The 50,155-nt window shown below is 45.5% G+C and carries 33 protein-coding genes; 12 read left to right on the forward strand and 21 right to left on the reverse strand.

All coding sequences use genetic code 11. The features are described 5' to 3' along the window. The first annotated feature begins 41 nt into the window (after positions 1–41). From AC6RV6_RS23350 to AC6RV6_RS23370, 5 genes are all read left to right on the forward strand, one after another. A complete protein-coding gene (locus AC6RV6_RS23350; protein WP_500243285.1) occupies positions 42–755 on the forward strand; it encodes a type IV secretory system conjugative DNA transfer family protein in 714 nt (237 codons plus the stop codon). A gap of 55 nt (positions 756–810) precedes the next feature. After that, complete coding sequence (locus tag AC6RV6_RS23355) at positions 811–2,658, forward strand: ATP-binding protein (RefSeq protein ID WP_500243286.1); 1,848 nt, start codon at positions 811–813, stop codon at positions 2,656–2,658. A 301-nt stretch (positions 2,659–2,959) separates the two neighbouring features. Beyond that, the gene (locus AC6RV6_RS23360; RefSeq protein WP_500243287.1) at positions 2,960–4,513 is read left to right on the forward strand and encodes a C1 family peptidase; all 1,554 of its coding nucleotides are present in this window, start codon (positions 2,960–2,962) and stop codon (positions 4,511–4,513) included. 5 nt (positions 4,514–4,518) lie between these two features. Next, positions 4,519–5,073, forward strand: coding sequence for a COP23 domain-containing protein (locus AC6RV6_RS23365; protein WP_500243288.1), 555 nt, complete (start codon positions 4,519–4,521; stop codon positions 5,071–5,073). An 83-nt stretch (positions 5,074–5,156) separates the two neighbouring features. Then, positions 5,157–6,263 carry a hybrid sensor histidine kinase/response regulator gene (locus AC6RV6_RS23370; protein ID WP_500243289.1) on the forward strand — a complete coding sequence of 369 codons (1,107 nt, stop codon included), beginning with the start codon at positions 5,157–5,159 and terminating at the stop codon, positions 6,261–6,263. On the opposite strand, the gene AC6RV6_RS23375 is transcribed toward AC6RV6_RS23370, so the two are convergent. The 6 genes from AC6RV6_RS23375 to AC6RV6_RS23400 form a co-directional block, all read right to left on the reverse strand. Next, positions 6,247–6,924 (reverse strand): response regulator transcription factor, encoded by a 678-nt coding sequence (locus tag AC6RV6_RS23375; RefSeq protein WP_500243290.1) that lies wholly within the window; start codon positions 6,922–6,924, stop codon positions 6,247–6,249. The genes AC6RV6_RS23370 and AC6RV6_RS23375 overlap by 17 nt on opposite strands. Before the next feature lie 78 nt (positions 6,925–7,002). Then, positions 7,003–7,632 (reverse strand): hypothetical protein, encoded by a 630-nt coding sequence (locus AC6RV6_RS23380; RefSeq protein ID WP_500243291.1) that lies wholly within the window; start codon positions 7,630–7,632, stop codon positions 7,003–7,005. 70 nt (positions 7,633–7,702) lie between these two features. After that, positions 7,703–10,291: a DEAD/DEAH box helicase gene (locus tag AC6RV6_RS23385; protein WP_500243292.1), complete on the reverse strand. Its 2,589-nt coding sequence runs from the start codon at positions 10,289–10,291 to the stop codon at positions 7,703–7,705. A gap of 171 nt (positions 10,292–10,462) precedes the next feature. Beyond that, positions 10,463–11,179 (reverse strand): B3/B4 domain-containing protein, encoded by a 717-nt coding sequence (locus AC6RV6_RS23390; RefSeq protein WP_500243293.1) that lies wholly within the window; start codon positions 11,177–11,179, stop codon positions 10,463–10,465. Between the two features lie 67 nt (positions 11,180–11,246). Further along, positions 11,247–12,446: a DUF6014 family protein gene (locus AC6RV6_RS23395; RefSeq protein ID WP_500243294.1), complete on the reverse strand. Its 1,200-nt coding sequence runs from the start codon at positions 12,444–12,446 to the stop codon at positions 11,247–11,249. Positions 12,447–12,524: 78 nt separating this feature from the next. After that, complete coding sequence (locus AC6RV6_RS23400) at positions 12,525–12,692, reverse strand: NfeD family protein (protein WP_500243295.1); 168 nt, start codon at positions 12,690–12,692, stop codon at positions 12,525–12,527. A gap of 575 nt (positions 12,693–13,267) precedes the next feature. Here AC6RV6_RS23400 and AC6RV6_RS23405 point away from each other — a divergent pair. The 3 genes from AC6RV6_RS23405 (at position 13,268) to AC6RV6_RS23415 (ending at position 16,889) form a co-directional block, all read left to right on the forward strand. Continuing rightward, positions 13,268–14,689 carry an AAA-like domain-containing protein gene (locus AC6RV6_RS23405; protein WP_500243296.1) on the forward strand — a complete coding sequence of 474 codons (1,422 nt, stop codon included), beginning with the start codon at positions 13,268–13,270 and terminating at the stop codon, positions 14,687–14,689. Further along, the gene (locus tag AC6RV6_RS23410; RefSeq protein WP_500243297.1) at positions 14,679–16,322 is read left to right on the forward strand and encodes an AAA-like domain-containing protein; all 1,644 of its coding nucleotides are present in this window, start codon (positions 14,679–14,681) and stop codon (positions 16,320–16,322) included. Before AC6RV6_RS23405 ends, AC6RV6_RS23410 begins: the two co-directional genes overlap by 11 nt. Before the next feature lie 132 nt (positions 16,323–16,454). Then, entirely contained in the window at positions 16,455–16,889 is a 435-nt protein-coding gene (locus AC6RV6_RS23415) for a hypothetical protein (RefSeq protein WP_500243298.1), read from the forward strand. A gap of 219 nt (positions 16,890–17,108) precedes the next feature. Here AC6RV6_RS23415 and AC6RV6_RS23420 read toward each other — a convergent pair whose 3' ends face one another. From AC6RV6_RS23420 to dnaN, 4 genes are all read right to left on the reverse strand, one after another. Continuing rightward, the gene (locus AC6RV6_RS23420; RefSeq protein WP_500243299.1) at positions 17,109–17,990 is read right to left on the reverse strand and encodes an IS982 family transposase; all 882 of its coding nucleotides are present in this window, start codon (positions 17,988–17,990) and stop codon (positions 17,109–17,111) included. Between the two features lie 164 nt (positions 17,991–18,154). Then, positions 18,155–19,111 carry a DNA polymerase III subunit delta gene (gene holA, locus AC6RV6_RS23425; protein ID WP_500243300.1) on the reverse strand — a complete coding sequence of 319 codons (957 nt, stop codon included), beginning with the start codon at positions 19,109–19,111 and terminating at the stop codon, positions 18,155–18,157. 3 nt (positions 19,112–19,114) lie between these two features. Beyond that, positions 19,115–20,485 carry a DNA polymerase III subunit gamma/tau gene (gene dnaX, locus AC6RV6_RS23430; RefSeq protein ID WP_500243301.1) on the reverse strand — a complete coding sequence of 457 codons (1,371 nt, stop codon included), beginning with the start codon at positions 20,483–20,485 and terminating at the stop codon, positions 19,115–19,117. 138 nt (positions 20,486–20,623) lie between these two features. Next, complete coding sequence (gene dnaN / locus AC6RV6_RS23435; RefSeq protein ID WP_500243302.1) at positions 20,624–21,997, reverse strand: DNA polymerase III subunit beta; 1,374 nt, start codon at positions 21,995–21,997, stop codon at positions 20,624–20,626. A gap of 229 nt (positions 21,998–22,226) precedes the next feature. Here dnaN and AC6RV6_RS23440 point away from each other — a divergent pair, with 229 nt between their 5' ends. Next, positions 22,227–23,096 carry a hypothetical protein gene (locus tag AC6RV6_RS23440; protein ID WP_500243303.1) on the forward strand — a complete coding sequence of 290 codons (870 nt, stop codon included), beginning with the start codon at positions 22,227–22,229 and terminating at the stop codon, positions 23,094–23,096. 107 nt (positions 23,097–23,203) lie between these two features. Here the strand turns inward: AC6RV6_RS23440 and AC6RV6_RS23445 are convergent, their stop codons facing one another. The 4 genes from AC6RV6_RS23445 to AC6RV6_RS23460 form a co-directional block, all read right to left on the reverse strand. Further along, positions 23,204–24,637, reverse strand: coding sequence for an ATP-dependent DNA helicase (locus AC6RV6_RS23445; protein ID WP_500243304.1), 1,434 nt, complete (start codon positions 24,635–24,637; stop codon positions 23,204–23,206). Between the two features lie 54 nt (positions 24,638–24,691). Next, complete coding sequence (locus tag AC6RV6_RS23450) at positions 24,692–24,892, reverse strand: hypothetical protein (RefSeq protein ID WP_500243305.1); 201 nt, start codon at positions 24,890–24,892, stop codon at positions 24,692–24,694. Between the two features lie 91 nt (positions 24,893–24,983). Further along, complete coding sequence (locus AC6RV6_RS23455) at positions 24,984–25,361, reverse strand: YbjN domain-containing protein (RefSeq protein ID WP_500243306.1); 378 nt, start codon at positions 25,359–25,361, stop codon at positions 24,984–24,986. A 45-nt stretch (positions 25,362–25,406) separates the two neighbouring features. Next, on the reverse strand, positions 25,407–25,781 hold the full coding sequence (locus AC6RV6_RS23460) for a type III secretion system chaperone family protein (RefSeq protein WP_500243307.1): 375 nt from the start codon (positions 25,779–25,781) through the stop codon (positions 25,407–25,409). Positions 25,782–26,685: 904 nt separating this feature from the next. Between AC6RV6_RS23460 and AC6RV6_RS23465 the strand changes: the two genes are divergently transcribed. Both AC6RV6_RS23465 and AC6RV6_RS23470 read left to right on the forward strand, forming a co-directional pair. Beyond that, positions 26,686–27,327 (forward strand): AAA family ATPase, encoded by a 642-nt coding sequence (locus AC6RV6_RS23465; RefSeq protein WP_500243308.1) that lies wholly within the window; start codon positions 26,686–26,688, stop codon positions 27,325–27,327. Beyond that, on the forward strand, positions 27,320–28,201 hold the full coding sequence (locus AC6RV6_RS23470) for a ParB/RepB/Spo0J family partition protein (RefSeq protein ID WP_500243309.1): 882 nt from the start codon (positions 27,320–27,322) through the stop codon (positions 28,199–28,201). The genes AC6RV6_RS23465 and AC6RV6_RS23470 overlap by 8 nt, the downstream gene beginning before the upstream one ends. A 7-nt stretch (positions 28,202–28,208) precedes the next feature. On the opposite strand, the gene AC6RV6_RS23475 is transcribed toward AC6RV6_RS23470, so the two are convergent. The 4 genes from AC6RV6_RS23475 to AC6RV6_RS23490 all read right to left on the reverse strand — a co-directional run bounded on the left by AC6RV6_RS23475 (position 28,209) and on the right by AC6RV6_RS23490 (position 36,636). Next, on the reverse strand, positions 28,209–28,877 hold the full coding sequence (locus tag AC6RV6_RS23475) for a hypothetical protein (RefSeq protein WP_500243310.1): 669 nt from the start codon (positions 28,875–28,877) through the stop codon (positions 28,209–28,211). 34 nt (positions 28,878–28,911) lie between these two features. Continuing rightward, a complete protein-coding gene (locus tag AC6RV6_RS23480) occupies positions 28,912–29,406 on the reverse strand; it encodes a crossover junction endodeoxyribonuclease RuvC (RefSeq protein ID WP_500243311.1) in 495 nt (164 codons plus the stop codon). A 72-nt stretch (positions 29,407–29,478) separates the two neighbouring features. Continuing rightward, positions 29,479–30,354 carry a hypothetical protein gene (locus tag AC6RV6_RS23485; protein ID WP_500243312.1) on the reverse strand — a complete coding sequence of 292 codons (876 nt, stop codon included), beginning with the start codon at positions 30,352–30,354 and terminating at the stop codon, positions 29,479–29,481. A 105-nt stretch (positions 30,355–30,459) separates the two neighbouring features. Beyond that, positions 30,460–36,636, reverse strand: a complete 6,177-nt coding sequence (locus AC6RV6_RS23490; RefSeq protein ID WP_500243313.1) for a CHAT domain-containing protein — start codon at positions 36,634–36,636, stop codon at positions 30,460–30,462. A gap of 313 nt (positions 36,637–36,949) precedes the next feature. Here AC6RV6_RS23490 and AC6RV6_RS23495 point away from each other — a divergent pair, with 313 nt between their 5' ends. Then, a complete protein-coding gene (locus AC6RV6_RS23495) occupies positions 36,950–38,887 on the forward strand; it encodes a ShlB/FhaC/HecB family hemolysin secretion/activation protein (RefSeq protein ID WP_500243314.1) in 1,938 nt (645 codons plus the stop codon). Between the two features lie 75 nt (positions 38,888–38,962). Here the strand turns inward: AC6RV6_RS23495 and AC6RV6_RS23500 are convergent, their stop codons facing one another. The 3 genes from AC6RV6_RS23500 to AC6RV6_RS23510 form a co-directional block, all read right to left on the reverse strand. Next, positions 38,963–39,706: a PEP-CTERM sorting domain-containing protein gene (locus AC6RV6_RS23500; RefSeq protein WP_500243315.1), complete on the reverse strand. Its 744-nt coding sequence runs from the start codon at positions 39,704–39,706 to the stop codon at positions 38,963–38,965. 80 nt (positions 39,707–39,786) lie between these two features. Continuing rightward, positions 39,787–47,685, reverse strand: coding sequence for a DUF4347 domain-containing protein (locus AC6RV6_RS23505; protein ID WP_500243316.1), 7,899 nt, complete (start codon positions 47,683–47,685; stop codon positions 39,787–39,789). Between the two features lie 186 nt (positions 47,686–47,871). Beyond that, on the reverse strand, positions 47,872–49,902 hold the full coding sequence (locus AC6RV6_RS23510) for a CHAT domain-containing protein (RefSeq protein WP_500243317.1): 2,031 nt from the start codon (positions 49,900–49,902) through the stop codon (positions 47,872–47,874). Positions 49,903–50,155: the final 253 nt, after the last annotated feature.

Here is a 50,155-nt window from a genome sequence, read left to right on the forward strand (position 1 = left end):
GCTCGTATTAAACTTAAAAAACTTTATCCTTCAATTCAAACTTGACAGACCACTACTCTTTGGATGAGTTTCCATCCTTGCGATTGGATCGGATTGCCTATTGGGTCAATGAATATCGCAGCAATGGTGGGGTGCCGATTATTGGCATTCAAAGTCTCAACCAACTGTACGATCGCTATGGGGACAAGCAGGGCAAAGCGATCGCCTCTGCTCTTTCTACTCACGTCCTGTTCAACCCCGGAGATTACGAAACGGCGGAACAGTATTCCAAGCGCTATGGCGAAACTGAAGTGACTCTCCGCAATCGTTCCACGGGCAACTCGATGGGACAGCAGCAAACCACTCGTTCGATTAACTGGAGCGAGTCGGTACAGAAAAAACCTCTCATTAGTGCTGACGAAATCGTTCGCTTTCCTCAAGGCAAATGCGTGATTACGTCTCCTGCTTACGGTTCCGGCAGCGAGGCACTCTTTCCCTACCCACTCAAAATCCCCGTCTCTCAAGGCGATATTCGACGGGCAAAGGAATCGGAAGCCCTTTGGGATTCGCAAATCCGACCCCAATTGGAGCAACGTGCAGAGTACCACGCCCGAGGCATCGATCTCGACCTAGAGTTGGAAAACCGCATTCGGGAAGCCTATCGGTTGTTGCCCCATCCCGACGAACCGGACGAGGCGATCGCATCCCCTCCAGAAACAGAACGATTGCAAAAACGCCTATCCGCCCTCAAAATTGGGAAAGAGGCAGAGGAGTAGCTCGATTGGCTACCATAAAAATCCAAGCGTAAAAGGGTCCTATCGAATCGCAACCATGAGCAAAACCGCTCCTCCATCCACTCAGAAAAACCTGCAATTGCTGCGTTTCGCGTTCCACCGATCGCGAGACTGCATCTTTTTCGTCAAACCCTCCGGTCGCCTCTTTTACGCCAATCATTCCACCGCGTCGATCCTGAAATATTCTCGCGAGGAACTCACGGGAGGAATGCACCTGGGCCACCTCGAATCGGGACTCTCGACGCGGAGGTGGAAAAGCCGCTTTCGCCTGTTACGAGAGCGAAGGCGCTTATCTCTGCAATCTATCTACCGCACCAAAGAAGGTCGCACCCTTAACGTGGAGGTCGTTCTCCACCTCTCTCAATATCGAGGTCAAGAATTTTGTTGCGCGATCGCTCGCAATATCGACGGAGACTGCGAGAGAAAGCAAATGCAAGCCCTCGAGCGAGCTAAGGAAGAAGCCGAAGCTGCCAACCGCACGAAAAGCCGCTTTTTGGCGAACATGAGCCACGAATTGCGAACTCCCCTCAATAGCATTCTCGGCTTTACCCAATTGTTAGCGCGAACCGATGGCTTTACCCGCGAACAGCAAGAATATCTCGATATTGTCAATCGCAGCAGTCAGCATTTGTTGGGACTGATCGATAATGTTTTGGAAATGTTCAAAATCGAAGCGGAAGGCGTGGTTCTGGTGGAGCGCAGTTTCGATTTGATGCGCTTATTGGAAACTTTAGAGGAGATGTTTCGTTTAAAAGCCGAGACGAAGGGTTTGAATTTGGAGTTTGACGGTATTTCTCAACTTCCTCACTATATTAAAACCGACGATCGCAAATTGCGCCAAATCCTCATCAATTTGTTGGGCAATGCGATTAAATTTACAGAAACCGGATCGGTGCGCCTCGAGGCAAGACGGGTGGAATCTTCGGGCGATCGCTGTCGTCTGGCATTTACTGTAGAAGATACGGGGATGGGAATTGCTGCGGCAGAAATGGATTTGTTATTTGCTTCTTTCGTTCAAACGGAGGCGGGGCGCAAATCCCAGCAGGGGACGGGGTTGGGACTGCCTATCAGTCGCCGCTACGTGGAATTGATGGGGGGAGAAATGACGGTTGAAAGTCGCGTCGGCTCGGGCAGTTGCTTTCACTTTACTATCGATGCCAAACTCGCTCGAGCGGAAGACGTGCGGAATTATATGGAACGGGGTCGGGTCAGCATCTTGGCACCGGGTCAGCCGGAGTATCGCATTTTAGTGGTTGAGGATGTTGCGGAAAATCGCTTGTTGTTAACGCGGTTTTTGAAGGAGGTAGGGTTTGAAGTGAGAGAGGCGGTTAACGGACGAGAAGCAGTAGAGCAATGGAAGGACTGGCAACCTCACTTGATTTGGATGGATATTCGGATGCCGGTGATGGACGGCTATCGAGCCACTCAAAAAATTCGCTCTCTCCTCGACGGCGATCGCCCGATAATTATCGCCCTGACAGCCAGCACTCTATCCCAAAAGCGCTCTCAGTTGTTGAAGGTGGGTTACAACGATCTGGTGGTCAAACCATTTCGCGAGGATGTCATTTTTGAGAAGATGGCCAAGCATTTGGGGGTGAAATACCTGTACGAACAGCCTTCGGTGGATAGTGCTTTCGAGATGCCGGATTCGCGCATTTCGCTACAATTTACCTTGCAATCTTTATCCAAAGTTTCGGTATCGCTGTTGGAACAATTAGCCAATGCTGCGGATACGGGAGACCCGCTTCTCGTCAAGCAGGCGATCGCGCAATTGCCAGATTCTCAGGCTCAGTTGAAAGCGCGTTTGTTGGAATGGGTGGCGGAGTTTCGCTTGGATTTGATTGGGGATTTGGTGGCGCGATCGCTCGATAATTCAAGCATATGAGGAATTAAAAATGAAAAAATCATTATTTCTGTTGATAATTTTTGCTCTAACATATGGTTTATATCTCTATCTGGTGGGTTTTCTCCTGCGATCGCTTGGGAATTCAACTTATCATCTGCATACTTTGTTCTTTTTATCAATGCATAAGTCCTATGGATATCAAGTAAGTTAGTTTTATTTTTTCAAGAATTGTTACAATCTTACGGATACAGAAAGATTCGTTATCCAAGATAACTTATCTTGAAAAGCAAGATTTTATATATATTCAAATCAGCTTCTCGCTTAAAGGAGAAAACGAGCTATGCGTTGGAGTTATTTTCTGTTACCTATAATTTTTGCAGCCACCTCAAATATACCTACTAAAGTTGTCTTGTCAAAAGAAGGTTCTCGTTCAGTTCAACAGCTTGAGAATTCTACTGAAATTGCTCAGAGCCAGTTTAATCTTGGTGGTGCATGGAGATACACAGGAAATGATTTCACCTTCAGGGTAATAGATAGTGATGGTGATGGTACTAACGATGGGCAGGAGTGTTTAGTTTTACCTACTGTTGTTCGTCCCGCTCAAATTATTGACTCTGCTGAAAGACTTCAATTAACAATTGAGGGCGAGGGCTTTGGTGCAGATGGTGAGAATAATGGGTGGTTCAGTATGGGAGGAGTACAGATAAATTTGAATATCTCTGGCAATCAACTTGATTCTCCTGATGGACAATTTGATGGACAATTGCAACTAAAAGGAACAATTGATTCGAGTAACCAGACAATTACTGGTACAATGACGTATTCGGGTTGTACCATTGGTGGAGCAGTATCTGGAACTTTTAGATTAGAAAAGGTTGGTTCTCAGCCCCAGCCTCAACCCAATCCCTCAACCACTCGAAAAACTGAAGAACAAGCTCGTCAAGAACTCGCACAACTTCAAGAGCAAGCAAGACAGGAACAATGGACATTCCAAATTGGTGATAGTGACGCTTTCCGCATTTTGCTTTCTGTTCTATCTGGAACTCGAGTTCCAGCAGGATTTAGTCCTTCAATTGTTCCCCCTCCATCGGTTGGCGTTACATCAAATCGCTTTGATGCTAGAGATTGGAATGTAGTTCCTCCAATTCGTTCTCAAGGAGAGTGTGGAAGTTGTTGGGCATTTGCTGCGGTAAGTTCTTATGAAATTGCTTTTAGCAGTCGCTACCGAACTCCCAATAATTTGAATTTGAGCGAACAGCAGATTTTGTCCTGCAACACCAACGGTTATGGATGTCAAGGAGGATGGGTAACTGAAAGCGATTCAGACTATCGATATCTCGAAAGCTCTGGATTGGTTTCAGAATCGCAATATCCCTATGAAACAATCGAATCAATTTGTAAGCAGATACTTCGTATTGCCACAGGGCGTTTATTTGCTCCGAGATCGTTTAGCTTTGTGACGAAAGAAGATGGTGACTCAGCCGCTAATATTGAAACGATTAAGAAAGCAATTTTGCAAAATGGGAGTGTTTGGGTTGGTCTATACTCTAACCCAGCTTTTCATGCTTACCAAGGAGGTATTTTTGGAGGTAATGGGGGAGGTTGCAGCAATACTCGGATTAATCATGCAGTGAACCTGATTGGTTGGGATGATGCAGAAGGGTATTGGATTGGGCGTAACTCTTGGGGAGATGACTGGGGAGAAAATGGCTATTTTCGGATTGCCTACGGCTGTAGCAATATAGGAGATTTTGCTGCGATACCTAAAACTGTAAGACTCTTCAATTGTAGTAACGGTAACTGCCAGTCGCTTTCACCTAGCGATCCACCTTGGATAAGTGGAAATAATCCCAATCCTAATCCCAATCCTCCTGATAACCGTCCATTGTGGTAAAAGCTATGAAAATTAAATCTCTTGTCAATTTAACTCTGTTAGGTATTTTGAGTATGAGCTTTTCTCTCATGCAAGAAATGCCAACATTAGCACAGCAAGACACAAGATTTATCTGTGCTGTTAGCAATAATAGTCCGGCAACAATTGCTCAAACTCATCGAGGCAATATCCCGATAATTCTTTGGCAATCCGAATTTTTTACGGGTTCTGGATACGATCCCTTAAAACGATGCCAGATTGTTAGCCGAAAATTTCAACGATTTCACGAAGCAGGCATTCTCCGTTATCTGAGGGGAGGAAGCGTGAATCGACAGGGTGTAATTTGTGCTGTAGGCAATAGTCGAAGTGCTTGTAACTCAGAAAGTGTACTGTTTACCCTACATCCCGGATCGGATCCATCCGAACTGATTCAACAATTGAACGATATTCGTATGGGAGCTAGAACAACTCCACTACTTCAAACTGGTTCAGGAGATGGTGGTACTCCTTCTGTAAATTTTGTAGACTTTCTCAATAATGCTCCTGTAGATCCAAATGCTACTTTGCCAACCTATTACTAGCCTCGCTCAATTTCCAAAAATCCAATGTATAGTAGGAAATTATCGATTCAAGTCAGCTTGAATGTGTATTTTTCTCGCTCCCGATGAATGCCGATATCCTAATCGTTGACGATCGCCCGGAAAACCTGCGCCTGCTCTCCTCGATGCTGGAACAGCAGGGTTATCGAGTGCGGAATGCCCTCAACGGTCAGCGTGCCTTAACTGCCGTTCAAAAGCAAGTCCCGGATTTAATCCTCTTGGATATTAAGTTACCCGATATCGACGGATACGAAGTCTGCCGCCAACTCAAGAGCATGACTGCCCTGCAACCCGTCCCCATTCTCTTTCTCAGCGCCTTAAATGGCGTTTTCGATAAAGTGAAAGCCTTTCAAGTGGGTGGGGTGGACTACATTACCAAACCCTTTCAAGAGGAAGAAATCCTCATGCGAGTCGGCACCCAGTTGCAATTGAGCCAGCAAAAAGAACAGTTGCAAACCCAAAACCAACAACTGGCTCGAGAAATCCGCGATCGCCAAGCCGCACAAGAACGGTTGCAAGTCCTCCTCCACACCGTTTCCCACGACCTCCGCAACCCGGTAGCGGGACTCGGAATGACCTTGCGAGGGGCGCACTCTAACGAGGCAGGTCAAGCCATTTTAGAGCGATCGATGCGGGAAACAATGGTGCAAAGCTGCAATCGCCTGTTGCGCCTCATCGACTCCCTAACCACGGATCCTCCCGAAACCGAAGCAATTTCGCTTCAGCCTCAATGGGTTGTTTTACCGACATTTACCCAATCTTTGCTGCGAGAATGGCGATCGATGTTCGAGCGACATCGGGTTCAATTGGACTATCGCATCCCCAAAGATTTACCTCGCATTGAAGCCGATCCCGACCAACTGGCTCGCATTTTCGATAATCTCATCGGCAATGCCCTCAAATACAACAAACCCGGGTTAAAGTTGACCGTTGCTGCCATTCCCAAGGAAACGGAAGTGCGCTGCATCGTTGCAGATAACGGCATCGGCATTCCTCCACAACAGTGCGGGCGTTTATTCGATCGCTACGTCCGGGGTCAGGGCAAAAAACAGCAGGGTTTGGGGTTGGGACTCTACATTTGTCGCCAAATTGTCGAAGCACACGGGGGACGCATTGGGGTGAAGTCCAAACCCGGTCGAGGCAGTCAGTTTTGGTTTACAATTCCGGTTTGACGAGTCCGCAATGCCATGCTTTGAGAGCGGCTTTGGTGCGGCTGTTGACTTGGAGTTTGGCAAAGATTTGTCGCACGTATCCTTTGATGGTGTTGGTGCTGAGGTTGAGTTTTGCGCCAATTTCCGAGTTGTTGTAGCCTTCGGCAATGAGTTCGACAATTTCCAATTCTCGCTTATTAAAGCCAAAATTCTCCGGCTTTCCTTGGGGAAGGGGAGAGTGCGGGGGCTGTTGCTTGAGGATACAATCGGCAATACGTGCGTCGAGATAGACCGATCCTTCGCTGGCTGCGGTGAGAGCGGCTTTGAGTTGTTCGATAGTTGCCCCTTTAACGCAGTAGGCATCCGCACCACTGGCAAAGGCCGCTAAAACTTGCTGGCGATCGGTGCAGGCGGTTAGAATCAGAACGCGAGTATCGGGCAGTTCGGCTTTAATCTGCTTGGTGGCTTCAATACCGTCAAGTTTGGGCAATCCGATGTCCATAATGATGATATCGGGCTTGAGTCGGAGGCTTTCTTGTACGCCTTGCACTCCATTTTCAGCTTTGGCAGCAACGGTGAGGTGAGTTTGTTGGTCGATTACAGTAGAGAGGCCAACCTGCATCATGGGGTCGTCTTCGACAATCAAAACGGTGAGGGTAGAGGCGATCGCTGTCATACTCATGGTTCTATTTCGTTAGATTAGAATCCCCAGTATAGCGATCCAGTTTGGTCGATGACCTCCACCGATCGGTTTAGCAATTCACAACGGAACTTCTTCAATCTGGTCAATATTCGTCAGTTCGAGGTACTTTCGGATGCTTTTACGAGAATTTTTAGCCTGTTTTCCGACAAGCAAATCTTTGAGTAATCTCTCGACTTTGTAATGCGATCGCCGATTCGAGCGGGTTATAATTCTTTGTACCGGGCGATCGGGGTGTAGAGCAAAGATAGTCATTTTGAGGCGATTGGGGTCAATTTTGAAGTAATTGGCAACGACCCAGAGTTTCACTTTATCCTGCCAAGTTACTTTAGGTTGGCGAACCGACCATTCAAACACTCGAATTTTATTGTTAACAAAGCCGATATTCGCCTTGATTTCGATGAGTTCGTAATGGTTTGATGTGAAATGCAATCGGCTCATTAAAGGCAAGTTTAAAAAGAGCTTTTTCTTGGAGCAAAATAGAGGCGGAAAGCATTCTTCAAGTTGTTGAATCCAGCGATCGAGGAGAAGATGGTCTTCGAGCAAAGATTGTATAGGCAATTCGAGGCGCTTTTGTCGGATAATAAATTGCAGTTGGCGTTGGAGTTCGGAAGATTTGGAGAGGTGAAGAGGCTTTCCTTGCGCTTGTCGTTTGAGTAAGGAAAGTTCGCTCAAGTTAAGGGCTGGCATTCTTGGAAAGGTTGGAAGTGCCTCTTAAAATGGCGATCGCCAGCCTATGAATCTCGATATCCCAAATGCCTTACATTGAAGCAATAGAATCGCACAAGAATAACCCCATCTGTTTCAACAAAGCCTGATTGCCATCCGGACAGCCCGACAAAATGAGACACTTCGGACAACCGTACTGACAATCGCAATTGCGAGCGAGTGCTGCCCCCGCCCGAGCCAACTTTGACAAATGCCGAAAAATTGCCTCCGCACTGCCATTCCCACTCTCGCTAAGGTCGTAAAAATATCCAACACAATCCTTGCTGTTTCTGGCTTCTACGATATAGTTCATATCATTGAGCGACCCCAACACCACCAACGGGAAAGCCGCTAAAATCTGATGCCCGAAACTATGCACCCCCAACAATGATGCCGGATAATCTCGTAAAACTCCCGCGATCGCAGAATCCGACTCTACCGCCTTTAACAACCTTGACGCGCATTTTTGCAGATACTCATTAACAGGCTTATCAAAAGAGATTTGAGCGATGGGAGTCGTAAATCGAATCGCATACGGTTGCTCGAATTCTACCTCATCCACCACCTTCGTCAACTCTGCCCGACGCGATCGCCTGCCGCAAACCGGACACAACTTTCGCCCCGGTAACGCTTCTCTGTAATTGACGCATTTGCGATTCAAACAGGTTTGCTCGTACTCCTTCACCAGCACTTGATAGCCGGAAATACTATGACTCACCTCGCCCCACGATAAACGCAGAAAAGCATTGCCTTCTCCCACCTCCTCCGATAAATTCAATTTCAACTGTTTGGGAGCGACCAAATCCTGCAAAATGCGAGTATCGGTGCGACTTTCCGCCACTGTATAAGTTGAAGTTTCCGGAATGGGTTGCAAGGTGGCTTGACGGGTTTCTACATCGAGAGACAGAGAACGATAAGTTACCATTTGCCCGTTGCTGTCTTGAGTGCGGTAGATTGCCCCCGAAAACGCTTCTCGATAGGCAATTTCCAAACTCATCTCCTCGATCGCCTCTCCCGTCTGTTCGTTCGTCAATCGTACCGTGCTGCCTCCCAACCCCCCGCGAAAATTGACATCTCGATGGGGAAATCCCTTTGCCCACAAACGCCCTCGCGTTTTTCGCAATGCCCCTTGCTCTAACAAAGCCGAGGCAATGTGAGGAGCAGTTTTACCAAAATAGCGCTTCAGGCGATCGCTCTCGATGCCGCTTTCCACTGCCGCGCACATCAAATGCTTGCCCAAATCGACGGGATAGCGGGCATTGAAGGACACTCGTTCTGCGGGGGCGGAGAGCAGGAGTTCCGGGTGTTGGGCGTAGTAGCGGTCTAACGGCGATCGCTCCAAGGGCAGAAAAATCGCCAATCCCTTCTGCTTGCGTCCCGCCCTGCCGATGCGCTGTCGGAAACCCTGCAACGAACCCGGCCAGCCTCGAATGAGGGCAAAATCCAACTCTGCCAAATCGATGCCTGCTTCTAAAGCACTGGTACTCAAAAGACAGCGCATTCGTCCCTCTTGAAGTCCGCTTATAATTTCACTGCGGCGCTCTCCGGTCAATCCTCCATAAAAAATCGCTGTTTGCCCCTCAATGTTCGGGTACTTTTGAGAGGCCGCTTCTGTTCGCAGGGTGGCCAGCAGGTTTTTAATTGTTGCTCTCCCATTACAGAAACAAATGCCTCGCAACCCTTGCCGCAAAAGAAACAGCAGGATTTTAGCTGCATCCGGGTTGGGGTTGTTGGTCGGCTTGACAACGATTAATTCTCGCTCCGGCATTCCCGCACCGCTTCGATGAATCCAAACGAGGCGATCGCTTTGGGGAGAATTGCGTTTGCGTCGCCTTCCCGACAAGGATCGTGCGAGTTGGCTGGGGTTGCCCACCGTAGCGCTCAAAAAGATAAATTGCAATCGACGAGAATTGCCTCTATAGCGATCGACTGCCAGTTTTAGCCGTCGCAGCAAGTTCGCCATATTTGCCCCGTAAGCCCCATTGTAAGCGTGAGCCTCGTCGAGCAGGACGTAGCGCAGGTGGGCGAGAAACTGCTGCCAAGGCTGACTCCAATAAGTACCGCGCAGGGCATAATGGATGAGTTCGGGAGTTGCACCGATGATACCGGGCGATCGCTCGAGCAATCGTTCTCGTTCTTCTTTGCGGGTGTCTCCCGTCAGCATTGCCAGTTGGGGACGGACGGTTTCGGGAATGCCTTCGAGTAAAGCGTTCAGTTTTTCTCCTTGGTCAGAGGTCAGTGCCTTTAAGCCGTAAAAAGAAAGGGCGGTATGCTGATGTTGGAGAATGCCTTCGAGGATGGGGACATAAGCGCTTAAAGATTTACCGCTTGCCGTGTCGGTACTGAGAATGACATCTTTGCCCTTGCGAATGGTATTGAGGGTTTCGATTTGATGGGAGTAGAGTTGCTGGATTCCTTGTTTTTTGAGCGCTCTTCTGAGAGGTTTGGGGAGAGTGGTGGGAATTGACTCGAGCAGGGGTTTTCGTGCTGCGATGGTTTCACTCCACAGGAGCTCGTCTCCAAGAAATTCAATGATATTGGCAGCATCGGGGCGATCGGGTTCGGGTAAATTTTCGGGGTGAGGAGCATGGGAACGGCCTAAAATGTTTTGCAGGAGGCTGTTATAGTTCGGTGGCTGCATGGCTGTTTGCGATCGGGTTGATTTGCCATACCTCACCGTTAGGTGAAAAAAATAAACTTAAAAAAAATAGGGCAGTTACTACTTCACCAGTTAGAGTAAAACTAGCAGAAGGTACTGCCCCAATCATCTTGGAGAAAAATTCAAGAGGTGTTGGGATCGCGATCTCCTTGTTTATGACACTGGCACTGGGTTGTTAGAAGACAAAATCTCTTGTTCGATGTGACAGTTTGGAGAAACTATTTTCAAATGGTGTATCAATTCTTCCGTGGCTGCCATGAGTTGTTCTCGGGTATAAGGTGCAAGACCATCGAGAACAAAGTAAATATTACCCGTATCGAAAGTAATAGCCGTGCGATGGCATTGTCGCCAGTTCCAACGCCGACAAGTAACCCCGGTACTATCCAACCAAATGAGTTCGCCGGGATGGGGATATTCGATCGCTTCTTGTCCTTTTTGATAAATAACAAAAGGTTCGTCTCCCGAGGCAATGGTTAAGGTTAGATCGCTGGTCAGTCGATCCCAATCTTCTCCGCCAATGGGGAGAACGTGACGAATGCTGACGGCATTGTAGAGATCGACGATGCAGTTAATCGTTGGTAAATCCTCCCCTTTCAAAGTGCGACTGAGGAGAGCTTCAGCAGAACAGAGATATTTTTTTTGTTTTGCGCCAAAATTTTTATAGGCTTGGCGACAAGCTGCAATATGAGGATGAGATGAGCGTTTTTCCGTGCCGAATTTTTCCCGTTGTTCCCGTTCTGCACTGCGAAGAACTTGGGTACTGTAATCTGTGCTGGGTTGATTTTGCAAGTTAGTTGCATAGAGGATTACAGCCGTATAATCCGGTACGATTTCAGCGATGCGAGGATTGAATTTGAGTTTGTAAATCATTTTCATTTACTCCTAAGAATTAGCGATCGATGGGGCTACGAGAGTAGCCCCGATATGGGTTAACGAATTAACGCAGGTTTTGCCAAATACCGCGACACCGTTCTAAAATCGAACCGTTGAAAATCTCTCGGGTTGCACTTTGAATGCTAACGGAACCGTAGAGATGAAACAGTCCGGTAGAATGCTCGAGGGTTAATTCCCGGCGAGTCAGGTGTACGGCATCCGTGCGCTGTTGTTCGACGGCTTTAATTAAGCCTTCGTAACTAGGGTTTCGCAGTCCCAATTGCCCGTTTTTCGTGAGATAGAGGGCGTGACTTTGGAAGAGGCGATCTAAGGTTAAAAGACCGACGTTAACATCAGCATCGCGATCGCGTCCTCCCCGTCGGTGGGCATCCAAACCAAAGCGCACGAAGAGGTTCATTGCAATCAATTGCCCAGCTTCCTCGGGGGAGAAAAGGCGATGGGCGAGTTCAAAGGCAACGCCATCGGAGCGGTATTCTTCAATGGTGCCGTACCAATAGTTGGGGAAGAGGTTGTCGCGAACTTTGCGATCGAGTCCCAACCCCGTTGCGTGTCCCGCATCGTGCATTTGGTATTCGAGGTGACGGTTGCGATCGCCAATTCCTTCTCCGTTCGTGGCCTGCAAAATCAGGTCTGCACTTTTGGGTTCAAAGATTGCCCGGATACATTCACCTCCAGATTTGAGAGTTCGTCGTCGTTGCTCTTTCATATTGTTAAGGGCAGGACCGCGAACGCTATGGGGAATTAGCCACCCATTGGCAACAATGAAGGCTTCTCCGCTTTCCCCGTCCAAGTTGCCGCAAGCTGCAATTGGCTTGAAGGGCAAAACGGTGGGAATGTCTTGAGGTTGGCTGCCGAAAAGATCGAAAATGCAGGCATTTAAGCGTTCTGTCGAGGGTTGGAGAATATTCAGAACTCGACCGTAAATTCCGCTTAATTTGGTCGTGATTTTCCCTTCGCGACGTATTTGATGGGGGGCAATCAAGAGGAAATAGCTGCCTTTTCCGATAAATTTCTGCTCGATGAAATCTTCCGACAAGGCGGTAAAATCTTCAAGCAACAAGGCTTGCGCCATTTTTTTGAGGAATTGGGAGGGCAACTGTCCGGGGTTCGCGGCAAGTTGCTCCAGAAGAAAGGCCGCTTGTTGGCGGTTTTCGTCGGCGATCGCTTTGAAGATCAGTTGGATTTGCCCTTGGGAGGGGGAAGGAAATCCCCCTTGAGAAGGCTTGACAGTTGGACAGATCATGATTGAAACTTGGTGTTGGTTATATTTCTTGATGCGTTTGTAAGGCTTGAATTGAGAGTCGTTAGAGCGCATCTTTCTCTAACAGGCATTAAACGGACGCACAAGGAGGGTAATGCCAGACCGTCCCACGACGGTAATCCGCTCTTGGGGGCGCAAAGTCACATTACACTCGTGCAACTCGGCAGGAAATGTAGTTCCTCTGAAGTACGCGCGTCCTTCTTGTCCGGGGGAAATTTCAACTTCCACCCTTCCCTTTTCAGAGTCCGAAAAAAAAATAGGTTTAGTGCATCGCCATTTTTTGAAGCGCATAAGTAACCTCCTATGTTTCTATAAGGTTTTTATTCGATGTATGCCAATTTTCGTTTATTTTTTCTCGTTGTGCAAGAGTTACTAAACACACAGAAAAACAGATCTTGATCTTTTTATCAATCATCTTTTCTCTATTATCTAGTGGTTCTGTTGCAACAAAAGGGGATAGAAAATTGTTTGACTGGATAGTCAATATGTTTTTAGGAGGTCTGTTTTGAGAAAATGTTCTTTGTTAATCAACAAAAAAACACTTTCCACCTCTTTATTGAGCTTGCGCTCTGGTTATTGTTTTTTTTTATTAAAAAACCGAAATCAATAAGGCAAACAAATAAAATGATTTGAAATTCTGTTTGAATTATGGGATAGCCTACTACTAAATCCAAAAATTTTTAGCCAATTAAGATATGATTGGAAAAAAACTGTTTGGAAGCCCTGTAAAATACAGTTCTCGACGATCAAGCCAAATGTCTATTCAAAATTATTGATGAAATTTCAACTTTTACCAAGTAAAAATGCCAATAGATTCATATCAAGATTTTTTAAATAGACTAAATTCTATCATTGCTGACAGAAATGAAACAAGACAAGAGGTATTGATCGAGATGATAAATAACAAAACAAAAAAAGAAATTGCTGAGAAGATAGGCTTGGCTGAAAACTCAATACAAACATCTTACTTCAATCACCTTTATGATAAATTTGATATACAAAGAGATGGGAAACATCGTAAGCATAAATTGATTAATTTATTTGCTAGATATGCTGATAATTTGATAGAATATAATCTGACGCAATACGTTCCTTTTCAGCAATTAAAACCATACAAAATTCTCACCAAGCCATTGACAAAGAGTTTAGATTTTGAATCAAAATATTATGTTAACTTAAAACAAACAGAGCTGTTCGATCTCTTCAAAACAAGTGTTAATAACAATAAACTTCAATTTGTCCGAATTGTTGGAACAAAAGGTACGGGAAAAACGACTCTGTTGAACAGATTAAAAAAACATTTAGAAGAAAAATATAATCAGATTGTAGCATATATAAAATTTGGTTCTAATGTAATTGATCGCACTTCTCAAAAAAGTTCCACAGAATTTTTTAAAACATTTGCTGCTTTAGTTGAAGATGAATTTTTACCATATTTGAATAGTAATGATCTGCCGAGATTAGAAGAGAATTGGCGCGATATACAAACACCATCATCTAACTGTAATAAACACTTAGAAAAATATATATTTTCTCAAATAAATCGTTCAAAAACTTTGATTATTGATGATATTGATGCTATTCTCGATAATGAAAATGTTTATTTTGATTTTTGTGATAATTTACGCACTTGGTACGAAACAAAAATGAAAGAAACAATATCAGATAAACTGATTTGGAGTAATGTCATAATTGCTTATTCTACTGAGCGTTATATTAACTTTCAAAATTCAATTTGTTCTCCACTACATAATGTTGGAGAAGCTATACTTTTGCCTGAATTCACTTTTAATCAAATACAATTGCAATCTTGGAGATATGGTCTAAAATTAGATGATATGGCTATCAAAAAAATTATGGAGTGGATTGGTGGTCATCCATATTTAGTCAATCGGACGTTGTTTGAATTGGGATATATAAAAAGAGCCAATAAATCTATGAAAGATGAAGATTTGATTCAATCTTTTTTTGAGTCTATTGTAGCGGAAAAAAATCGTGTTTTTGATGATTATTTGTGGCCTAATCTGAAAATGTTTCGTGATAATGATCAGGTTAGTCTTTATTTTTTGAAAACATTGAAACGTATACCTTGGCAAGATCCATTTGCAAGATTTAAACTTGAAAAATCTGGATTAATAAAATTAGAAGCAAATCAATTAGTACCTCGATTTAAACTTTATAAAGAATATTACACAAAACACCTAGATCGATATCATGACAGCTAATCAATCTTCATATTATTATACAAAAGGTGGAGCTTTGATTCCAAGACATCCTAGCTATGTCCCACGAAAAGCAGATACAGAGCTTTATAACTTTCTTTCTTCTGATGAAATAGAAGATTTTTTATGCTACGTCTTAGCACCACGCCAAATGGGTAAATCTAGCTTAATATTCAAAATTAGCAATCAATTAAAAGAAAATGGCTATTTATCTATATATATTAACCTTATTAACTATGGAAATTACAAGATTGGTGAGAAACGTTTTTATATATATTTGCTAAATGATATTTGTGCCTATATTGATGACAATTATGCACATCAAGATAATATTTATACGAAGTATCTGGATGATTTTTGGGCTAAAAATAGTCACAAACATCCCTCTAAAAATTTCTTATCTTTTATGAAGTTCTTGGCAAATGATTGTATAGAAAAACTTGGTTTTAAAAAAATAATTATATTTATCGATGAAGTACAAAAATTGTTGCATTTTAATTTACAGAATAGTTTTTTTTCTTTACTTCGGCGTTGGACTAATGAGAATCGTATTCCTGAATATTGTGAAAATAATAAGATCATTCTGAAATATGTCTTGTCAGGAGTTGTCAAGCCTTATGATTTGCTTACTGACGTTCATCTCAATGTAGCTCAGGAAATTGTTTTGGAAAATTTTAAAGGTAATACAAAGCCTTTGTTAGAAGGACTAAATCATTTATATAAAGACCCTCAAAAAGTTTTAGACTTGATTTTAAAATGGACTGGTGGACAACCCTTTTTAACCCAACTCGTTTGTGAAAAGGTTTCTCAGAATAAGTTGAATAATATAGATAGTTTTGAAAATAATTTAGAAAAATTGATTGACGAAGAAATAGTTAACAATTGGCGAGACAATGACTCAGAACGACAGAACCATTTTAGTGATATAGAGAGATGGTTTACTCAAGGTTATACCGACAATCAAGAGCGTATTAAAGCACTTGATTTATACAATACTATTCTCAACAAGGATAAATCTATTACATTCAAACAGGATAAAGATAAACAAGAATATGTGAATTTGCTGATATCTGGGATAGTTTGTTGTACTGGGAAGAAGATGTTTAGTTCTAATTTGATTTATAGAAAAGTATTCGATCTAAATTGGTCTAAAGAAACAAAAACATCTTTATTAGCAAATCAAGTGACAATTGAAAAAAGAATAATTTCTTATGATGAAGAAATCTATTTGAGAGATGTTCTGGACGATCTTTCAGAATATATTCATGGAATAATTATTTTTAGTTTACCAGATCATAAAAAAGCTAATAATCATAGCTTTGTTCAATTTGAAACAAGTGCCTTTCAACCTGAAATAACCAGTGATGTTGTTGAAAATGTTATAAAAAATATCACCAGTCAGGTAGCTTGGAATGAATTTGATATCATTTCCAAGATATACCTTGATACAATATTTTCTCATCAGAACAGTGTTGAAAGATGGGGTTTCTGGTTGACTCATAAATCAGTATACAGAATTGTGGTTGTTTTTTGGTCGAATATTCCACAAGAAATTTGCGATCAAGATTATTTAATTAATTATCAGGTTCGTGTTCAAAAATATGCTCGTGACATCTGCGATATAATATCTAGTTGAGCTATATTTATTGTTGCTTTAGTTTAAAAAAATGCTTATCTTAATTTGGTTCTGCTATAGACTTAGTTGACATATTGGAGATAATATGTTACGCTTCTATTGTTTTATCACAATAAGGAAAAATTATTAATTATGGTAAAAACTTATGCAAATCGCAAAGAAGTGCTTGCAGCAATAGAATCCATTCTTAATCAATGTTCCGATCGCGGAAATCATATTGATGTAGCAGCAGTTCTATTAGATCATGAGATCATTGCTAGGTCAAAAACCGACAAAGGAGAAATAGAAGAAACATTAGCTCCTTCCATACAATCAAATTATTCTAGCGCAACAAAAAAAATTTTTGGAGATGACGCAAGCCTTTTATATTGTTGCTTTATGACTAACACAGATGATAAACTCAATGCTTGGACGATGATTCCACATACTTACAAAGATATGGAATATTGTCTCCTTTTTTCAGGAGATCTTGAAGGAAAGACAGAAAATTTGAGCGTTCATCGTGCTTCTGTACAAGGATATGTCAAAAAATTACTACCATTAATTGCAATATACGAGGACACTTAAAAAATTTGCTTCAACCCTTTAGCCTACAAACATTACAAATCACCGCTTAACCCAATTCTACATCCGCGATCGCTCCTCTCCGATCGCTCTTTCTCTATCTTGCAGCATTTGGAATCGGTAGCCCGAGCGCTAACTGTTCCTCGTCTTCCGTCGGGGATTCCGATTGAGTTGCCACAGACCGCAGCAAGCCGATCCAACCTAAATGAACCTGAGTTCGGGTTAAGAAGCAGGCGGTAAAGCCCACTCCAAGTGCAATGCAGGTTTTTTGGGTTGATGACAATAAGCAATCAGACCACAAATAATGTTAACAAAGCAATTGGTGGGGCTGCGATGACGAGAATGCTCGATTTGTGAAATGTTTTTGAGTTGGTCAATGACAGTTTCAACGATAGAACGTTTACGACTCAAGAGTTTGTCATTGAGGCGCATTAAGGTATTTTTCTGGTTACGCCGAGGCTTGGCAAAAAATTCAATACCGAAAGTCTCTAAAAGTTCTTGTGCCAATTTTTTGCTCACATAGCCCCTATCTGCAAAAATTTTACCACTCAAGCCACTTAATAAATCCATCGCAGGCTTACGGTCATCTATATTGCCCGGAGTAATTGTAATGTTAAGCAACTCACCATATTCACTCACCACTAAATGCAGCTTAAATCCATAGAACCAACCTGTAGAGGTCTTTCCACGAGCAGCAAGGTCTTTGAAAACCTTATTCTGATTAATACGGCGATTATGACAAACCACCAGACGAGTTGCATCAACAAAGCCGATCCCCGTACAAGTTCCAAAACAAGTTTTCAAATAACAGCACAAAGGTAATAAGCATCCAGGTATCCATTCAACAAAGCGTTGATAACTCACTAATTTTGGGAAAGCCTCTCCCCACTGCTGACTGACATGGTTGAGATAATAACTTTTGAAAGTGCGATAATGACTTTGATGAAAGGCTATCAGTATTGTCATTATTTCACTCAGACATAGCGATCGCGATCGCCTGCGGGTTTTTAATCCATTACTCAACAGTTGTTGATGCCATTGAGGTTCAAAGACTTTGCAGAAATCATCGACATGGCAAAAAAGTTCTTCTAAGCTAGTATTCATAACGGAGGACGGAGGCTGATGTTTTTCTCAATTTCAGCTTACTCCATCCTCCTTTCCTTATCCCGAACTGACGTTAAATGAGCATCGCAATTGCATTCGGATCGACATAAACCTCCATTTCAAAGCTGCCCGAATGCTTGACTTCGAGCAGCTTTGAGCATTTCTCATATTGCTTGGCGCATTCCCCGAACAATCAGCAACAGCACTAGCAGTATTTCGTTCGCCTTTGCCCCTCGTTTGAGTGCTACTTCCAGATCGAGGAGTCGCGTCAAGGCATGAGAAAGCGATCGCAGCGACACCCCCTCCACTTCCCGACGCAGAAAGTACAATCGTTTGGGATTGCCAATACCGCACAAGCGAGCAATTTCCCCATCTTTCTTCATTCCTCCTTGCAATGCTGCCTTCACCCAAAGCCAAGTGCGAAACTGAGTCACAAGAGTTGCCGCGATCGCTAAAGGATAAACCCCTCGAGCCAGCAACTCCTCCAATAAGCCCGCCATTTCCAACGCTTTCCCCTCTCGCACACTCGCTGCTAGCTGAAGATTGGTTTGAGTCATGCAGGGAACTAACCCCCTCACCTGCACTTTGGTCAGGCGATCGCCACTGGCATAAACCGCCAGCTTTTGCAGTTCCGACTCTACCCGCATCGTATCGTTGCCAATCGAGTCAGCCAAGTAATTGACAATATCCCGACTCAAGTGCAAATTCAACTCCTTTGCCTGCGTCCCAATGGCAGCAGCAATCAAATCGGTACGCCACGGGGGAATCTTGGCAAACTCTTTTAACTTGCCGAATTTAAGGAGGTGTTTGGAGACTTTCAAACGCTTGTCAATGGCACTGGCAACAAAAATCAGGTCTGTTGTCTCGGGTAACTGTCCCAAGCACTGAAGCAGTTCCAAACCCGTCTCCCCAAACTGCTTGAAGTTGCACTCTTCCACGACTACCACCTTGCGACCGTCGCCAAAGGCTGCGGCTCTGGCACAGGCGATCGCAGACTCTAAAGCATTACTGGAAAACCGATGGATGTTAAAGTGCCGCCATTGGGGAGAGACGCGGGACTTATAAGCGGAAATTTCTCGTTCGATGGCGTATCGGTCATCCCCGACTAAAATTGCAATCATGTTCTATTTGGCCTCAATTTCAACAGTTACGGCATAGCCCAAGGCTTTGTCAAGAATGCGTTCGACGGTTTGGCTGCGTTGCTGGAATCTCTTGATGTACTTGGGTTCGACAGACAGCACCGCTCGCTCCTCGTCAAGTTGCGTCAATCGAGCGCGGGAGAGCAAGCCGCGATTGCTGGGTTTTGCCGTTTCGACGACATTCGCCCAAATTCCTTCGAGATCGGGTGCGGGTTCGATTACCGACGCTCGCTGGCTCCCGTTGCTTTGGGGTTCGAGGGAGGCGATCGCGGTTTCCGGCATCAAGTTCAACAAGCAAACTTCGAGCCAAATGGACGCATTGAGGGAGGTTTTTAACTGTGCCTCCGACTTTTGCAGTTGGTTCAAAGCAGCGTCAATTGCTGGAAAATCCAAGCCATTTGCCAAGGAACGCAATTTGTTATGAGCGATCGCGCTTGTTACTAAATGCTTGCTTTTGGAGGCGGATTTGACCAGCAGCAAATCTCGATAAACTTGCAACAAACCGCTCAAAATCAATTGAGGTGCTTTGCCTCCATCTACCAAAGTGCGAGCGAGTTTCAGCGTGCCGATGATGTCTCCTTTGCCCAAACTCGTCAGCAATTCGAGGAGTTCTTCTGGACTGACCCCTCCCGATACTTCCACAACGCGAGTCGGGGTGATAGTTTCTCCCAATAGCGCCAACTGGGAGAGGAGTTGTAGGGCATCTCGCAAGCCTCCATTTGCCGTGCGGGCGATCGCGTTCAATGCCTCCTCGGTAATATCGATGGTTTCCAGTTCTGCTACTTCTCGCAAATGGTCGATAATGGTTTGCACGGACAGCGCTCGAAAGTTGAAGGTTTGGCAGCGCGAGGCGATCGTGGGCAATACTTTATGTGCTTCTGTCGTGCAGAGAATAAACATCGTCCGCGCCGGAGGTTCTTCGATGACCTTCAGCAGTGCATTCTGGCTGGCACTGGTAAGCATGTGCGCTTCATCGAGAATAAAGATGCGATATCGCCCTCGAGCCGGGGCAAAATTGCTTTGTTCGATGAGAGAACGAGCATCATCTACCCCATTGTGAGAAGCGGCATCGATTTCGCTCACATCCAAGGCAGAACTGTTGTCAATGGCACGACAGGAGGCGCAAACGCCACAGGGTGTTGCGGTGGGTTCCTCGCTCTCCAAGCAGTTGAGAGACTTGGCTAAGATGCGAGCCGTTGAAGTTTTGCCCGTTCCGCGAGGTCCGGTGAAGAGATAGGCTCGGGCAATTTGGCGATCGCTGACTGCATTGGTGAGGGCAGTGCGAATGAAATCCTGACCGACCAACTCGGCTAACTGTTGGGGTCGGTATTTGAGGTGTAATGCTTGGTGTGTCATGAGATTCTCTGTCTAATTTCTCTTCTCTCTCCCGATAGGGAAAATTGCAATTCGCCTTCGGTGCAGGCTTCTTACATTTTGAGGAAACCTCAAAATTAAGCCCTTACAATTGGGAGCAACTTGGTCTGAGGGGAGGTACTAACACAAGGGTGCAAGGATATACTCGGCAGCAATGGGGACTTCTCCTTTCGCATTAGTTCCATAGGGGACTATGAGAGTTGGGGTTTCGGGAGAAGCCAAGTGGATACGGAGATCGGAGGTAGAAATCGCTTTGACGACTTCCAGAAAATAACGCACGTCGTACTTGAACTCGACATCCTCGCCCTTCATCTGAATGCCCAGGGCTTCTTCTCCTTTGCCGACTTCCTTATGTTCGATGCTCAGATAGGCTTTTTGAGCTTCACTTTCCAAGCGCAAAGTCACGGCTTTGGCAGACTTATCGCTGAGAACGACAAAGCGCTCTAAAGTCTTCAGTAGAGCAACTCGTTCGACGGTAAAAGCGCGGCAATATTGACTTCGCAATGGTTGCACTACACCCTCACAGTCGGGATACTGTCCTTCGAGGGTCGCCGTCACCAAGCGCTTCTCATTCCATTCAAAAACTGCCGTTCCCCCTTGGGTTTCGGAGGTTTCCGACTTCTCGAAGTAGAGCGTGACTTTATCAGTGGGGTCTAAGTTGCGCTCCAACTCTCGCAGCACTTTCAAGGGAACGGTAAAGCTGACGGGTTCTGCGAGGGGAGTTTGAGATTTGCTTTCGGTTTTGCCTTCCATCAATGCCAAGCGATGGCCGTTGGTCGTCCACGTTCTCAAACTGTCGAGTTTTCGTTCTGGGTCGCAAGACAGGTAGAAGTGAGAGCCATTGAGTATCTTTTTATCCTCTTGAGTAGAAGCGGCAAATAGCGATCCCGACAGTTGAGCAAGGAGCAAACTGGCTGGAAGGGTCATTAATTTGGTCTCGACTCGAGGCAGGTTGGGAAAGTCATCCTCCACCATGCCTCTAAATTCAAAGCGCTTGTCGCGATCGCTCGGTGTCGATAGGATGGCAGCCAGTGCGGGTTCTTCTTCCGGTTCGGTCGGTTCAACAATCTTGCACTCGAGGGAAATATCTCCTTGGGGAAACTTGCCGATCATTTGTCGAAATGCGTCTAAGGGCAGTGTCATCGCACCGGGAGAATTGACTGTAGCGGCAAAACTCACGCTCATGCCGAATTGCAGGTTGTAGGTGGTCAAGTGCAATTTTTGTTCGGCAGCATCGGCAACAAACAGAACATTGTTGAGGATGGCGTGACTGGGATTTTGGGGAACGCCTTTGGCCACGAAATCCAAGTAATCGTTTAAGATACTGCGATCGCAAACGATATTCAATTCCGGTCTGGTTTTCGTAGCGGGTTTGGCCTCCGCTTTTGGAGTTGCCTTTTGAGTTTTCTTTGGGGTTGTCGTCTTCTTCTGGGTACGAGTTGTCGTACTCGTTCTTCGCTTTTTCTTCGCGGTTGTTGCTGTCGTTCTCGTCATGGGCTGAAGGGAGATTGAATTGCTCTAGCGTTGCGCGATAGCGGGTCATTGCTGAGATTGAGCCGCGAACTTAGTGCAAACATAGGGTTAGATCGTGCAACCTTGTCATCTTTTGTAAAACGAGCATCCTGCAAGAACGCGATCGCATTACGAGCGCCTGCTGCTTTGAAAAGAGAATTGATTCTCATGGATTGTCGGAAAATGTCACGTGAATTAAACTTAAAGAGCTTTGAATTCGGGATTCGATCGCATGGTGACTGACCTCAAAAAACTGGGCTATCGTCCCCAAGCAGAAGATACGATCGCGGAAGCCGATCGCTTGGAATTTTTGCTGCTGCGATCGCGATCGCCCTTGCAGCGATACGGGATGGCGCGGGCGTTGATGAAGCGAACCCGACAATTATCGCTGCAAAGTATCAAGCGGCGGTTCCCTCACTTGACGGGCATAGCTCTGGCAGAGAAAATAGCGAGGGCGTGGTTGCAAGATGATTATCCGAGCGCATTCGTACCGGGAAACAATGAAAAGATGTGGATTCAAGACCCGTTAGAAATTGCCTTTTTGTTGCACGACCTGTTTGAATCCCTACAAATCGAGTATTTCATTGCCGGCGGATCGGCAGCAATTTTGTACGGAGAACCCCGCACCACTCGCGATTTAGACGTGGTGGTATCCATGCAGCGCGATCGACTCGATGAAGCGATCGCCTCCCTCGAAGAATCTGGATTTTACGTGGCGGGTGTCGAAGATGTGAAAAGCGGGCGGCTCGATATCCTGCAAGTCATTCATATTGCAACGATTGCCCGAGGGGATTTGATTTTGTTGGGGACAACGCCTTTTGATCGAGTGCAACTGGAACGACGGCAGGCAGTCTCAATGGAAGAAGGACGAATTTTGTATTATGCCAGCCCCGAAGATACGATTTTAAGCAAGCTGCAATGGCGACGGCAAAGTCAGTCGGAAAAGCAGTGGCGGGATGTTTTGGGCATTCTCAAGGTTCAAGGAGAATTGCTCGATCTTGACTATCTGCAAGAGTGGGCGACACGACTCGGTTTGAATGCAGATTTGCGTCTGGTGCTTGTAGAAGCCGGTTTGAATTGATGCGATCGCAATCCGGCAGCCGAGTCATACAACACGAAAGTTTATCGGGTTGAACCCTATCGCACTAACCCGATGTTTCCCCAGCTTATCTCTACTACAACTCGGATTTAGGATTTGTGTTTGGAAAGAAAGAGAACTCGATGGCGAAACCGGGATGCACCGACATACCACAGTCGATTGTATTCTTTACGCTTCTGTCGCTCGGATTCGTCATTACCCACAAATAGACGCACGAGGAGATCGTCCCCATCGATCGCCCCTTCGTCAAACGTGCTGCCTTGAGAATTATGGACGGTCAGGGCAAAGCAATTCCAAACCTTAGCAAAAACATCATCGCGAAACCAGTAATACTTGCGCCATAAAAAGGAATTGCGCTTGGCACTCTGATACTTTTGCTCCAACTCTGCCTCATACCGACGGCGTTCGGACTCATGCAGGACAAAGATTTGCCGGACGAGACCTTCATCGGTAACGACTCGCAATTGCCACACCCGATAGCCATAATGTCGATTCTCGGCAATTTCTTGCACTTCAATCTCGCAGGAGGTGGGCAAAATAACCGTCTTGCCATCAGGAGCAACAACTGGGTTTTTGGTAATCAGTCGCTCTCCGATAACAAATTGGGGCGCATCTTTCCCATAGATTGCACTACGAATCGCCGCATTATAATACTCGACTCGCTTGTTGGTATAGCAAAGGATGCGGAAACAATCGGGGTTTTGGGCAAACTTTCGGCGAACTTTCTTAATCCCATATTGCAACAGCTTGGCTTCCGAGGCTCTAAACGCACCATTCGATTTATCGTTCGGTTGGTAGCAGGGAAAGGGGAAAAAGCAATCAGTTTTGCTCTTGACCGCACGGCGACTGGCTGTGACAAAATCCAACAGGGGACTTTCTCCAGCTTGCCTCACCACTTTGGTTAGGATGGCGCGATTTTTAATATTGAAGGTCGGCGATCGCTTTTCTCCCACTGGATTCAATTGCGCGGGATCGCCCATGAGAACCAGCTTACGATTGGCAAGGGGAGACTTTTCGCAGCAGCGTTCGAGCCATTCCCACAACTCCGCCCCGACCATCGAACATTCATCAAGGAAAATAAAATCGTAGAGGTGAACAGAAGATGCTGCGGTTTGTACCAAAACTTTCTCCGTGCCTTGATTCCGCACTCCCAAGCCCAATAGCTGATGAATGGTTTGGCAGGGAATCCCCAGCATCTCATTTTTCGCCGCCATCTTTTTCAAAATGGCAACAGCTTTATTGGTGGGTGCAGTTAAAACAACGCGCTTGCCTCGGTCGATGAGTTCGCGAATGGCTGCAAAAATAATGGTTGATTTCCCGGTTCCGGCATAGCCTCCCAACAGGAAAAAAGGTTCGGGGTCGTCGAGGAATGCCCAGAGTTTTCGCAACGCTTTCTTTTGCGGGCGTTTGAGGGAGAAGGGGAAATGAACGAGCGATCGCTTCCAGCCTTGGGTTGGCTCGGGAGATTGCGTCCCGTTGGAACTGGAAGGAAGAATGGAAACGGGTAAAACGGATTGGCTCATGAGTCGGGTCGATAAATTCTTACAATTGCCCTCCGCGATAGCGTTCTCCTTCCTTCAGGTTTCGGGCATTCGCTCCAAATCTAAAGCCGTGACCTTCTTTATCGCTTCGAGACGCTTGGCGACGGTTTTATGCTTCGGCTTTTCGATTTCATACTCCCAACGCTTGCCCGCTAAGTGGCGAAATTCGGGAAGCTGATGGTCGTGCAAATTGCTCAATTTTCCCACCAGTTGCTTGATGGATTTGAGGGTGGGCATTGCTCACCCTACCAAACTCCCAATCACAACCTTGGTCTTTTTGCCGGGCATAACAATAATTTCAACTCTATCAAAAGTACATACCAATTAATCAAATTAATTGGTTGACAAACATATCAATAAGATTCTCGAACACTGCCAAAAAGCTCAAGAAGTTGCCCATAACCCATCCTTTCTCTATTAAGTAGTCTGCCCTAAATTCAATAGCTCCATCGTCTCTAATGTAAGACCTAATAATAGAGTAATCAGCATTGAATTTATTGGCTACTTCATACGAATAATTCCCATCTAAGTAACTACGAACTCTCAAGAACCTTAATCGGTAATCGTGGTAATCAATACGAACAAGGAATTTCTGCTTCGTAAGGTAAATATAAGCATTATTGTCAACTTGTTCATACTCTAGAGCAGTAACGTCAAGGAACGGCTCTATCATTTCAAAAGTAAAGCCTTCAATTGCTTCAGTCATTTTTCAATCTGCCTCCAATACAGCTAAAGATATCTAAACCACATCTTACTCAATATGGTCTTGAAAACGCTTGACCGAACCATCGAAAAGTTGCCAGAAGAACAGAAAGTTTTCCAAATCAAAACCACCTTGTGTAAAAAAACTCCCTCTAATTCCAGAACGTCCTTCAGACTCAATAAAAGCAGTAGTAAAAATCTCAAATGAGTTCCACTCATTTATTTTCTGAAGTGGACAAAAACCGTTAAAGTATGCTACAAAATTCACGAACTTACCTCTTTGAATGACCAAGACTTTGATTGCATCGCTAGTCACATACTGTAGTACTTCATCATTTATTCTCTTGTAGAGTGTCGATCTCACATCTAAAAACATTTCTACAACATTTAGATCGAACTTTTCAAGTAATGTCTTGCTTCCCATAAAAGTAAAAACTCACAAATGTAAAATATATTCCGAAATTACTCTCAGAAATGATTTCACCTCACTCGTTTCTCCGCAGAGGTAAGAGATCTCTGAGACCAACTTCCAGTACGCTTATCCAACACAAAAGCTGCTACATTCTGGTTCATTTGATCCCGAATGAGAATATTCCATTCACCATTACTCTCAAAGGCATGATGATGAACATTGTTAGCATTACTAGACACTGGTTCAAATGTTACCCCTCTTCCATCACCCAAATCAATGAGCTTTACAGTAATTACATCACCGTTTGGAAGTCTAAATTGGACAGTTTCCTTCATTGACATCAACAAACCTCACTAAGAATACAAAACATAATTGTAGTTAATTAGTTAAGGTGTGTCAAGCCCGTGCGATCAAAATCACAACACATCGTGATTATTCACCTCAAACCAGAGGAGGTGCGATTTCAGGCTTTTACTGAGGTAGTTGAGCCACACACTGTTCTTTTAACTGTTGCTGCCAAGCAAGGTTAACAATTTGTGAAGTACCGACGATTGAATCTTTGATTCAATCGCGGCTTCCTACTTCTACCGCCGAAGCCTCCAGAAAACAAGTTTTCTCTTGGTCTTACTCAGCGTCCATAGGCAGAACCCCGTCTTCCACAGGGTTGTTAAGTTTTTAGACGCTTGGTTTTCGCGTTTAGAGTTGGTGTTCCAACAACATGAAAATTGTAGCACAAGTTACGGTCGATTCCATCGGGCATTCTCCAACTTCAATCTCTCACTGCCCTTACCCGTTAGAGCGATTTTTCTTGCAAATCAGTCTTCCCAAAAGGAATGATTAAAAGTACAATTGTTTGTAGCGCGACTCAACACTGCAAGTCTCGACGGACGGAGACCCCATTTTTCATTATTTACCCATGACTGTTATTGCATTAGTAAATCAGAAGGGAGGATGCGGTAAATCGACAACAGCCGTTCATTTAGCGCATTATCTCTCCCAACAAGGAACGGTTGCCCTCATTGATGCCGACGCTCAACAAAGCTCGAGCATCTGGTTAAACAGCCTCGAAAAAGTTTCCCTTGCCAACACGGCAATTCTCGACCCCGAAGAACTCTTCGAGACCATTGAAGAGATGTCAAAAAAATACGATGCCGTTGTTGTGGACGGTCCTGGCAGTTTATCCGAAGTGACCAAAACCATTCTCGATTGTTGCGACTTGGCGCTCATGCCCTGTCAGCCATCGGGTTTGGACTTATCGAGTAGTGGAATTTTTCTGCGGGTCATTCGCCATCGCCAGAAAATCCGTCAGGGCAAACCCAAAGTCGGGCTATTTCTCAGTCGAGCCATCAAAGGCACCGTATTACTCAAAGACGCGCAAAAATCCCTCAAAGCCGACACTCGCTTTCCCTTACTCGAAACCATTATCTACCAGCGCCAATGCTTGGCAGATGCGTCTATCCAACAAAGTACGGCATTCGATCTCACCGGTTCGGCGGCAAAAACAGCCGCTCGAGACTATAAGGCATTATTTAAGGAGGCATTGAAACTTCTTGGCTAAACAACGACGCAGCATCAGTGCATTTCTCGATGACATTCCCAAAGAAGCAGAATCCGAACTCGCGATCGCGGAGATTGCACTCCCCGCTTCTCAACCCCGGCGCTACTTCGACCCCAATAAAATGGCACAATTGGCAGCGTCCATTGAGAAACACGGCATTCTCGAACCGCTACTCGTGCGACCTACCAATTCCAGCTACGAGCTAGTGGCAGGAGAACGACGCTATCGAGCGGCTATAGAATTGGGACTGGAAACCGTTCCCGTCGTCGTTCGCAATCTTAACGACCACGAAGCCTTGGCTATTTCTCTGATCGAAAACTTGCAGCGAGAAGATCTCAACCCCGTTGAAGAAACGGAAGGCATTCTCAGCCTCATTGCTATAGAATTGGATATCCAGCAAGAGGAAGTCATCGCCAAACTCTACAAGATGCGGAACGAATTGAACGGTAGTGACAACGTTGTCACTAATCCCGAACACAACACCATTCAATCAGTTTTTCGCTCTTTGGGGTTGTTGAGTTGGGATTCTTTCATTACCCATCGCTTACCCTTGCTCAAACTTCCCGACGAAATTCTAGAGGCATTGCGTCAGGGAAAATTGGCTTATACCAAAGCGCTGGCTATTTCTCGCATCAAAAACGAGGAACAACGGCGATCGCTCCTCGAAGCCTCCATTTCGGAAAATCTTTCCATCCGTCAGATCAAAGAACGTATCGCCGCACTGAATCCCAAACCGGAAAAATTTCCCATTCAAAAGCAACTCGACAGCGCTTACAGTTCTTTGAAGAAATCAAAAGTTTGGAACAATCCCGATAAAAAGCAGCGCTTGGAATCGCTATTGCAGGAAATTGAAAGCATTTTGACGGAAGAGTGATGCCCTCTCAAAATAGGGAAATTTGGCGATCGCCTTCATCGTCTGAGGGACTGGCTACAGTTTGTTTTTTGCGTTGAGTGTTAGACTTGACCGCTTTTCGTTTCTTGCCCCATCCTCGTTGCTTGCCTGTTTCTACCACGCGGCGGCGGATATCTCTGGCAATGCGATCGTAACATTCCGTCTTGATGTAACCGGACATTTGCACGGGTTCTACTCCCTGCACCTCCCAAAAGGTTCGACCTTCTGGCAATTTCCCGTGCTTGGTCATACTCTCATTTGCCGCCCATAGATAAACATCCGCCCAATAGCGATCCAAAGGAGCAATTAAAGTCGCCGGATAAATACAAGCCGCCACTTCACTCGGTGTTGCCAATTCTTCCACAATTCCTTGTTCGTTTTCAGCAACAATGGCATCGAAGCGATCGAGATAAATGGCTTTGGGCAACCATTGAGGCAAACTTTCACTCCAACCGCACTGGTGAACCGAGATTGGCCCTGCCAAATAGCGAATGTGATGAATCGAAAATTCAGAAAGTTCGAGTAGTGCAGCGATTAACTCATTGCTACAATCCATCTCCAGCAGCAAGCGCAACATTTTTTGAGTTCGTGGGTTGGCACTCGGGCGATCGCCTTGCTCTGGTAAATCGAGCAGTTGAACTTGTTTGGGTTGTTCCATCGGTATCGTTTCGTGCTTCGACACCGACAAAGCGTTAGCTGATGTTGTTGGTCAGCCCGCATAAACCCGCATAACCGATGGCGATCGCATCTACCGAATCATCAACGGGGAGCTTCTCCATATCGAATAAAGTCGCAATAATTTCTGCCACTTCTCCTTTCGTTGCCCTCCCATTGCCCAAATGTGCCTTCCAACTGGATTGGTGGAGTTGAACTGGTTCAATATCTGCCTCCCGACAGCAAACGAGGTTGATAATGCCCACTGCTTGCAAAACCCCACCTGCCGCTTTGATATGACGACCGAAAAAAGGCATTTCCATTACTGCTTGCGTAGGTTCAAATTCTTCAATGAGTTCGACTAAATCTCGTTCGATTTCAACCAACCGTTGAGAGGTGGAGAGAGCGGCATCGGTTTCAATGATGCCGTAATCGAGTAGTTTAGGAGTACCTTGGCGATCTTCTGTCAAAACCGCCCATCCTATCGTTGCCAAACCGGGATCCAATCCAAGCCAGATATTCTCTTCGCTCATCCAATTTTCCCGATCGCCTGTCCCCTTAAAATGGGTGCAGATATATTGATTGCTTTCCTATTACAACACAATTTAGCGATCGCCGTCCTGCCCGTTGCCAAGAAATTGCAGTGCTTCGCGAGGAACAAGACACAATTGATCTGCTTCGGTCCGACACATGGCAGATTGAGGAAGCGACAATTCCTTACAATTGTCAATATCAAAATCGAGTTGTTGCTCCCACAAACACTTTATCACTCGCACGATTGTTCCTTCACTGAGAGAAAGCGAAGAAACTTTGATCGAATCCAAAGAAGGTTGCGATTCGAGTTGGGCGAGAAAGGAAACGTCAGGATTGCCGATAACTCGAGCGAGTCGGATGCCCTGGGGTAAATTGGCAACAGCATCCTCAAATAGGCAGTTGAGAATATTACAGCGCAGTGGGTCTGATTCTTCAACCCGATAGGATTCAACGACTTCTGCCACAGATTTTCCTGTTTCTCGTGCTTGCAGAATCACATCTCGAACCAAGGGAAGTGCTGTTTTCGCAAAACTGTCGGCATCTAAGGGAGTTGCTTGTTCCAGCTTTTGGATGAGTTGGAAAAGGCGATCGCGAATTTGTGGATCTGGCACTTTTGCTTGACATTCGGCGGCAATTTCTAGGGTGTAGATGAGGTCTGACGGCAAAGAATTAAGATGATTGGGTAGAGAAACGCTTTCTCCATTTAATTTCGCGTCGAGTGCTAGATCGTAATATTCTTCTGCCAAATCGAATAGGTTGCCTCCCAGTTTTGATTCGAGGCAATGCAAAAGCTGCCAAAATAGAGAGAGCGATCGCGGTATGGGACGATTGGCAATGAAGCAAATCTGACATTTGGACGAGCGATCGCTGAAGATTTCGATGCGTCCGTAAGTCTGACGAGTGTGATAATCTAAGTGCAATAGCCGTCGATAAAGTTGATTTTTCATAAAGCAAGCCATCAAAATGAACGAGTTCCAGCAAGGTTTTTGCTGTTCTCGAATCGATCCGCGATAGCGATCCTGCTGAAATGCTTGCCAATTTAAAATTTTTGCCTACCAAGGACTGCCAACGAGAGAAAATCCCGTCCAGAAGTAAGGATGAGAAAAATCAAGACGATCCAATCCAGTCAACTCCGAAGGCAGATTTACAGGAGTCGTCCACCCCAACAATTGACCCGCTTCCACTCGTACCTGACCCGATAGCATTCGCAGTTGTGCTTGTCGCAAGGCTTCTGCTTTAATCTTCACGTCCGGAGCATTCACGGCTTGGTAAAATTCTCCCATTAACACCAATGTGCCGAGATCGTTGACATCCCATAGACTGGCAAGGGCGGATTTGACTCCTGCTTGTACGGCCAATCCAGCAAATCCCATTTCCGAACGGCGATCGCCAATGGCTGTCCGACAAGCGCTTAAAATCAATAATTCCACGGCAGGATCGGCATACCATTGAGCTTGTCGCAATCCTTCTAACCCTATCTTTTTATCCCAGAATTGAATGTGAGCGTTTTCGGGATATGAGGGTTGGAAAGAAGCATGGGTGGCAAGGTGAACGATATCAAAACGATTTTGACGGCGTTGAGCTTGTAGATTTTCTAGGGTAAATTCTTGGTTGAGAAAGGATGTCCCTTGGTGGAAGGTTTCGGTAGCAGCAGCAAGTTCGATGGGAACGGCAGGAAGGGGATCGTAAGATGTATTGGGAAATTCGGAGGCTCCCATGCCCAGAACTCGCGATCGCTCGAGGGATTGATAGCGGGTATCGGTGAGACTGACACTGGGAATCGAGCCGAGGCTGTATTTTTCTATCAGAAATCCTTCGCCATTGTGGAGGGCAGAAAGGGGCAGAGAACGCAGTATACTACCGAGAGAGAAAACGAGGGTATCGATTTCGAGGCGTTCGAGTTCGTCTTCTAAGGGGGCAACCAGCCAGTTGTAGAGTTTGCGGGCGTTGGTTCGGTAGGCGTGATTGTCGGGTTGGAGGAGGCGATCGCGTAAAAGTCCAATCTCTCGACGCAAATCGCGATATTTAGCTTCGGAAACGCGATAGACTCGAGGGGGAGAGTCGGGACGCACGAGGACGAGTTGCAAGGCTTCGGGCAGGGGTAAGGCGTAGATGATAACGGCTCTCGTTCCTGTCTCGATTTCGATGGTTTTCAGGGTATCGCGGATACTTTGGGCGGTCACTTTTTCATCGGTCAGATTTTCCTCAAAGTAACTTTCGTATTCTTCTTCTAAGAATTGGTCGATGTCGCTGACGAGTTGCTCGGGGTTGGCGTTGAGATTGAGAGAGGTGAGGGAGTTGAGGGAGGGTAAGGTGATGTCGGCGATCGCGATCGGGTTGGGAGTTTCTGGGTTGTTGGTTTCTTCGTTGTAGGGGTTATCAACATCGAGGGAAAGCAGCACTTGTTCCCCCGTATTGGGATTGGAGGTTTGCCACTCAAAGGCATAATCTCCAGTTTCGTCGGTGGTAATGTTGGTTTCGGCGTTGAGGAGATTGCCAATCAGCAAGGCAAGGCTTTCAATGGGGTTATCGACGCGATCGAGTTCTTCTAAGGGTTCGGGATTTTCGGGGGGAGGAGTTAGGGGATCGGGTGATGTTGCGGGAAGGGGCAGTGGTGTCGGCTGGGGTTGTGCGGGAATTTGCGGTTGAGGGACTGAGACGATTTGCAGGCGATCGCTATCCTGTTTGTGGGTGTAGGGATATTCTTGATAGGTTTCGATGCTGCGATCGCCCGTGTCGTTCCCTCTCGTAATTTCTCCCCTTGTGCCGTTGGTGCTGGCATCGCCGACAATAAAGGGAATTTCACCGTTACCACCATGATAAATCTTGACTTCGCCTCCTTCAATGGCTCCGGCAACAGAAATGCTGGCGTTTTGTCCGTTGCGATCGCTAAAGGTATCGCTGGCTTGGAAGAATCGGGGGGTGTTGATGGTGACATTTCCTCCGGTTTCATTACTGCTTTGGGCGTTGATAGAGGCGGTATGGATGCTATTGTCGGCTTGTAGGGTAACGTGACCTGCATCGGTTATTGCAGAGGTGTCAATCGTTCCCGTGGTAATGCCGGCATCGTGGCTGGTAAGAGTAACATTAGCAGGTGTAGTAATATTTTCGGTTTGGATGCTTCCTTCTCGGGCAGTGAGGGTAACGCGATCGGTGGCGATAATATTTTCGGTTGCAAGATCGCCGTTGGTAGTGGAGATGGAGAGTTCTCCTTGGGTGTCGATCTGTTGGGTGAAAATGTCGCCGTTGATGCTGGTTAATGCGAGATCGTCTTGAATGGTAATATTTCCGGTTTCAATGCTTTGAGCTTCGAGAATAGTTTCATTTTGGGCGTTAATATTGCCTGTTGTTAAAGTTTTAGGGGTGCTAATGTTGAGGGTTTCGCGAGTTGCCATATTTCCTGTGGTTAGATTGTCGATGCGACTGGTGAGGTCGATAGTTTGTTCGGCATCGATATTGCCTGTCGTAACGGTATTTCCAGCAAGGGTAACGCTTTCTGTTGAGTTAAGGTTTCCCGTAGTCACTTCACCTTCAAGGCTATTGAGAGAAATTGCTTGTTTGGAGTCGATATGGCTGACGCTGATATCTTGTCGGGCGGTAACGTTGGTGGCGGTGGTATCGTTTAAAACCGTACCATTGCGAACGGTTAGGCGATCGAGGGGTGTTGTTGCGCCAACGCTATCTTCGAGGGTTACGGTTTGAGCATCTAAGGTGAGTTCGTGGCTACCATCGATGGTACTGCCAAAGGTAATATTCCCGTTGCCTTCAATTTTGAAGGTGTTATTATCGGCAAGGTTTACCGTTCCGTCAAAGGTCAGACTGTTATCGTTTGTGGTGATGTCGCCTTGGGTGGTGATAGTGCGATCTGCTGTAATAAAAATTGCACCGCCTTGATTGGCGATCGATTGAGCGTTAATATCGGCAACGTTAACATTACCACCAAAGGTTAATTGAGTTGCATTGCTTGTAGCCCACGGGGGAACATTTTTTTGTTCTGAAGTAAGATTAACATCACCACTTCGACCCAAAGCAGAAGATGTGATTAAAGAACCTCGTGTTGTATCGATATTACCTGCGGTGCTGGTAATTTCAATCTTGCCACTATCACCGTTAAAACCGGGATTGAATAGAGTAATTGTTCCTGTGTTGATATCACTGATAGCATTAAGGTTAATATTTCCACCTCTAGTTCCCCCTGCTGCACTAATAATCCCTGCTGTAGTGTCAATTTTTCCAACATAAGCACCGTCGCTATTAGAAAAATAACCTGTTGAGTTGATATTTATATTTCCAGCATTTCGAGGACTATCTGAGCGAATATTTTGAGTTGTTATATCTCTTCTCGCTTGAATATTAATATTGCCTCCACTCTCTCCTCCAGAAGCATTAATTTCTCCTCCAATAATTAGATCATAAGAGGAATAATTTCTAATATTAATATCACCTCCGTTCTCTTCACCGGAAGAGTTAATTGTTCCAGCAACTGTTATATTATAGAATCCATTGTTATCAATAGAAATATCGCCCCCGTTTTGACTTCCAGAGGAATCAATTGTTCCTGTTATATTAATACTTGAAGTGCCTTTTAGTTCTATCTGACCACCATCACCATTTAAAGATGAAGAATCCAATATATCAACAGAAATGCCTGAACCATACATACTAATATTTTGACCATTAGAATAAAGAGCGCTTCTATGTAAGTTTACCTGCCCAAATCCACCACTACTTCGCTTGGCTGTAAGTGTTATATGTCCACTTTCTGTCACATAAATTGTATCCTGTAAAAGAAGCCCTTGAGTACCCTGAGAGATTCCCAAAATATTTATATTACCTATTCCTGTGGATTCAATAATCTGTTCTCCTCCAGAATCTGATATATCGATTCCTCTTCCTCCAAGAGAAGAACTATTATCAACCCCTGTAAGATTAATGTCACCATTTTCAGTACGAATTAATTTATTTTCACCCTTGATTCCAGAATTATGGCTGATACCATACGTTCCATAACCCATTAAATTGATTTCACCACTAGCTATTGTTTCTATAGTATTTTGAGCTAAATATATCCCATGATTGCTGTATTCGTTTCCCCCGCTTCTTCCTTGAATATTGATACCACCATCACCAGCAAAAATATTTGCACTTGACAAAAATATTCCATGATTACTACTTGTTCCATTTCCTCCTTGTCCGATTAAATTAATTTGTCCAATTCCTGATGTTTTGAAATCACATAAAGAGCAAGAAACACCAATTTGAGATGCTTCTAAACTATTTCCTCCAAGTCCGGAAATATTAATATCACCGTTTTCTGCTTGGATTGTTCCTAAAGAATAAATTCCAGAATTTTCTATACTTTTGCTACCTCCTATTCCATCCAGAAAAATAGAGCCATCACCAACTAATTGAACTACACTATTACTATCTAAAAAAATGCCGTGATTTTGTCCTCTTTCTAAATTTCCTCGATCGGGATCGGGCATTGAACCATGTCCACCTTGACCCGTTATCGTTATATTTCCCACTCCACTCGATTGAATTGTTCCATTTTGAAGCCAAACACCATAGTTTTGCCATTGTGTATCACTATGCGCCCCAACTCCTGTAATCTCAATATTGCCCCCTCCTGCATCAATTTCGCTTCCATCCACAGTCACCCCAACTCGTTCCGTTCCATCTCCTCGTCCACTTCCCACAAAATCCCCTCCTCCTGTTTGGATCGTTGCATTTGTTATTGTTAAACTTCCCCCACCTGTATTATCAGCATCGGCTAATAACTGCACGTCACCCCCCTGCGTCGTGATGTCTGCATTGACTCGAAGGTGCCGATCGCCCTCGACGGTCAACCCTACCCCAGCATTCGCCATATTAATCGCCGCATCAATAAAAATATCCTGCGTCGCCGTCAGATTCACATTTGCCAGCGCATTATTAATCGATGCAAGATTGCTCCCATCCACCACAAAATCCGTCGGATCGAGCAATAACGTACCAAACTCCCCATTTGTCCCCGAAGCATCCACCCAACCCCGATAATCCAGCGTTTCTAACCCCGAAACTTCCACAAAACCCCCATTCTCTCCTGTCGCACTCACCCGTCCCAAAAACTGCATCGCCCCATCAGCCCAAAGGATAACATTACCCCCATCCGCACTTACCCCATCAGCCCGAATCATCGAATTTTCATCCACCCAAACGAGATCGCTCCTCGGCATTGTCCAAGAACCCTGCTTCTCCCCACCAATCCTCACATTACCGCCCCCTTCACTCCCAGAAACATTAATTTCCGCCCCAATCAAGGCAATAACATCCCCCACAACATCCACATTTCCCCCTGTTGCTTCCAACTCCCCAGATGAAATAGCGCTTCCCTCATTCATCGATACCGTCGTCCCTTGCACCGATATTTCATTTCCCGCAACCGTTACCCCCGTCTCCACCCCCGATCCCGTAATCAACGCCGGAATATCCACCCCACGCACCTCCACGGGATTTCCTTGCGCGTCCCGAGGCGGTACGATCTCAAACCCCAAAACATTATCTTGATGAGCAATCCGCACTCGTCCCGTTTCCGGCATTGCTACAATACTCACATTCCCTTCCGGAGCGCTCAAACTCCCCGTATTGATGACGCTTCCCCCAATCAAAGCCAAGGTTTGCCCCTCACTGACCGCTAAATCCCCTGCATTAATAATCGTTCCAGAGCGATCGCTTAAATCGAACTCAATCGGAGTCCCCTTTAAATTCTGATAATCGTTATCTCCCAACGCATCAAACCACAAGTCATTCCCAAACCCAATCCCCTGCGCCGTCGTCGCAAAAAAGTCTCCCGGTACATTCAAAGACGCATTCGAGCCAAAAACAAACCCCGAAGGATTCATCAAATAAAGGTTAGAATGACCGCCGAGAACCCGCATGAGTCCGTCAATAACCGAAGGATTGCCCCCCGTCACCCGCCCCAAGATATTCTGAATTTGAGGATTAGAGAGAAATGTAGCGATTTGGTTCGCATCCAACCCCAACTCGATAAAACTGTGAAAAAGATTAGCACCATCTCCCGACAGCGTACCGCCTTCGATAACAAACTCATTGCCATCAATATTGACGATCGTTCCCGTCCCATCTGGCGCGGGAACAATAGACTGAGCGATCGCCTCTCCTCCCACTATCAATAAAGATAAAGCAACTAAAGGAACGAGAGTTTCCGACTTTATGGGAGCATTCATATTTTTCTCTGAAGTTAGAATTTTCCGCGAACTAACAGATAGATCTATCCTCTATAGCTATCATGGAAAATCCAAAATTTTTCGCAACCTCCTCAAAAAAATAATTTGCGACTGGATTTTGCCCGAGGGAACTTGCTTGGTAAAGTACGAGAGGTGCAATCTACTTTACCACGATCGACAGATCGCAATTCCACCTCCATCAAAGAGAATGGCAACTAAATATCAACATTTGTAACAATTCGAGAACATTTCGCATAAACGATCTGACTTTTCCCAGAACAAAGAGAAGGAGTGTCTGACTTTTTAACCGAGTATGAACGAAAATTGGAGACGAGGATTGTGTAGTTGCGCGATCGCAATTGTTAGCCTTCTCGCCGAAGGAAACCTAAAAAGCTCGTGGGGACTGGCTGATACTCCCATTCAGATTGCAAAAAGTCCCAAATCGTCTCCAGACTTGAATTTTCCTTCATCAGACATCGAGCGATCGCCCGATCTCCCCGTTAGCAAAACCCTAATTTCTCCTTCAGAAACAGAACGCACGCAGATTCCTCCAACTCCCTCCTCTCTCACGCATTTTGAGGACTCTCTCGACGAACTCGAAAGAGCCGCCAGCGATCGCGAACTCGCTCAGATCCCCGAATCTAACGAAGATCGCTTTCTACAACCTTCCCCCGATCTCGAAAGACTACCCCCTCCAGAATCACCTCCAACAGTCCACCCTCCTCCTCAAACTCCCTCAGAAGACAACCCAGAACCCATTGTCGTTCGCAACCTTGTCATCTCGGGCAGTACGGTTTTTGCTCCAAGTGACTTTGCTGATATCCTAGAGGCTCTGCCTTCTTTCCCAGTTACTTTAAGCCGAGGCGATTTGGAAAAACTGGCGGAAAAGATAACAGAGCGATACTGGGAATACGGTTATGTGAACTCCAGAGCCATTGTTAAAGAAGAATCCCTCACCAGTAGCGAAATAGAGATACAAATTATCGAAGGCAGTGTCGAACAAATTGACATTGAAGGAACGCAGCATCTCGATCTCAATTACATTCGCGATCGCGTCGCCTTGGGTGTCAGCAAACCCCTCAATGCCATCGAACTTGAAGAACAATTGCGCTTATTGCGAGCCGATCCCCTACTCGAAAACATAGAAGCGAGTTTAACCGAAGGAAGCGCGATCGATACCAGTATTTTAATCGTGAGGGTTATTGAAGCGCAATCGTTTGGCGGAGAAATCGGTGCGGATAATACTTCACCTCCCAGTGTAGGGTCGGAACGTTTAAAGTTAGAGCTAAAAACGCTGAATTTATCGGGGGTTGGCGATCGCGCCGAAATCGAATACAAGCGCACGACACAAGGGGGATTTGAGAGCATTGAGGCTAATTATGCCATTCCCTTGAATCCTCGTAACGGCACGCTGCAAGTGAGAACCGCTTTGCAGAACAATACCGTAGTACAAGAACCTTTCGACGTGCTGGACATTCGCGGCGATTCCCGAGTCCACGAAATTAGCTTTCGCCAGCCTCTCACCCGCAATACCCGCGAAGAATTTGCCCTCTCCTTGGGTTTCACCTATCAAACCGGGCAAACCGAAAGTTTATTCGGCCCCGTTGGTTTCGGGACGGGGCCGGATAGTGAAGGACGCACCACTACCAGCGTTCTGAAATTCGGTCAGGATTATTTGCTGCGAGATAAAACCGGGGCGTGGGGATTGCGATCGCAGTTTAGCCTCGGTTTGGGCATTTTCAATGCAACCATCAACGCCGATCCCGTTCCCGATAGTCGTTTTCTCAATTGGCTCGGACAGTTGCAACGGATGCAAGTTCTCGATGCCAATCATATCCTCGTCATGTCTGCGGACGTGCAGTTTTCGACAACAGCGTTACTTTCTTCGCAACAGTTCGTCATTGGCGGCGGTCAGTCGGTGCGAGGCTATCGTCAAAACGTTCGCAATGGCGATAATGGGGTTCGCGTTTCGGTGGAAGATCGCATCACCTTAGAGCGAGATAATTCCGGACAGGCCGTTTTTCAACTTTTGCCCTTTTTCGATGCGGGTTGGGTTTGGAACCATGCCAGCAATCCTAACAACATTCCCGACCAAAATTTTATCGCCAGTTTTGGATTGGGTGCGATTTGGAAGCCCCATCCCGACCTCGAATTTCGCTTCGATTATGGCATTCCTTTGGTGGATTTAAGCGATCGCGGTACGAATGCTCAAGATGATGGAGTACATTTTAATATTCGCCATCGGTTTTGAGAATGCGATCGCTTTTCCCATACCAAAAGAGAGAGCGAAACCTCACTCTCTCGTTCGCGTTAAAAAACTTATTTCTCAATTGCGATCGTCTTTTTTGCGCCGTCGTGCTGTCAATCCCCCAACAGTTCCTAGAACCAGCAAACCAAAGAGAGAGGAAGGTTCGGGCACCGTGCGCTCTTCGATCTCTGCATTTTCCACAAGAAAAGCTGAGGAGAGGTCAAAATCTCCCACATCCAAAACCCCCAAACCAATCTGATAAGTTCCAGCTTTGAATAACTGTTCGTAAGTTCTGGAAACTTGACGATTATAAGAAGTATCAGAAGAGATAAGATTGCTAATTGAACTGTTTGTACTGGCTAAAGTTGTAATTTCGCCATCGACAGATAGAAAAGCATAATCATCAAAATCAAAACCCGCATCTGTCAGAGTTGAATCATTGGTTAAAAATGTCCAATCAAAACTCAAAATAGTATCTCGGGTAAAGGTTAATTTTTTGACCAATCCAGAGCCTTCAGTCGCTTCAATAAAGTTAGCACTATCTGGATTTAAAGCACCGCTAGAAAGCCCTAAAACAGTCTCCAGTTCAAAAGCATCTCCTGCGGCATTTCCGGAAAAGTTAAAATCAGCATCGCTACCCAAGCCCAAATCGTCATCCATGAGCGCATTCGCAGACATTTTTGCCGCCCCATCGGTCGATAGTTGAACGTCACCAAAACTCGTCCAACCGTCTGTAAAATCAATTCCAAAAGCACGGGCAGGATTAGCGATCGCTAAACTGAGTAAACCAAAAGTACCAACAGCTAAAGCAAGATTTTTCATGGAATTTCTCCTAAGTCATTAGACAGTGAATAAGGGATTGCAGGAATACAAGACTTTGCATTCCCATGAATTAGAAAACTCTAGAAGATGAAGTTACTGCTATCTTCCAAAGCAGCACTGGAAACATCTTTTACCGTGAGGAAAGAGCGAGGATTCATCGCACCCGTCAAACCATCAGAGTCAATTTGTACGACGCTATCTTGTCCGCGATCGCCGAAACGAATATAGCCGTCAGCAATCGGATCCGATCCTTGATAGTTGAAGCGAGAGAGGAGTTCAGTAAAGACCAATCGATCTTGACCGACTTCAAAATCTGTAATGATATCTCCGGCATCCCGAGGGCTGTTATAAACAAACAGATCTGCTCCTTTTCCACCAGTGAGAATATCGCCTCCTTGATGACCTGTAATGATATCTTCTTGGGAAGTTCCGGTTAAGCGATCGCGTCCTCGCGTCCCTTCAATTGGATTGAGCGGATCGTCAACAGAATTAACATTAATTTTTACTGTTGCGGTACTCGTTTCGCCTTGACCATCGCTAACCATGTAGTCAAAACTGGCTTCACCAAAGAAGTTCTCATCGGGAGTAAAGCGGAAATTACCAGCATTATCTTGCTCAATTTTACCATTAACGGCATTATCAAAGCCATCAATATTCAGAAGATTACCATCGCGATCGCTGTCATTAGCAAGGAGGTCTGTTACCAAAATATTGAGGGAAGTATCTTCATCAATGGTGAAGAAATCGTCCATTGCTTCCGGTGCATCGTTGATAGGTTTAACGAATAGAGTGACGGTAGCCGTATTCGTCTCTCCATTGCTGTTTGCAACCTCATATTCAAAGGTTGCAGGTTGGAAGAGTTCGGGTTTATTGCTGAAAAATTCAGGATTGGTATTAAAGGTATCAAAATCGAAGCTGAAGTAGTCGCGATCGGGGGTGAAGATAATTTCATCTCCATGCAATTCTACTGTGCCATTAGTGGCATTGCGAACGCCAGTGATTTTGAGATTTTGACTGTTGAGATCGAGATCGTTGGCGAGTAAGTCTTGGACGGAGATAGAGAGGGGTGTATCCTCGTTCGTTGCCAAGCGATCGCCAAGTAAAATTAGAGTTGTTTCCCCACTACCGATTTTTTGGAAGGTTGCGGCTGTTTCTCCTTGAATTACAGTTTGAATTTCAACAATTTTCTCTTCCGCTTCTGTCAGAGAGAGATTCAGATCGGTTGCGATCGCATTGATTTGTGCGTTCCCTTTGGCAATAATTTCGGCGAGATTGTCCGTTAAAGATTGTAATTGATTCTGTCCAAAGCTGGTAATAATTTCGTTGAGAATAGCAGCTTGATCTTGGGCGTTACTGAGGTCTAAAGTTCCTCGGTTAATTTGATTCGCGATCGCGTCAATAATGGTCGTGGCAATTTCCCCTGTTTCTAAATCTGTCGCACCTTGAATCAATTTTGTCGCTTGAATGATGATGTTCTGAACTTGAACTTGTTGGGCAAAAATACTCAATCCCGTTCGGTTATTTTTTGCCATCGCTTGGAAGGGATCGAAATGATTCAGGTCGATATTGGCGGATAATCCCAAAGCTGTTTTAACTTTAGTCTGGGAGTCTTCAACGCTATTTCCTTGGTGGAATAATGCGGCTGCAAGGGTTGTTAATGGGGTAATAATGCTCGCACCCCCTGTCGCACTGAGAGGGGTTTCTAGTTCGAGGAAAGTGGAAGTATCGACACCGCCGAGAACGACAATTTGACCTTCATTGGCATCAATTTGACTATTGCCATTAAGGTCGAATTGTGCCATAGGAATATTGATATCGAAACTGCCATCAAAGTTAGTGAAACTGGAAGGTTCGTTGGCATCGAGGACACCATTGAAGTTGGCATCGAGGAAAACCGTTCCTGATGCGATCGCGCCATCAAATACAGAACCACCATAATTTCCTTTGGGTCCTAAGCTAAAGTTAGCTAAGGGAAAAGTTGCAAAATTTTTGTTATAAACTGTGCTTCCAAAGGCTTTTATTTTTGCACCTAAGAAAGCATTCAACGCGCCTTCAATTTGGAATAAGTCCCAAATATTATCATCAAAACGCGCATCAATTTCACTGGCACGAATTTTACCATCATCACTACCATTAATTTCTCCTTCGTCTACTAAGTCGATCCCAACAATTCCTTCTAGTCCTCCTTTAACATAGCCAGAAGCAACATATACATCGAGTCCTGCACCTACAGCAATTTCTGCTTTCGCAAGGAGTTCGTTAACATCTTCTCCAGTTCCGTCAGGATTGGCTCGATCGCTAACATAAAATCCATCTAAAGCCAAGTGCCAATTATCGGCTGGGTTGTCATCATTTAATAATCGCCGCAATCCAAAAGTATCGAAACCAAAATCAAGATTGGCTTGAATCTCAAAACTCCCTTCTAGTAAACCGCTAATCGGTCCCCAAATAGGGAAAGTTTTCTCAATTTCAAAACGCTGATTAAATTCCGGAACGTCATAAGTTATAAAGTTAACATCTTTACCCAATGCTAAATCGACCCATTTAGAAAGATCGTCAAAGAGAGGAATATCGAGATTGCTATCCCCGATCCATTTCTCTAAGAAATTACTTTCTTTAGAATGCGTTCCCGATTGAGCAATTTTATCGATCTGTTCGTAAGCATTCGGATTGAATCCTTTGGCTTCGACAGTAGCATTTTGAGCCTTTTGCGTCGGATCTGCTGCATTGAAATCATCGGATAAATTGTACGAGCCTAAATCAATTTTTATGGATTCACCATCATCGGGAATTTCATTGAGCATATCGACAAGATCGAGAATCTGAAATGTTGTATCGATGAAGCCCATATCAATATCTGTTCCCGATAGTTTGGCAATCAGTTCTAAGACTGAAACTTTTCCATCGTTGTTGGCATCAAATGGCTTGTGAATTCCGAGTTTACTGAGCAGTTTCGTATCTTTATTGAGCAGTTCGATAACAGGTCGAAATGGATCGATGATTTTATCAATCTTTTCAATGACAGGTCGTGAAAAATCACTGATAAATGAACCTAAATCGAGTTCGAGATTATTGAAGGCAATATTGGCATCGAATTTCTTGTCATTCGCATATTCGAGGTCTCCTGCGAGATCGAATGAGAAGGAAGGAAAGGCTAAATCTCCTGCAATTGTGGTTTGCGCTTTTAAACCCAAATTCGCATCGGCTGAATAGGTGGTATCGAATAGATCGCCGAGACTAAAATCACTCATTAACTCGGAATACGTTAAGCGATCGCCATCTCCATCATTATCTCCGCCAATATCTTTGAGATCGATATCAAGATCGGCTTTTGCGAAGGTAGAATTATCGGAATCGTTGACAACATCTAATTGTAAAAATCCTAACGTTCCCTGCGCTGCAAAATCATCTCCCAAGCCAATATCTAAGTTAGCACTAAGAGCAGTTTTTTCTGTATCGATAAAGAATCCATGTTCCTTATGATAACCCAAACCGATATCCAAATTATAGCCATAATCCGATTCTGCTTGACCGTTGAGTTTTAATCCAAGTGCAGGTAATCCCCAATCTTCCGAGACATTGGGATCGAATAGTTCGCCATCTTTGCTCAATTTCACCAAGAATGTAGACTCTTCCAAACCCACATTTTTCTCAACAGTGACATCTGAGAAGAAAGGATCGAGCGCATCTTGAATGGCTTTCTGTAATTGGTCTGCACTGAGATTTCCAGCCGCTTTAATGCGATTGATTAAGCTATCTTGGAAACCGTTAATCGTTTTGGCAACTGAAGGTGCAGCTTCTTTCACAGAACCGACAATATACAACTCTTTGGAAAGATATTTTTCGTCGATAGTTTGTTGGATATGCTCGAACAAGGTAGCTAAACCGTTGGCAATTTCTTGACCGTTGAGTAAGGGATCTTCAATATTAACTGTCACCGAACCAACGTTAATATTTTGATAGTTGGCATCGTTACTGGTGACGGTGTGGGAAATCGTTGTACCGTGAGTTCCTTCCGCAATTAAATCGTCGATCGCACTGACATTAACAACTTGTGCGGTTTGCCAATTATCAGCAGTAAAGGTCAGAGAAGAGAGAGAAGAAATTTGCGTGCTATCGGTGTTGAGCTGGATCGTAACAGGAGAAGTGGGTTGACTGGTTAAATAGATTTCATAACTATCTGTCGCACCTGCTTCTACAACATTGGTTTGCGTTCCATATTCAATGATACGGACTCCTGCAACATCATCATCGCTAATGGTTACACTGGCGGTATTTGCAGTGCCAATTTGATAGTTATTATCGGTATCGAGGGTGAGTTGAATCGTTTCCGGTGTTTCGTCAATTTGGTCGTTAATGGGACTAATAAAGACATTGGCACCGTATTCTCCCTCGGGGATGAAAATGCGACCCGGTAAAGCTGCATAGTCCGTTCCTGCTTCCGCACTTCCGTCCACAGAATAGCGAATTTCTAATCCTCCCGTGGGTGCGCGATCGCTCAAACTAATCTTGAATAATCCCGGAATGCCACTCTGTTCGCTACCATTCCCCCCACCTGCTACCGTTACTGTGGGGCGATCGTTGTCGGTAATGTTAACATTGACTCCACTGGGATTGACTGCGGTGTAAGCTGCGTCCTGACTGCTGATACTGTGGGTAATGAGACTGGTATGAAGTCCTTCTGCGATCGCATCATCAACAGCACCGACTTGTACAGTTTGCGCCACATTATAGTTATCGGGAGTAAAAGTCAGGGTGACAGCTTGACCCGCACCCGCACCGAGATCGATCTGACCATCGGGAGAAAGGGTGACGGTGACATTATCTGTGGGTTTGGTGGTCAATGCGAGTTGATAGCTGTCTCCCGTTCCCCCTTCGACGATATTCGTGCTACCGTTGCTCTGAGTAATGAGAAGATTAGCGCTGTCGTTATCAAGATTGGTAATATCGGCGCTAGTTGCAGAGAGATTATTATATTGGGAGTCGCTACTGGTGAGAGTTGCTTGGATCGAGAAAGATTGATTTCCGTCTGTTTCCCCATCATCAACTCCCGTCACCGTCATCGTTTGCGGAATATTCCAATTGCTGCTATTAAAGGTCAAGATGGAAGTTGAAAGCGTCCCTTCCCCGATATCGGAACTGGAGAGATTAACTGTGACATCCGAGAGAGGTTGACTGGTTAAAGCGATCGCAACTTCGATCTGTCCTCCATTTTCGCTGGTTGCACCTGTAGGAGAAGAGAAAATCAGTCCTGCTTGGTCGTTATCGGCGATCGCAATAGTTGCAGATATCTCGCTTCCCAAGTCATAATCGTTCCCATCTTCGAGGGTAATTTGCACGGTTTCGCTTCCTTCTGCGCGAAAATCCTCCAAGGCACTAATATTGATAAACGCCTTGGTATCTCCCGGACGAATGAAAACGCTTTGGGTCAGTCCTTCATAATCATCCCCTTGAGTCGCACTTCCGTCTACTTGGTAGTAAACGACAACGCCAGAAACAGGTGCGGGGTTTTGCAGGCGGACTTCCCACTGACCGAAACCATTTTCTGCGATCGTATTTTGAACCGCTTTGATGCTAACTTCGGGGGGTTTTTCGTTATCCTCAATGGTTACAGTCGCCGTTTTACTGTTTCCATCGACTCCATATCCCAACCCATCAACGGGATCGACAAGGGTAAGTTGTACCGTTTCGCCGGGGTCGAGATCGAGGTCGTCAAAGGTAGAAATATCGATGGTTGCGCTGGTTTGTCCTTCTGCAATGAGGAGATTTGCAGGAGTGAGGGTTTTGTAGTCTTTACCCGGAGTTGCAGTTCCTCCCACGGTATAGCTGACGAGGACTCCACCAGTAGGTGCGGGGTTGCTGAGGGTGACGACAAAATTACCATCGCTTCCCCCTTCAATGGGTGCATCTCCCGCCGCAATACTAACTAAAGGTTCGTTATCAGTAATGGTAACGGTTGCATTATTGGACGATCCCAGCTCATAATTTTTTCCCCCTTGTAACTTCAGACTGAGGGTTTCATTGGGGTCAAAGTATTTATCGTCTAGAATGTCGAGATTGAGAACGCCACTGGTACTTCCTGCTTTGATGAGAACCGATCCTGAAGGCGAATTATAGTCTTGTCCCTCTATCGCCGATCCTTCCAACGCATATTTCACTAGCAGATCGAGGGGGAAAACATTGGAAAGCGTAAAGTTGAAGGTTGCAATTCCTCCTTCATTTACAGTTGAGTTGGAAGTAATGGTAATAGTGGGATCGATCAGATCGTTGAGGACTCCATACACATCATTATTGGAGTCAGAAGCAGTGTTATCGGTGAAATTCAATCCTTTACCCGCAACCGTCGCACCATCGCGAATGAACAATGCACCGCCAACCCCTTGACCATCCTCAAAACCCGTTCCCCCCGTTGCAGAGTTTCCAGTAAAAGTCGTATCGATCAAGGCCAAACTCGCACCCGAGTTGACAAAGATACCGCCACCTAAACCAGCACCGCCGCCACCTTGACCGCCATTTCCACCGCTTCCACCCTTGTGACCGCCAGCACCATTACCCCCATTACCAGCAAATTCACCGCCTTGACCACCAGTCCCACCGGGTCGTCCGCGACCATCACTAAAATAACCATCACCACCACCGCCGCCGCCACCGCCAGCACCACCACCGCCGCCAAAACCGCCATCACCTCCATTACCTCCGTAACCCCCATTTTCACCACCAGCGCCGCCACCTGCACCGCCACCGCCGCCACCGCCAGCACCAAATTCACCAAATTCACCATGACCACCAGGTCCACCGTTATCGCTACCCCAATTCAAGAAACCACCACCACCACCTGCACCTGCTTTACCACCAGTACCTCCATTTGTTCCAAAACTACTCAAACCCCCAATACCTGCATCTGTACCGTTATAACCGTCATCTCCTTTGCCACCACCAGAACCACCATTTGCAGCCATAGTTATAGTTATAGGGAAAGTTTTACCGAAAATCTTAAATGTTTCTGTTTTCGTTTCCAGAATTCCATTCCCACCGATCGCAGAATTATTTAAAAAATTCACCCCATCCAGCAAAACACTCCCACTGTTAATAAATAAACCCCCGCCGAGGCCACCACCGCCACCACCGCCGAGTTTTCCATCGCCACCTTGCGCCGTCCCTCCAGTGATATTCAAATCTAAGAAACTGATTAACCCACTATCTCCCCCATCCACGCGAAATACTGTTTGACCGCTTCCAGTAATAGTGTGATTGTTCCCAACAAAAGAAATGGCCAAACCGTCTAAACTGGCGATCGTTGGTAATGCGAACGACAATCCGCCACCACTGGGAGAAAAGAAAATACTGTTTGTTAAGATAATTTTATCTTCTTCGTGATTATTATTAGCATCTTCAATCGCTTTTCTCAGGTCTTCTTCCGAACCCACTAAATGCTCTTTCAATACGCTGCTATAGGTTTTCTGAACTGTTTCGGGAAAGGCCAAAGCAAACTCAAATTCTCCGGTTTTGACCTCAAATTCCCAATTCCCTCCCAAAGCTGCATTTCCGGTACGCTGAGTAGAGGCTGCAATATCGATTCCCGTCAGTTGGTGCAGTCGCGTCACGAACTCCTCTCCCGCATCTCCCGCCGCCACATTACAGCCGTAGAGAATGAGTGCAGACGCACATTCAGACCACTCTCGTAACTGACTGGCGTAGCGATCCAAGGTATCGAGACTGAGTTCGGTTTTTCCCAAATACAAGCAACCCGGAGAACCGTGGGAAACCAGATGCACGATCGCTTTCTCTTGATTCTCTTTCAATACGCGGCTAATTTGCGCGATCGCATCTCCTCGATCGTCTAAGGCGATCGCACTCGTCCCTTCCGCAACATTGGCGATTAAGTGCGAGCAATCTTTGACATTGCGATCGATGAAAACGATATCTGTCTTGACATTGGCGAGATGATGGGAGTGGCGATCGCGAATAGCAACTTGCATTGTTCTTTCCTCTTGGTAGACTTTTCTGACCGGCTATCTACCTATCGAGAAATCCGAGAAAGTTTTTCGCAACTTTTTTTGACTCTTAATATTTCGTTACAAAGTTTTGAGATTGCCCCCTAAATCCCCCGATTTCGGGGGACTTTTATTTTGATCGCCCCCAAATTTGGGGGTAGGGGGGCAAATTTACCAAGGACTGCCGATCGCGGTGTATCCCGCCCAAAAATAAGGATGGCTTAAATCTCGACCTTCCCAGTGGTGCAGTTCTGGGGGGAGGGGAATAGGTTGACTCAAACCGACAATTTGACCGGACTCAACGCGCACTCGTCCGCTTAACAGGGCAATTTGGGACTGTCGGAGGGCTTCAGCTTTGATAGTGACATCTTCGCGAGCCAGTTGGTTGTAAAATTCTGCGATCGCGGGGAGGGTGACAAAATCGTTAATTTGCCACAAGCTGGCGAGGGTGGATTTAACGCCCGATCGCACTGCTAACCCGGCAAAACCCATTTCGGAACGGCGATCGCCGAGGGCAGTTTCACAGGCACTCAATACCAAGAGTTCTACAGTAGCGTCATCGTACCATCCTGCCTCTCGCATTTTATCCAAATCAATTTTCTCGTCCCAAAATTGGATAAAAGGTTTATACTCCCCTTGGTTATAACCCCGTTTGAAGGAAGCATGAGTGGCGAGATGAACGATATCATAGCGGGATTGATTGCGCTGGTAGCGGAGATTTTCAAGGGTAAATTCTTCGTTGAGAAAGGTCTCTCCCTGCCACGGAAGATCTACTATAGTTGCTAGTTCGATAGGAACTGCGGGTAAATTGCGATTGTTGAAAAATTTTTCCGCACCCATACCCAATATTCGCGCATCGCGGACGGATTGATAGCGAGTATCGGTGAGGGTGACACTGGGGATGGTGCCAAGGCTGTATTTTTCTACGAGGAATTGTTCCCCGTCGTGAAGTGCGGCGAGGGGAAGCGATCGCAGTCCGGCTCCCATTGAGAAGATTAGAGTATCGATGTCTAAATCTTGGAGTTCTTGTTCGATGGGGGCAATCAACCATTGGTAGAGTTTTTTTGCATGAACCCGATAACCATTGTTAGACGGATTAAGTAAATAGTTTTGCAGAGATTCGAGTTGATGGAATAATTTTGCGCTGTTTGCATCCGATACAGAGGTGACGAGGGGAATACCTTCGGGACGCACGAGAACGAGTTGCAAGGCATCGGGAAAAGGGAGAGCATAGACAATAACGGCTCGCGTTCCGGTTTCGGCTTCAATTGTTTTTAGGGTGTCGCGGATGCTTTGAGCCGTAATTTTTTTATCTGTGAGATTGTCGTCGAAGTGGGTTTCGTATTCTGTCTCGAGAAGTTGTTCGATATCGCTAACAATCTGGTCGGGGTTGGCATTAAGGTTGAGAGAAGTTAGGGAGTTAAGAGAAGGTAAGATGGTATCGGCGATCGCGATCGGGTTGAGGATTTCTGGATTTTCGGTTTCGTTGTAGGGGTTATCGACATCAAGAGAAAGCAGCACTTGTTCCCCCGTACTGGGATCGGTGGTTTGCCACTCAAAAGCATAATCTCCGGTTTCGTCGGTGGTAATGCTTGTTTCGGCGCTGAGGAGATCGCCAATGAGATAGGCAAGATTTTCAATCGGATTATCTCCTGTTTCGAGTTCGTCAAGATCGGGAGATAAAGGTGCGGGCTGTTGTAGTGTGGTTTGAGGAGTAGGTTGGGGTTGAGCAGGAATTTGAGGATTGGGAACGGAAATGATTTGCAGGCGATCTTGGTCTTGTTTGTGGGTGTAGGGATATTCTTGATAGGTCTCAATACTGCGTTCTGTCACGTCATTTCCTCTCGTAATTTCTCCAGCAGTGCCATTGATGGCAGCATCGCCAACAATAAAGGGAATTTCACCGTTTCCACCGTGGTAAATAGTAACTTCTCCTCCTTGCATTGAGCCTGCAACGGAGATACTGGCATTCTGTCCGTTGCGATCGGTAAAAGTGTCTGTAGCTCGGAAAAATTGAGGTGTTGTAATTGTAACATTTCCGCCTGTATTATCCTCACTTTGAGCGTCGATGGAAGAAACAGAAATATCATCGTTCGCTTTCAAGGTGATATTGCCTGCATGTGTCGATGTCGAAGTATCAATTACTCCTGTTGCAATGCTTGCATTTTGGCTAGTCAGGGTGACATTGGCTGGGGTAGTCATATCTCCAGTAAAAAGATCGCCGATACGACTGGTTAAATGAATATTTTGTTCGGCATCAATATCGCCTGTAGTAATAGCATTTCCAATGAGAGTAACGGATTCTTGCGTTATTAGATTGCCTGTCGTGATCGAGCCTTCAAGACTGTTAAAGTTTATTGCTTCATGGGAATTAATGCGATCGGTATTTATATCTTGACGAGCTAAGTACAGGACAAAAATTGGAGAGAGTCAAGAAAAGCATCAAACTTGTGGT

The organism is Spirulina sp. LEGE 11439, from assembly GCF_059821285.1.

Coding starts and splice junctions, on each gene's coding strand:
- AC6RV6_RS23395 (WP_500243294.1), bottom strand. CDS start 12,446: ATGATCTGTCCAACTGTCAAGCCTTCTCAAGGGGGATTTCCTTCCCCC.
- AC6RV6_RS23410 (WP_500243297.1), top strand. CDS start 14,679: ATGACAGCTAATCAATCTTCATATTATTATACAAAAGGTGGAGCTTTG.
- dnaX (WP_500243301.1), bottom strand. CDS start 20,485: ATGACACACCAAGCATTACACCTCAAATACCGACCCCAACAGTTAGCC.
- AC6RV6_RS23415 (WP_500243298.1), top strand. CDS start 16,455: ATGGTAAAAACTTATGCAAATCGCAAAGAAGTGCTTGCAGCAATAGAA.
- holA (WP_500243300.1), bottom strand. CDS start 19,111: ATGATTGCAATTTTAGTCGGGGATGACCGATACGCCATCGAACGAGAA.
- AC6RV6_RS23500 (WP_500243315.1), bottom strand. CDS start 39,706: ATGAAAAATCTTGCTTTAGCTGTTGGTACTTTTGGTTTACTCAGTTTA.
- AC6RV6_RS23360 (WP_500243287.1), top strand. CDS start 2,960: ATGCGTTGGAGTTATTTTCTGTTACCTATAATTTTTGCAGCCACCTCA.
- AC6RV6_RS23510 (WP_500243317.1), bottom strand. CDS start 49,902: ATGACTACCCCAGCCAATGTCACCCTGACTAGCCAAAATGCAAGCATT.
- AC6RV6_RS23495 (WP_500243314.1), top strand. CDS start 36,950: ATGAACGAAAATTGGAGACGAGGATTGTGTAGTTGCGCGATCGCAATT.
- AC6RV6_RS23445 (WP_500243304.1), bottom strand. CDS start 24,637: ATGAGCCAATCCGTTTTACCCGTTTCCATTCTTCCTTCCAGTTCCAAC.
- AC6RV6_RS23380 (WP_500243291.1), bottom strand. CDS start 7,632: ATGCCAGCCCTTAACTTGAGCGAACTTTCCTTACTCAAACGACAAGCG.
- AC6RV6_RS23485 (WP_500243312.1), bottom strand. CDS start 30,354: ATGAAAAATCAACTTTATCGACGGCTATTGCACTTAGATTATCACACT.
- AC6RV6_RS23420 (WP_500243299.1), bottom strand. CDS start 17,990: ATGAATACTAGCTTAGAAGAACTTTTTTGCCATGTCGATGATTTCTGC.
- AC6RV6_RS23370 (WP_500243289.1), top strand. CDS start 5,157: ATGAATGCCGATATCCTAATCGTTGACGATCGCCCGGAAAACCTGCGC.
- AC6RV6_RS23490 (WP_500243313.1), bottom strand. CDS start 36,636: ATGAATGCTCCCATAAAGTCGGAAACTCTCGTTCCTTTAGTTGCTTTA.
- AC6RV6_RS23390 (WP_500243293.1), bottom strand. CDS start 11,179: ATGATTTACAAACTCAAATTCAATCCTCGCATCGCTGAAATCGTACCG.
- AC6RV6_RS23405 (WP_500243296.1), top strand. CDS start 13,268: ATGCCAATAGATTCATATCAAGATTTTTTAAATAGACTAAATTCTATC.
- AC6RV6_RS23385 (WP_500243292.1), bottom strand. CDS start 10,291: ATGCAGCCACCGAACTATAACAGCCTCCTGCAAAACATTTTAGGCCGT.
- AC6RV6_RS23365 (WP_500243288.1), top strand. CDS start 4,519: ATGAAAATTAAATCTCTTGTCAATTTAACTCTGTTAGGTATTTTGAGT.
- AC6RV6_RS23460 (WP_500243307.1), bottom strand. CDS start 25,781: ATGGGAAGCAAGACATTACTTGAAAAGTTCGATCTAAATGTTGTAGAA.
- dnaN (WP_500243302.1), bottom strand. CDS start 21,997: ATGACGAGAACGACAGCAACAACCGCGAAGAAAAAGCGAAGAACGAGT.
- AC6RV6_RS23505 (WP_500243316.1), bottom strand. CDS start 47,685: ATGCAAGTTGCTATTCGCGATCGCCACTCCCATCATCTCGCCAATGTC.
- AC6RV6_RS23355 (WP_500243286.1), top strand. CDS start 811: ATGAGCAAAACCGCTCCTCCATCCACTCAGAAAAACCTGCAATTGCTG.
- AC6RV6_RS23375 (WP_500243290.1), bottom strand. CDS start 6,924: ATGAGTATGACAGCGATCGCCTCTACCCTCACCGTTTTGATTGTCGAA.
- AC6RV6_RS23450 (WP_500243305.1), bottom strand. CDS start 24,892: ATGCCCACCCTCAAATCCATCAAGCAACTGGTGGGAAAATTGAGCAAT.
- AC6RV6_RS23480 (WP_500243311.1), bottom strand. CDS start 29,406: ATGAGCGAAGAGAATATCTGGCTTGGATTGGATCCCGGTTTGGCAACG.
- AC6RV6_RS23455 (WP_500243306.1), bottom strand. CDS start 25,361: ATGACTGAAGCAATTGAAGGCTTTACTTTTGAAATGATAGAGCCGTTC.
- AC6RV6_RS23475 (WP_500243310.1), bottom strand. CDS start 28,877: ATGGAACAACCCAAACAAGTTCAACTGCTCGATTTACCAGAGCAAGGC.
- AC6RV6_RS23465 (WP_500243308.1), top strand. CDS start 26,686: ATGACTGTTATTGCATTAGTAAATCAGAAGGGAGGATGCGGTAAATCG.